The 57,671-nt window shown below is 45.7% G+C and carries 46 protein-coding genes, 1 CRISPR repeat array and 2 riboswitches (1 of these 49 running past the window's edge); of the genes, 26 read left to right on the top strand and 20 right to left on the bottom strand.

All coding sequences use genetic code 11. From position 1 onward, the window contains the following. Positions 1-398: 398 nt before the first annotated feature. Positions 399-519, top strand: a riboswitch (molybdenum cofactor riboswitch). Between the two features lie 458 nt (positions 520-977). The 3 genes from fdhF (at position 978) to nuoF (ending at position 5,470) form a co-directional block, all read left to right on the top strand. Beyond that, positions 978-3,659, top strand: coding sequence for a formate dehydrogenase subunit alpha (fdhF, locus tag AWB54_RS15300; RefSeq protein WP_082736091.1), 2,682 nt, complete (start codon positions 978-980; stop codon positions 3,657-3,659). A 123-nt stretch (positions 3,660-3,782) separates the two neighbouring features. After that, on the top strand, positions 3,783-4,229 hold the full coding sequence (gene nuoE, locus AWB54_RS07500) for an NADH-quinone oxidoreductase subunit NuoE (RefSeq protein WP_061213992.1): 447 nt from the start codon (positions 3,783-3,785) through the stop codon (positions 4,227-4,229). A gap of 17 nt (positions 4,230-4,246) precedes the next feature. Next, positions 4,247-5,470 (top strand): NADH-quinone oxidoreductase subunit NuoF, encoded by a 1,224-nt coding sequence (gene nuoF / locus AWB54_RS07505; protein WP_061213993.1) that lies wholly within the window; start codon positions 4,247-4,249, stop codon positions 5,468-5,470. A 143-nt stretch (positions 5,471-5,613) separates the two neighbouring features. Here the strand turns inward: nuoF and AWB54_RS07510 are convergent, their stop codons facing one another. Continuing rightward, positions 5,614-6,852 carry a molybdopterin molybdotransferase MoeA gene (locus AWB54_RS07510; RefSeq protein WP_061213994.1) on the bottom strand — a complete coding sequence of 413 codons (1,239 nt, stop codon included), beginning with the start codon at positions 6,850-6,852 and terminating at the stop codon, positions 5,614-5,616. A 263-nt stretch (positions 6,853-7,115) separates the two neighbouring features. Beyond that, a riboswitch (molybdenum cofactor riboswitch) is annotated at positions 7,116-7,236 on the top strand. A gap of 172 nt (positions 7,237-7,408) precedes the next feature. On the opposite strand from AWB54_RS07510, the gene fdnG reads away from it, so the two are divergent. The 7 genes from fdnG (at position 7,409) to AWB54_RS07550 (ending at position 15,782) form a co-directional block, all read left to right on the top strand. Beyond that, positions 7,409-10,441, top strand: a complete 3,033-nt coding sequence (gene fdnG / locus AWB54_RS07520) for a formate dehydrogenase-N subunit alpha (protein ID WP_235811126.1) — start codon at positions 7,409-7,411, stop codon at positions 10,439-10,441. Between the two features lie 2 nt (positions 10,442-10,443). Then, positions 10,444-11,256 carry a 4Fe-4S dicluster domain-containing protein gene (locus tag AWB54_RS07525; protein WP_061213997.1) on the top strand — a complete coding sequence of 271 codons (813 nt, stop codon included), beginning with the start codon at positions 10,444-10,446 and terminating at the stop codon, positions 11,254-11,256. Positions 11,257-11,258: 2 nt separating this feature from the next. Further along, positions 11,259-11,918 (top strand): formate dehydrogenase subunit gamma, encoded by a 660-nt coding sequence (locus AWB54_RS07530; RefSeq protein ID WP_061213998.1) that lies wholly within the window; start codon positions 11,259-11,261, stop codon positions 11,916-11,918. Between the two features lie 13 nt (positions 11,919-11,931). Continuing rightward, positions 11,932-12,705 (top strand): formate dehydrogenase accessory protein FdhE domain-containing protein, encoded by a 774-nt coding sequence (locus tag AWB54_RS07535; RefSeq protein WP_061213999.1) that lies wholly within the window; start codon positions 11,932-11,934, stop codon positions 12,703-12,705. 441 nt (positions 12,706-13,146) lie between these two features. After that, positions 13,147-14,154, top strand: coding sequence for a substrate-binding domain-containing protein (locus AWB54_RS07540; RefSeq protein ID WP_174520060.1), 1,008 nt, complete (start codon positions 13,147-13,149; stop codon positions 14,152-14,154). Between the two features lie 210 nt (positions 14,155-14,364). Next, positions 14,365-15,090 (top strand): DUF1287 domain-containing protein, encoded by a 726-nt coding sequence (locus AWB54_RS07545; RefSeq protein ID WP_082736081.1) that lies wholly within the window; start codon positions 14,365-14,367, stop codon positions 15,088-15,090. A gap of 233 nt (positions 15,091-15,323) precedes the next feature. Next, positions 15,324-15,782: a hypothetical protein gene (locus tag AWB54_RS07550; protein WP_061214000.1), complete on the top strand. Its 459-nt coding sequence runs from the start codon at positions 15,324-15,326 to the stop codon at positions 15,780-15,782. 27 nt (positions 15,783-15,809) lie between these two features. On the opposite strand, the gene AWB54_RS07555 is transcribed toward AWB54_RS07550, so the two are convergent. From AWB54_RS07555 to AWB54_RS07600, 9 genes are all read right to left on the bottom strand, one after another. Next, positions 15,810-17,195: an MATE family efflux transporter gene (locus AWB54_RS07555; RefSeq protein ID WP_061214001.1), complete on the bottom strand. Its 1,386-nt coding sequence runs from the start codon at positions 17,193-17,195 to the stop codon at positions 15,810-15,812. A 153-nt stretch (positions 17,196-17,348) separates the two neighbouring features. Then, entirely contained in the window at positions 17,349-18,191 is an 843-nt protein-coding gene (locus AWB54_RS07560) for an FAD binding domain-containing protein (RefSeq protein WP_061214002.1), read from the bottom strand. After that, positions 18,188-18,658 carry a (2Fe-2S)-binding protein gene (locus AWB54_RS07565; RefSeq protein WP_061214003.1) on the bottom strand — a complete coding sequence of 157 codons (471 nt, stop codon included), beginning with the start codon at positions 18,656-18,658 and terminating at the stop codon, positions 18,188-18,190. Before AWB54_RS07565 ends, AWB54_RS07560 begins: the two co-directional genes overlap by 4 nt. Next, on the bottom strand, positions 18,655-20,955 hold the full coding sequence (locus tag AWB54_RS07570) for a xanthine dehydrogenase family protein molybdopterin-binding subunit (RefSeq protein WP_061214004.1): 2,301 nt from the start codon (positions 20,953-20,955) through the stop codon (positions 18,655-18,657). Before AWB54_RS07570 ends, AWB54_RS07565 begins: the two co-directional genes overlap by 4 nt. A gap of 227 nt (positions 20,956-21,182) precedes the next feature. After that, positions 21,183-21,785 (bottom strand): nucleotidyltransferase family protein, encoded by a 603-nt coding sequence (locus tag AWB54_RS07575; RefSeq protein WP_061214005.1) that lies wholly within the window; start codon positions 21,783-21,785, stop codon positions 21,183-21,185. Beyond that, positions 21,785-22,846, bottom strand: coding sequence for an XdhC family protein (locus AWB54_RS07580; protein WP_061214006.1), 1,062 nt, complete (start codon positions 22,844-22,846; stop codon positions 21,785-21,787). The genes AWB54_RS07575 and AWB54_RS07580 overlap by 1 nt, the downstream gene beginning before the upstream one ends. 350 nt (positions 22,847-23,196) lie before the next feature. Beyond that, positions 23,197-24,216, bottom strand: coding sequence for a GNAT family protein (locus tag AWB54_RS07590; RefSeq protein ID WP_061214008.1), 1,020 nt, complete (start codon positions 24,214-24,216; stop codon positions 23,197-23,199). A gap of 139 nt (positions 24,217-24,355) precedes the next feature. Continuing rightward, positions 24,356-25,459 carry a histidinol-phosphate transaminase gene (gene hisC, locus AWB54_RS07595; RefSeq protein ID WP_061214009.1) on the bottom strand — a complete coding sequence of 368 codons (1,104 nt, stop codon included), beginning with the start codon at positions 25,457-25,459 and terminating at the stop codon, positions 24,356-24,358. After that, positions 25,456-26,769, bottom strand: coding sequence for a hypothetical protein (locus AWB54_RS07600; protein ID WP_061214010.1), 1,314 nt, complete (start codon positions 26,767-26,769; stop codon positions 25,456-25,458). Before AWB54_RS07600 ends, hisC begins: the two co-directional genes overlap by 4 nt. A 650-nt stretch (positions 26,770-27,419) precedes the next feature. Here AWB54_RS07600 and AWB54_RS07605 point away from each other — a divergent pair. From AWB54_RS07605 to cas2, 8 genes are all read left to right on the top strand, one after another. Then, on the top strand, positions 27,420-28,112 hold the full coding sequence (locus tag AWB54_RS07605; protein ID WP_061214011.1) for a CRISPR-associated endoribonuclease Cas6: 693 nt from the start codon (positions 27,420-27,422) through the stop codon (positions 28,110-28,112). A 4-nt stretch (positions 28,113-28,116) separates the two neighbouring features. Continuing rightward, positions 28,117-29,880, top strand: coding sequence for a hypothetical protein (locus AWB54_RS07610; RefSeq protein WP_061214012.1), 1,764 nt, complete (start codon positions 28,117-28,119; stop codon positions 29,878-29,880). Then, positions 29,864-30,838 carry a type I CRISPR-associated protein Cas7 gene (locus tag AWB54_RS07615; protein ID WP_082736082.1) on the top strand — a complete coding sequence of 325 codons (975 nt, stop codon included), beginning with the start codon at positions 29,864-29,866 and terminating at the stop codon, positions 30,836-30,838. Before AWB54_RS07610 ends, AWB54_RS07615 begins: the two co-directional genes overlap by 17 nt. 12 nt (positions 30,839-30,850) lie before the next feature. After that, positions 30,851-31,591, top strand: a complete 741-nt coding sequence (gene cas5b / locus AWB54_RS07620) for a type I-B CRISPR-associated protein Cas5b (RefSeq protein ID WP_061214014.1) — start codon at positions 30,851-30,853, stop codon at positions 31,589-31,591. A gap of 60 nt (positions 31,592-31,651) precedes the next feature. Then, entirely contained in the window at positions 31,652-34,036 is a 2,385-nt protein-coding gene (locus tag AWB54_RS07625) for a CRISPR-associated helicase/endonuclease Cas3 (protein ID WP_061214015.1), read from the top strand. Then, on the top strand, positions 34,036-34,524 hold the full coding sequence (locus AWB54_RS07630) for a CRISPR-associated protein Cas4 (RefSeq protein ID WP_061214016.1): 489 nt from the start codon (positions 34,036-34,038) through the stop codon (positions 34,522-34,524). The genes AWB54_RS07625 and AWB54_RS07630 overlap by 1 nt, the downstream gene beginning before the upstream one ends. Positions 34,525-34,687: 163 nt before the next feature. Next, positions 34,688-35,689, top strand: coding sequence for a type I-B CRISPR-associated endonuclease Cas1b (gene cas1b, locus AWB54_RS07635; RefSeq protein ID WP_061214017.1), 1,002 nt, complete (start codon positions 34,688-34,690; stop codon positions 35,687-35,689). Then, positions 35,686-35,973, top strand: coding sequence for a CRISPR-associated endonuclease Cas2 (gene cas2, locus AWB54_RS07640; protein WP_061214018.1), 288 nt, complete (start codon positions 35,686-35,688; stop codon positions 35,971-35,973). The genes cas1b and cas2 overlap by 4 nt, the downstream gene beginning before the upstream one ends. Before the next feature lie 178 nt (positions 35,974-36,151). Further along, positions 36,152-40,333: a CRISPR direct-repeat array (repeat unit 30 nt; unit sequence GCGGAACCGGCACATTTGATGTATTGAAAT). A gap of 613 nt (positions 40,334-40,946) precedes the next feature. On the opposite strand, the gene AWB54_RS07645 is transcribed toward cas2, so the two are convergent. The 7 genes from AWB54_RS07645 to AWB54_RS07675 all read right to left on the bottom strand — a co-directional run bounded on the left by AWB54_RS07645 (position 40,947) and on the right by AWB54_RS07675 (position 48,247). Next, complete coding sequence (locus AWB54_RS07645) at positions 40,947-42,263, bottom strand: CCA tRNA nucleotidyltransferase (RefSeq protein WP_061214019.1); 1,317 nt, start codon at positions 42,261-42,263, stop codon at positions 40,947-40,949. Positions 42,264-42,441: 178 nt separating this feature from the next. Then, positions 42,442-42,783: a type II toxin-antitoxin system PemK/MazF family toxin gene (locus AWB54_RS07650; protein ID WP_061214020.1), complete on the bottom strand. Its 342-nt coding sequence runs from the start codon at positions 42,781-42,783 to the stop codon at positions 42,442-42,444. Beyond that, positions 42,783-43,022, bottom strand: a complete 240-nt coding sequence (locus tag AWB54_RS07655; protein ID WP_061214021.1) for an AbrB/MazE/SpoVT family DNA-binding domain-containing protein — start codon at positions 43,020-43,022, stop codon at positions 42,783-42,785. The genes AWB54_RS07650 and AWB54_RS07655 overlap by 1 nt, the downstream gene beginning before the upstream one ends. 115 nt (positions 43,023-43,137) lie before the next feature. Beyond that, the gene (locus AWB54_RS07660) at positions 43,138-44,670 is read right to left on the bottom strand and encodes an S-layer homology domain-containing protein (RefSeq protein WP_061214022.1); all 1,533 of its coding nucleotides are present in this window, start codon (positions 44,668-44,670) and stop codon (positions 43,138-43,140) included. A gap of 213 nt (positions 44,671-44,883) precedes the next feature. Next, entirely contained in the window at positions 44,884-47,010 is a 2,127-nt protein-coding gene (locus tag AWB54_RS07665; RefSeq protein ID WP_061214023.1) for an ABC transporter permease, read from the bottom strand. Beyond that, positions 46,985-47,878: an ABC transporter ATP-binding protein gene (locus AWB54_RS07670; protein WP_061214024.1), complete on the bottom strand. Its 894-nt coding sequence runs from the start codon at positions 47,876-47,878 to the stop codon at positions 46,985-46,987. Before AWB54_RS07670 ends, AWB54_RS07665 begins: the two co-directional genes overlap by 26 nt. A gap of 27 nt (positions 47,879-47,905) precedes the next feature. Next, on the bottom strand, positions 47,906-48,247 hold the full coding sequence (locus AWB54_RS07675) for a GntR family transcriptional regulator (RefSeq protein WP_235811127.1): 342 nt from the start codon (positions 48,245-48,247) through the stop codon (positions 47,906-47,908). Positions 48,248-48,457: 210 nt separating this feature from the next. Between AWB54_RS07675 and AWB54_RS07680 the strand changes: the two genes are divergently transcribed. The 3 genes from AWB54_RS07680 (at position 48,458) to AWB54_RS07690 (ending at position 49,717) form a co-directional block, all read left to right on the top strand. Then, positions 48,458-48,721, top strand: a complete 264-nt coding sequence (locus AWB54_RS07680) for a type II toxin-antitoxin system HicA family toxin (protein ID WP_061214100.1) — start codon at positions 48,458-48,460, stop codon at positions 48,719-48,721. Beyond that, positions 48,718-49,059, top strand: a complete 342-nt coding sequence (locus AWB54_RS07685) for a type II toxin-antitoxin system HicB family antitoxin (RefSeq protein WP_061214025.1) — start codon at positions 48,718-48,720, stop codon at positions 49,057-49,059. Before AWB54_RS07680 ends, AWB54_RS07685 begins: the two co-directional genes overlap by 4 nt. 130 nt (positions 49,060-49,189) lie before the next feature. Then, positions 49,190-49,717 carry a hypothetical protein gene (locus AWB54_RS07690; RefSeq protein ID WP_061214026.1) on the top strand — a complete coding sequence of 176 codons (528 nt, stop codon included), beginning with the start codon at positions 49,190-49,192 and terminating at the stop codon, positions 49,715-49,717. A 170-nt stretch (positions 49,718-49,887) separates the two neighbouring features. Here AWB54_RS07690 and AWB54_RS07695 read toward each other — a convergent pair whose 3' ends face one another. Together AWB54_RS07695 and AWB54_RS07700 are read right to left on the bottom strand one after the other, a co-directional pair. Beyond that, positions 49,888-50,220, bottom strand: coding sequence for an STAS domain-containing protein (locus tag AWB54_RS07695; protein WP_061214027.1), 333 nt, complete (start codon positions 50,218-50,220; stop codon positions 49,888-49,890). Positions 50,221-50,260: 40 nt separating this feature from the next. Further along, positions 50,261-50,665 carry an ATP-binding protein gene (locus AWB54_RS07700; RefSeq protein WP_061214028.1) on the bottom strand — a complete coding sequence of 135 codons (405 nt, stop codon included), beginning with the start codon at positions 50,663-50,665 and terminating at the stop codon, positions 50,261-50,263. Positions 50,666-51,248: 583 nt separating this feature from the next. On the opposite strand from AWB54_RS07700, the gene AWB54_RS07705 reads away from it, so the two are divergent. The 5 genes from AWB54_RS07705 (at position 51,249) to AWB54_RS07725 (ending at position 56,935) form a co-directional block, all read left to right on the top strand. After that, complete coding sequence (locus AWB54_RS07705) at positions 51,249-51,557, top strand: NHLP leader peptide family RiPP precursor (RefSeq protein ID WP_061214029.1); 309 nt, start codon at positions 51,249-51,251, stop codon at positions 51,555-51,557. Positions 51,558-51,716: 159 nt separating this feature from the next. Continuing rightward, on the top strand, positions 51,717-52,283 hold the full coding sequence (locus tag AWB54_RS07710; protein ID WP_061214030.1) for a sigma-70 family RNA polymerase sigma factor: 567 nt from the start codon (positions 51,717-51,719) through the stop codon (positions 52,281-52,283). Continuing rightward, positions 52,276-52,602: a hypothetical protein gene (locus tag AWB54_RS07715; RefSeq protein ID WP_061214031.1), complete on the top strand. Its 327-nt coding sequence runs from the start codon at positions 52,276-52,278 to the stop codon at positions 52,600-52,602. The genes AWB54_RS07710 and AWB54_RS07715 overlap by 8 nt, the downstream gene beginning before the upstream one ends. Positions 52,603-52,699: 97 nt before the next feature. Continuing rightward, complete coding sequence (locus tag AWB54_RS07720) at positions 52,700-54,124, top strand: SagB family peptide dehydrogenase (RefSeq protein WP_061214032.1); 1,425 nt, start codon at positions 52,700-52,702, stop codon at positions 54,122-54,124. Between the two features lie 570 nt (positions 54,125-54,694). Beyond that, positions 54,695-56,935 carry a TOMM precursor leader peptide-binding protein gene (locus AWB54_RS07725; protein ID WP_061214033.1) on the top strand — a complete coding sequence of 747 codons (2,241 nt, stop codon included), beginning with the start codon at positions 54,695-54,697 and terminating at the stop codon, positions 56,933-56,935. 54 nt (positions 56,936-56,989) lie between these two features. Here AWB54_RS07725 and glnA read toward each other — a convergent pair whose 3' ends face one another. Next, positions 56,990-57,671: the 3' portion of a type I glutamate--ammonia ligase gene (gene glnA / locus AWB54_RS07730; protein WP_082736085.1), read on the bottom strand. The gene runs 752 nt beyond the window's last position; 682 of the gene's 1,434 nt are visible here — the last part of the coding sequence; the start codon falls outside the window, past its right edge — the gene reads right to left on this strand; its stop codon occupies positions 56,990-56,992.

A 57,671-nucleotide genomic window follows, 5' to 3' on the forward strand; every position in this document is an offset into this window, starting at 1 on the left:
TTTTCAACTATATGAGCTGGCTACATATCGAGTTATTACTGCATCCTACCAAGCTAAATACTCATTACCAGAGCTAAAACTAAAGATACTTTTGCCACGCTACCAAAATTAATCAGAAAGTGGATATTATTTGGAAGGCCATAATATGCAATGTGATATATGCGCTATTGGCTGCGAGGTATTTGATGGAGACATATGGACTAGGTTAAATCACGTGGCAGGTTTACAAGTGTATGTTGAATCGGAAAAATTATGTTTGATATAATTGAGTTACGTTGGGTTTGTAAAAAGTATTATTAATCTAGTTGTAAAATTAGCAGGAAGTTTTATTTAAGAGTCGAATATAAAATATTTAAGAGGCTTGTTTTTTAATCCAATATAAAAAACTCAACATGCTTTCAAGAGCTTAACTCCGAGCTATCCCGCCTAAAGCGAAATGCCATGGTGGCTTAGCCGTTAGGGTAAACAGGGAAACAGGTTTGCCTCCATCATGATGAAAGGAGCGGTATTGTATTTATATCACGCTTTTTCATACTAACCCCCTATGGCCGGGGCCACAACCACCGACGAAAATGAGGGTATTACAGGGAATTATTGGACACTGCAACTTTAATAGTGACACCCGGGGCGGAACATCAGGAGTACCTGCAGGGTGATTTACTCAGATTAATATCAGCGTTAATCATAAAAATCAGCGTCCATCTGTCTCAAGATTTCAATTTTCTTTTTAATTAGGGGAAGCGTGATTATTATTTCTTGTCGTTAAACCTTGGAAAGGGGTTCGGCGGTGAAAGTATCAAGCATTGCCGGGTTTCCGCAAAGGAATCTGGTTAGGCCTGATATTTTATACTCAAAAATGGGGCCCTGAATCAAGGAAAAGTTGCCTTATAGTTCAATTCCAAATTATCTTGGAAGGCACCCCCTGTTTCAGTGTGGGGGTTTTTTTGTTGCCTAAAAAAATGGAAGGAGTGATAGTGGTGGATTTGGTAAAACTCATCATTAACGGAAAGGAGGTAGAGGCTCCGGCAGGAAGTACCATTCTACAAGCAGCTGAACTGGCTGGTATCGAGATACCCAGATTGTGCTATGACAAGGAGCTTAGCCCCCTGGGCGCTTGCCGCTTGTGCGTGGTGGAAGTAAAAGGCAACCGCCTGTTGCCGGCATCTTGCGTAACACCGGTGTTCCAGGGAATGGAAGTCGAGACTGAATCGCCAGCAGTAATGGAAGCGCGCAAGACGATCCTGGAATTATTGATTGCCAACCATCCCTTGGATTGCTTGACCTGTGAAAAAGCAGGCGCCTGCAAGCTGCAAGATTATTGCTATCGTTATGGGATTAAGGGAAGTCCCTTTGTCGGCCAAAAGCATGCCTATGCGATCGACGACAGTAATCCCTTCATAGTAAGAGATCTGAACAAGTGCATTTTATGCGGCGCCTGTGTCAGAGCTTGTGAAGAACTGACCGGTGCGGATAACCTGTCTTATTTGAAGCGGGGCTTCCACCGCAAGGCAACCACTGCCGGGGATGTCGACTACATCGATTCCGATTGCGTATTCTGCGGGCAGTGTGTAGCCGTATGCCCAACCGGGGCATTGACCGAAAAGACCATGGTTGGTCAGGGACGCCGCTGGGATATTGAACGGGTTAGGACCACCTGCCCATTCTGCGGCACCGGATGTAATTTCGATCTGGCGGTCAAAGACGGAAAGGTAATAGGCGTCCTGTCAAATCCGGATGCGCCCGTTAATCAACGCAGCCTTTGCGTTAAAGGACGCTTTGGCTGGGACTTCATCTATAACGAAAACCGGCTGACTACTCCGTTGATCAAGAAGAATGGACAATTTGAACCTGCTTCCTGGGATGAGGCTTTTAGCTTAATTGCTACGCGTTTTAAAGAGATCAAGGAAAAATACGGCCCCGATTCTTTTGCGGCTTTGAGTTCGGCTCGCTGCACCAATGAGGAAAACTTCCTGGTTGGCAAGTTCAGCCGTGCCGTAATGGGGACCAATAATGTTGACCATTGCGCCCGTACCTGACACGCGCCCACCGTGGCCGGTCTGGCCACTACTTTTGGAAGCGGCGCTATGACAAACCCGATCAGTGATATTACCAACGAGGCTGAGCTCATGTTCCTGATTGGAACCAATCCTACCGAAGCTCATCCGGTAATTGGCTACAAGATGAGACAGGCGGCCCGTCGGGGTGCTAAATTGGTAGTATGTGACCCACGCCATATCGACCTGGTTGATGAAGCCGACTACTGGCTGCGTCTGAAACCGGGTACTGATATACCTCTCCTGAATGGCTTAATGCACATTATTATCAAGGAAGGCCTTGAAGACAAGACATTCATAGAAGAACGCACCGAGAACTATGAAGAACTCAAGGCTATTGTGGAGTCCTACACTCCGGAACGGGTTTCCGAGCTTACCGGCATCTCAGTGGATGATCTGTACGCCGTGGCCCGCCTCTATGCTACCACCGATAAGGCCATGTTATTCTACACCCTGGGTATTACCGAGCATATCTGCGGAACCCGTAATGTTATGAGCTGTGCCAACCTGGCTATGCTGACCGGACACCTGGGCCGCCCGGGAACCGGAGTCTGCCCACAGCGCGGCCAGAACAACGTTCAGGGCGCCTGCGATATGGGCGCACTGCCCAATGTGTATTCAGGCTACCAGGCCGTAGGTGTGGATGCAGTACGGGAAAAACATGAAAAGGCCTGGGAAGCGAGCCTGTCACCCAAAGTAGGTCTCAAGATTCCGGAAATGTTTGAAGCGGCTCATGAAGGCAAAGTGAAAGCCATGTATATTCTGGGCGAAAATCCGGTTTTGACCGATCCGGATGCCAATCACATCAGAGGTGCTTTAGAAAAACTGGAATTCCTGGTGGTTCATGAACTGTTCCTTACTGAGACTGCCGCTTATGCGGATGTAATTCTGCCGGCGGCCAGTTTTGCCGAGTGTGATGGTACCTTCACCAATACCGAGCGGCGCGTCCAAAGGGTTCGCAAGGCAATTGAACCTATCCCCGGTCAGGCCAACTGGCAGACTATCTGTCAGATGTTTGTTGCTATGGGCTATCCCTTGAATTATAACAGCCCCAAGGAGATATGGGATGAGATGGCTTCCCTGTCGCCCTCCATGGCGGGCATCAATTTTGAGAGAATAGACCAGGAGAACAGCCTGCAGTGGCCCTGCCCCAGCTTAGACCATCCTGGTACCCCGGTTCTGCATGTTGGCAAATTTACCCGCGGTCTCGGTCTGTTCCAGCCTTCCGAGCATATACCGCCAGGTGAAATACCCGATGCCGAATACCCGTTCCTACTCTCCACCGGCAGAATACTGCAGCATTATAATGTAACCACTCCGTATTCCAAAGGCATCAGCAGCATTTGGAACAAGGAGATGTCGGAACTCAACCCGGTTGATGCTGATAAATTGGGCGTGGTAACTGGCGGCCAGGTTAAAGTCACCTCCCGTCGTGGGGAAGCGATAACTCAAATCAAAGTAACCGATAGAGTGTTGCCAGGGGTGATATGGATGTCTTTCCATTATAATGCTACCCCGACCAATGCCCTAACCAGCCATCACCTGGATCCGATTACTGGAACCGGTGAATATAAAGTGTGTGCTGTAAAGCTCGAAAAGGTATAGGAGGCCAGTTAAACAGCGGCCGCGTTCGAGATGGTTTTGCCAAAATCATCCGCAAAAAGACGTTAATATTTGTATGTAAATAGAATCTAGTCCAAACCCAATAAGGTTGGAGGTGAATAAGCAATGGCAGATTACAGAGAAATTATCAGCGCCTATAAAGAAGTTCCCGGCGGTATTATCGAAGCATATCATGCAGTGCAAAAAGAATACAGCTACATCCCTGAGGACGCGGTGGTTTATGCGGCTCAAGTGTTTGATATGCCCAAGGCCAAGGCCTACGGAGTTGCTACTTTTTATTCCTATTTGCAGGTTGGCCCCCGGGGCAAAAATGTCATTCGTATTTGTGAAAGCGCACCCTGCCATATCGCGGGTGCTGATAAGGTTGTGGCTGCTCTGGAAAAGGAACTGGGTATCAAAATGGGGGAAACCACCCCTGATGGCAAATTCACTCTGGAATTTGCCGAGTGTGTAGGGCAGTGCCAGGCCACACCGGTTATAACAATCAACAGTCAACCGTATGGGGATGTAACAGCTGATAAGGTTGCTGCTATCCTCGCAGAGTACAAGTAAAGAAGGGAGGGTAAAAAATGGCCGAGGAAATGCGCATAGTACTGCGCAATTACGGCAAAGTTGATCCGTTGAACATCGATAGTTACACCCAGGTGGGCGGATATCAAGCCTTAGCCAAAGCTAAGAGCATGAGCCAGCCAGATCTGATTGAAGAGGTTAAGAAGTCAGGATTACGGGGCCGTGGCGGCGCCGGATTTAACACTGGTATGAAATGGGGTTTTTCCTACGGCGTAAAGGCCGATCAGAAATACGTTATTTGCAATGCCGATGAGGGTGAGCCGGGAACTTATAAAGACCGGATTATCATGGAGAATGACCCGCAGAGCGTCCTGGAAGGGATGGCTATTTGCGGGTATGCAATAGGAGCCAATAAGGGCTATATCTACTGCCGGGGCGAGTATCCCTACGTTGTGGAAATCCTCAATAAAGCCATAGCCCAGGCCAGTGAAAAGGGCCTCCTGGGCGACTTCAATATCGAAGTGCGCATGGGAGCCGGGGCCTATGTGTGTGGCGAAGAAAGCGCACTTATTGAGTCTATAGAAGGGCACCGGGGTGAACCCCGCTTCAAGCCCCCATTTCCACCGGTTATCGGCTTGTGGGGCAAGCCCACTATTGTCAACAATGTAGAAACCTTTGCCAATATTCCCGCCATTGTTGACAAGGGCGCGGATTGGTACAAAGGCATTGGCGCGGCGGGCTATCCAGGAACCAAAGTCATGACCTTGACGGGAGATATTGTCAACCGCACTGTTATTGAAGTGCCTACTAACACCACCATCCGCCAGGTATTGAACGATTTTGGCGGAGGAATTGCCGGTGGCAAAAAGTTCAAGGCGGTGCAAATAGGAGGAACATCTGGCGGATTCATACCCGAATCACTGCTCGATACCCCGATCGACTTCGATTCCATGTCAGCCATTGGCGCTACCCTGGGGTCAGGAGCCTTCTTCGTAATGGATGAGACCCGGGATATAGTCGATGTAATTGATCGCATAAGCAAGTTCTTTGCTCATGAATCGTGCGGCAAGTGCACCCCCTGCCGGGAGGGAACTCAGCGCATGCATGAAATGCTGCACCGGGTGAAAAACGGCGGAGCAGTTGCCGGCGATCTAGACTTTATGGAGAGACTGGGAAGCGTTATGTCCAAAGCCTGCTTGTGTGGTTTGGGACAGGCGGCTCCGGCTCCAGTGCTAACAACCTTAAAGCATTTTAGAAACGATTATACAGCCAAGTTTAATTAATGCTCTATAATCCCAGATTATGTTTATTATGTACCGGGGGCCATAAACCCCCGGTACACAATCTTGTGCTATAAGTTCGGGCAATAAAAATGATTAATGAGAAAAGTGAGGAGTGAGGGGTAAGGAGCGCTGATGCTTGTGTCTTAATCTACGATTAATTTAGCTTTAACCATGACGGGTTCTTCCCCCGACCTTTTATGTACATCTAACAGTAAAGGAATATTTCCCGTATTAATATCTTTTCGGTTTACCGGCAGGGCGTAGGCATGGCCCTGTTCAATAATCATTTCTCCTCGGTGCAGGCTGCGCCCCGACTTTAAATGTTCAATGGGACTGGCCAGCTCTATATTAAACCAATCACCTTTATACAATAACTCTCCTTTTAACTTAAGCAGGGCCGGTTTTACCAGAGCTTCAAACAATATTCCGGCTGCAGAGGGGCTGCCGGACAGATTGAAAATAAGTTTGCCATCAAGAAGGGCGGCCGAAGTATTTTTGCCGGGAAAGACGTTTATACCTTTGAAAAGAAGCTGGGCATTCAAATACTCGAACGCGTTGCGAACCAAGTCGAAAAGGCCGTTGCCGGTCCCCCCGCTGATTATTATCATATCAGAGACCCGTGCCGCCTTTTTTATTGCAGCTATAATGGTGTGCAGGTCATCATTAATTACAGAAGGCGACAGCGACGGTAAAGCTCTGCTGCTGTTTATTTTGCATGCTAATAGGCTCCGGTTGCTGCAATATATGCATCCTGTTTTGATGGGGGACCCGGGTAAAAGCAACTCATTTCCCGTGTCTATAATATATACACGAGGCACTTTGTATACCGGCACCCTTTCTATGCCACAGGCGGCTATTCTTTCCAGGATTTCCGCTTTTAAAACCTGCCCTTTGGCGGCAACTCTATCTCCAGCCATCAATTCGTGGCCGGCTCTTCGTATATTTTCACCCCGCCGCGGCCTGATGCTGACAATTATATAGTTTTCATTTATTATCTCAACGTCCTCTTGTTTGATAACGGCAACGCTGCCCTCTGGAAGCAAAGCCCCGGTCATAATTCTACAGGTTTCCCCGGGCCTTGTTGGCCTGTTTTCAATTGAACCAGCTCCGATAATAGAAGCTACTCTCAAACGCAACGATCGTCCGGTTTGCAGTCTTTTAAGATCAGTCTTGCCAATCGTATAGCCATCCATTGCCGAACGGTCAAAATTGGGTATATCAATAAAGCTGGCTATATTATCCGCGGCCACCCGCATATAGGCATTATCGATGTGCAGGTACTCGGTGTCCAGGGCTTGAATGCTTTCACAGCTTATATCAACAGCTTTATCTAAACTAACAGCTTCTAATATCTTATCATTAACCAACTGTAGTCTACTCATAAATAACCTACCTCATTTATCGCGCATTTCCTTTTTTGTTCTATAAAGAGGTGAAATATATCCCCCGATGTTTTAAAACCCTCAGTATATATTTCTTTATTTATTATACATCCATTATAGTAAATTGTTAGGCTTAATATGAAATAATTATGTTTAATTTTTTTAGTGACAAAATAATAGCATTATGTTATATTGTGTTTGAGATAGTTGGATGTATATAGCATACGGTGTATTATTCTGTGTATGGTTGGCGTATGATTAAGACAATTGTATAGCTCCAAGCCTTTAGACCTAAAGCAAAGCCATGGTTTCTAGGCCTCTGGGTATAGTTGGAAACGATTGTGCCTCCCCGTATTTTTGGAAAGGAGCCTAAAAAGCCTGGTTCAAAGCAGGTAGTACTTGCTGGGCCATAATGGGCATAAAATCCAAAAATATTTTTTTATGCCCCTGGCCTTTGCTGGAGGCATTTTTGCTTATCCCATAAATGCAATCAGGTACTCTGGCAAAAAGAGTATCTGCTGGTAGTAGTAGTTTTTAAGGGAGGTAGAGATTGGTTATGAAATTTACTCGTCGTGGTTTCCTGAAGCTTTCAGGTCTCTCCGTTGCCGCGGTTGCTTCCGGCTTGGGGTTTGACTTGGAAGCAACTGCCGCACACGGGCACGCACTGAAGCTGGCAGGGTGCACAAAGATACCCAGCATCTGTCACTTCTGCTCAGGTGGATGCGGGCTTCTCCTGCATATTAAGGATGGAAAACTGGTCCACCTTGATGGGAACCCGGACAATCCCATCAACGAAGGTACCCTTTGCCCCAAGGCGGCAAGCCTGGCGCAGGTGGCCTATTCTCCGGAACGTCCGAAAAATCCGCTTTATCGTGCTCCGGGTTCTGACGAATTCGTGGATATTACCTGGGAAGAAGCTTATGATCGTATTGCCAAGAAAATCAAGGAAGTCAGAGATAAGACCTGGACGAGCACCGAGGAGATTACGAATGCCAAGACCGGAGCCAAAGAAACCGTTACCGTGAATCGGGCGGAAGGCATTTGTATGATAGGTTCGGCCGAGGTTGATAATGAGGAAAGCTACCTGCTTTCCAAACTTGCCCGCCTGATCGGGACACCATTCCACGAACACCAGGCCCGTATCTGACACGCGCCCACGGTGGCTAGTTTGTCACCTTCATTTGGACGCGGCGCCATGACCAACTCCTGGCAGGATATGCAAAACTCCGAATGTTTCTTGATCGCAGGCAGCAACTGTGCGGAATGCCATCCCATTGCTATGAAATGGGTTAACCGCGCCCGGGCGAAAGGCGCCAAGGTTATTGTTGTTGACCCGCGCTTCACGCGCACCGCTTCCCAGGCGGATGTCTTCGCCCAAATCCGTCCCGGAACCGATATTGCTTACCTGGGTGCAATGATCAATTATTACATCGAGAATAGGCTTTATGATGAGTTCTATGTTTTGAATTTCACCAATGCGCTTTATAAGATAAGCAAAGATTTTGGATTCAAAGACGGTATGTTTTCCGGTTTTAACCCTGAAACCAGGAAGTATGATTATGCAAGCTGGGCCTATCAACTGGATGCCGAGGGTAAACCGGTAAAGGCAGACAGCCTGGATGATCCGGATTGTGTTTTCCAGAAACTCAAAACCCATTATTCCAGATATACCTTTGAAGTAGCTTCAAACATCACCGGAATACCGGTTGCCAAAATAAAACAGATAGCCGACACCTTCGCTGCAGCCAAACCAGGCAACATCTTCTACGCCCTGGGCATGACCCAGCACACCACCGGTGTGCAGGGTATTCGTTGCTACGCCATCATCCAATTGCTACTGGGCAATGTGGGCAAGGCCGGTGGCGGCATCCAGGCCCTGCGCGGCGAGCCCAATGTTCAGGGTTCCACCGATATGGCCAACCTGAACGCCAACTTGCCTGGATATATCCCTTATCCTACTAATCAAGAAAAGACCTTGAATGATTTTGCTGCGAAACACGGCTCGGTCCAGTATAAACCAATAGTAGCCCTGCTCAAGGCCTGGTTCGGCGCGAATGCTACCGCCGAAAATGAATACGGATATCAGTGGCTGCCCAAGAACAATCCAGCAAATATGCCTATTCAACCCCAGTTCTTCAGCAAAATGGAAGAAGGACAGTTTAAGCTTCTCCTCAACTGGGGCTCCAACTCCACGGTTTCCATCCCGGACAGAAAACTGGTGGCTAGAGGCCTATCTAGTCTGGAAATGCTGGTAGTGGCCGACATATTTAACACCGAAACCGCCCAGTTCTGGAAAGAAGAAGGATTAAATCCGGCCAAGATTCCGACCGAGGTAATCTTCCTGCCGGCGGCCTTCGTTTATGAAAAGGCCGGCAGCATGACCAATTCTTCCCGCCTGGTCCAGTGGAAGGAAGTGGCATTAAAACCCCTCAATGACTGTCACCCGGATTTGGATATGCTGGACCACATCTTCAAGAGAGTTCGCGCCCTTTATAGCGGAAGCAATGACCCCAAGGATGAACCAATTTTAAAAGCCAACTGGGATTATGGCGATCATGAAGCAAGCGCATTAAAAGTCCTCCAGGAACTCGGCGGCTATAACGATACTACTGGCAAACCTATTGCCGCGATAGGCGAATATCTGGCAGCACCGATTGGCACGGTTTCCACCGGATGCTGGGTATATGCAGGGGTAACTCCGGAAGGCAAAAACCTGGCAGACCGCCGGGGCAATGCTGATCCCACCGGTCTGGGCCTGAATAAAGATTATGCTTTTGCCTGGCCGGGCAATATCCGCGTTCTCTATAACCGGGCTTCTTGCGATGCCCAAGGGCAGCCGGTCGATTCCAAACGCAAGCTGATCTGGTGGGATCCCGTCCAGAATCTCTGGGTCGGCAATGACGGACCCGATGTGGTCGACAAGACCAAAGGTCCTGATACACCGGAAGGAAAGATTGGGTTCAAACAGAATCCTGAAGGAGTAGGACGCTTATTCGCAGCTACTTATAAGAGTGGTACAGTTGCGCCAGAAGGTACTGCGGCTGTCGTCCCGATTCGTGGAGCAGGTATGACGGTTGATGGACCGATGCCGGAGTTCTATGAGCCGATTGAAAGCCCGACCGCCAATCTTCTGCATCCTGAGGTGCAGAGCAATCCTTGCGCCAAGATTGTTTCAAAAGAGTTTGGCAACCCGGATGAATATCCCTATGTCCTTACCTCCTATGGGGTTGTCGAGCACTTCTGCGCCGGGGCGATTACCCGCAACATTCCCTGGCTGAATGAGATAGCGCCTGAGCCTTATGCTGAAATAAGCAAAAACCTGGCCCATAAAATTGGTGTTAAAGAAGGGGATGAAGTCGAAGTATCCTCTGCCCGTGGCAAGTTAGTAGTGCGTGCCCTGGTGACTGACCGAATCCAGACTCTTAAAATCAACGGTAAAGATCAGGAGACCATCGGTATGCCGTGGAGCTGGGGCTTTGCCAGCTTGAGTCCTGGCCCCAGTACTAATAATGTGACAATGAATGCATGCGATCCCGGAGCGGGTACTCCTGAGTATAAATGCTGTCTTGTCAACATAAGGAGGGCTTAACGATGGCGAGAAAAATGGTTTTTATTGACACCTCATTATGTACTGGGTGCAAGGCCTGTTCCGTAGCCTGCAAAGCGTGGAATGATCTTCCGGCTGAAAAGACACAACGCATAAGCAGTTATCAGACCCAGGCTGACTTTACACCCAATACCTGGACCTATGTCAGGTTCAGAGAAGAGTACAAAGATAAAAAAATGCGTTTTAATATGCTGAAACTCCAGTGCTTCCACTGCGCCGATCCAGCTTGTATGAAGGCCTGTTCTTCCCAGGCCATCTATAAGACAGAATCGGGATATACATTGATCGATAAAGACAAATGCATTGGCTGCGGATATTGTGCGGCGAACTGCCCATGGGGCGTTCCCAAGATTGACGAAGCTGCTAATAAAGCTTACAAATGCACCGGTTGTATTGATCGCGTTGAAAGCGGTATGAAACCGGCATGTGCTCAAACCTGCCAGCCCGGCGCGATACAGTTTGGCGATTATGATGAGATAATGCCCCAAGCCCAAGCCCGCGTTGCAGAGCTTCAATTAACCAATCCGAAAGCACATCTGTATGGCAATGAATTGATGGGCGGCACGACTTATGTTTATCTGCTGCAGGATAGACCGGATGCTTATGGGCTTCCTTTAAATCCTACAACACCGATATCCTTGACTCTTTGGAAAGATATAGTTTATCCGCTGGGTGGTATAGCGATTGGCGCTTCGGCTGCAGCTATCACTTGTGGGGTTATTGTCAATTTAGTAAGGGGCAATTATGCCAACCGAGCGAAAAATATCGCGGCATCCCACGACGAAGGAGGTAAGTAGATATGGCAAAAGAGGTATATCGTTTTTCCGCGGGAGAGCGTTTTGTGCACTGGTGTCACGGCGTTGCATTTTTGCTGTTGCTTTTTACCGGACTGGGAGTGCTCGTCTACGCTTTTCAGCCGGCTATGAACGTATTCGGCGGGATTCAAGTTACACGAAATATTCACCGTGTCGTTGCTGTGCTGTTTACGTTAGGTATGATAATAGGATTCATTGGCAAAGGACAAGGCGCACGCCAGATGCGGCGCTGGTTTAAAGACGTAATTAACTTCCGTAAAGATGACTTCGATCATGCCAAGAATTTTGGTATAGAATTCTTTGGCGGCCATAAACCATTCCCGCCCCAGGGCAAGTTTAACGGCGGCGAAAAGCTGAACTCTATGTTTACCATCCTGGGAACACTTTGTATTGTTACCAGCGGCTATATTATGTGGTTTGCTTCAGGTCCAAGTTTGCTGCTACAGTGGGCGTATCCTATACATGCGGCCTGCGCACTTTTTATGGCTGCCCTTTTGATTGCCCATTTATATCTGGGAATACTTCATCCCGATTCAAACCAGGCTCTAAAGGGTATTTTCACCGGTTGGGTTCCTGCCAAGTTTGCTTATGAGCACTATGAAAAATGGTATAACGAAGAGGCAAAAGAAACCATGAAAGGATAAGAGGAGAATTTGTATGGCTGCAGGAAAAAGCAAATTGGTAGTTGCGGAAAATATGGAACAAGCCTACCAGAAGTATCGTCAGCTCAAACTAGAGGTTGATGCCTGGCGGCAGGAACGTGGTTCATACTGGCTTGCTAGTTTAAGCCTGAATGAAGAATCTCCATATTTACCTATTGTTGATTTACCTCAAGGTGCAATTATCGAGCTTTGGCAGAGATTAAATCTCTCTGCCAAAGTAGAAATCAATGATTCAGACTTGTGGGAAATGTGGGAGCAATTGAAGTCAGGCAACAACATGATGGAAGCAGAAATGGCAACACGCCTCCAGATAGCGGTTAATGGTGTAGCTAAACTGGCCAGTCAGACCGTCAATGAAAAGGGAGTACCGGAGCAAAAGTATAATCCCCGCGCATCAGAGAATCCGGAGAAAAATGTAGCCGCTTGTCCGGTTTGCGGCGAAATATCGACTTTGGCGGTTCTGACCGCACCGGACGGGAAAAGAGTAATGCACTGTAACACATGCAACTTTGAATGGCCTGTACAGCGAACCGGATGTATGTATTGCGGAAGCGAAGATTCCAAGAAATTGTTTTATCTCAAAAACGAGGCGTTTCCCGGAATTGAAATGGGTGTTTGTCAGGTTTGTGGGCAATATTTCAAGGAAATCGATGGGCGTATGCTTTATGCTGCGGATTATCTTTGGGAAGATATGAGAACGCTTCCGTTGAATTATGCAATCGAACGCTGGATAGAAGAACAGGTTAGAAAAGATAATCAAATCAACTAGTTAAGCCAAATAATATGAAATTAATATATTGGGGAATTAATCGCAGCGAAGGCTAGTCTTGATAGTATCTCTGGTAACATGATGCTATAGACTGTGTGCCATAATTATTGATGAAAAAGCTTAGGCTTTTCATACATCCCAATCTTTTTCTTCCCGCTTTTGCGGGAAGCTTTTTTTTTAAGGATAAGGCAACGATCGTACATGAAAATTATAAAGAAGAGAAAACTAGTAGCGACAAACGAAACTTAGTAAAGATAGCCATTTTAAATAAGAAACGGTAACTACAAATTCTTAAAATAAATAGGAAAAAAAACAATAAAGGGAATATATGAAATCTCAAAACCCCAGGTAAGTTGACACGATTCTCCCCTGGTGTTATGTTAAAAGTACAATAAAAATCGGCAAAAATGAATTATGATAGATTTATGAGTTGCTACCCCTATGAGCAATCCTGTTAAGCGAGAACATTTACTGATAAGCGGAAGGAGTCGAATAACCATTACTAAACGTCCGCCTCTTACCCCAGAAGAAGCTGCTCAAATACTTAAAATTTCTCGATACACCCTGTACGAGCTAATCAAACGGGGAGAAATTCCCTCATGGCGCGTTGGAAGAAAAATACGTATTGATTATGATTCGCTAATGCACTACTTGCAGGGAGACTCAGGTGAAAAACGCCCCCGGGGATATTCTGACGCGCAGGAGGATGTATCTTCAGATAATGGTTTTTGTTTTATGGGCAGCCATGATCTATCTGTTGAATTGCTGGCAGAGTTTTTAAATCACTCCTCTTCTTCTCTTTCCCTTAAGACTGTTTTTAAAGGCAGTATGCAAGGCTTGGTTGCTCTTTACCACAGAGAAGCGCAAGTAACCGGCATTCATCTTTGGGATGAAAAATTACAGGAATACAATCTACCCTTCGTAGAACACATACTTCTGGCTGAAGCTTATAAGGTTGTTAACCTGGTTCAAAGAACCCAGGGCTGGATTGTCGCCGCAGGCAACAAGCACAATATCAATTCCTGGGAGGATATCACCAAAAAAGGTTGTCGCTTTGTAAACCGACAGAGAGGCTCCGGCACCCGTTTAAGAATAGATCAATACTTGTTGGAAAACAACATACCAGTCCGCCAAATTCAGGGCTATGAAATAGAAGAACAGACTCATTGGGGAGTTGCACTTAAGGTTGCTAATGGAGAAGCTGATTTCGGCATTGGCATTCAATTTGCTGCCCAAAGGATGGGTTTGGATTTTGTGCCCCTGTTTAAAGAAAGGTTTGACCTGGTTATTCTTCAGGAAACAGCAGAAAAGCCTGAATGGCAGCAGATACAGGCAGTTGTAAACTCAATTGCATTTAAACGGGCGGTTGAACAGCATAGTGGCTATGATACCTCCCTGACTGGAAAGATCGTCTACGAAACTCCCCATTCTGCAAAGGCGCGTTCTTAGGACTACCTGCCTGAACTAAACTCTATGATCTTGCTCAGGCTAAGGAGAAGGCTCTTTTAGTTCCAGGCGAGCTTAGCACATTTCTAATATTCCCTTTGGTCGCAAAGACTCTTTACCCTGTGAAAGTAAGATTCTTCACTAATATTCTGCTCGGGATGATATTTACAGGATAAATAAGGTTGGGTAAGAATAAAGGCAGGCAATTTTCCAATGCGTAAGAATAAACGAAGGGGTTTACTTTTATTAATAATCCTTATACTCACTCTGCTCGTGATTAAGTATGGTAATCTCTTGATGTCTCATTTTAACTATCCTAGTTTTATGGAAAGGCTGCCCTTCGGAGCTAAATGCGAAGTGCCGCTCGCAATTTCTTCCCAGGATAATAACCAGAACGGAATTGCTGATGCCTTGGATATTGTTGATGGTGCTCGTCAAGAGGTTAAAAGAGGCACTCAATATGATAGCTCCTATTATTCGCAAGGGTATCCTCCTGAAGGCAAGGGAGCCTGTACAGATGTAATTTGGCGTGCCTTGCAGACGGCCGGTTATGACCTGCGTGCTTTGGTGGACGATGACATAAAAAAAGCCCCTGCTGCTTACGGAACCACCGGCAAGAATCCGGATTCAGCTATCGATTACCGCCGCGTAAGGAATTTGCAGGTGTTTTTTCAGCGCCATGCTGAAGAATTAACTGCGGAGGTAAAGCCCAGAGATACAGAGAACCTGGTTAACTGGCAACCGGGAGATATTGTAGTATTTGCTCCTCCGTTAGAGCATATTGGAGTAATATCAGATCGGCGCCGCCGGGATGGGGTGCCCCTAGTTATACATAATGGCGGACCCCGTGCCAGTGAGGCAGATGCTCTAACGAATTGGCCTACCAAGATAATATATCATTTCAGATTTATAAGCGATAAAAAAGCCGGGGCGCTGTAAATACAGCACCACGTGAGGGTAATAGAGCAAATAGATGCTAAAGCCCTGGGTGATTTTATAGGACGGCAATGATTGCATTGATGATTTTGACTACCCGCCAGATTACCCAAAGTTTAAGATACGCTGTGATAACCAGCAATTATCCTGGCTCAAGAAATACCTGGTTAATCTTGCCTTATACAATTGCGGTCAGATTTTCGCTATAATAGATTAAGCAAAAGGAGGCAGAATCGGTGGTAGTTTCATTAATAGGATTAGCGCTTGTGGTTATAGTGTTGATATTAGCAGCTACTGCAATATCCGCAAGCAGAGGAAATTCTAAAGAGGGTGGGAACATTATGATGAAAAACGTTTATATTTATGTGGTGTTATTTGCAACACTAATGATGATAATCGGCGGAAGCGTAAGCGCATTTATGGCCATTGCCGATATTGTTACTCCTGCTCCTTATCATCAGTCATTTGAAGAATATAGACAATGGGGTTTGGAAAAGTCTGAAAATGCGAATACCAAAGCTAATCTTAGCGAGGCTGAGCTAAGAGCAAGATATGACGCTCTGATTGTAGCTGAAAAAGACCGTCAAGTTAACCGAGCTAAAAATAGGCTGGTAAAAAGCATGGGTTGGATCATTATTCCACTACCGGTATTTATAGTTTTTCAAAGACGGCTAAAGTCAAGCCCGGAGGTTTAAATTACCAGTCAGTGTTTTCAATACCTTTTAAATTTCGCTGTAATTCATTTCTTCATCCCGGGGCAGCCTGGACTGAAAAACCTGGCCTGTTAATAACCTCCATAACAATATGCCGGAGAGTATACCGGATAAAGCTACGGCCAGTGGTTGGCTCCAATAGACACCGGTAACGCCCCAGAAGGAAGCAAAAAATACCGCCAGCGGGCAGCGAAAAACGAGCAAGCGGGCAATAGAAGTGAACAGTGAATACCAGGGCCGTTTCAGGCCTTGTGCTGTACCAAATAAAGCCAGTTCCAGCGGGGCAAAAATATGGGCTAGGGCGGCTATGCGTATGGCATGCATGGCCAGTTCGGTGACCTGGGCATCGGAGCGGAAGGGCAGCACCAACCAGGGAGCTCCCAGGATCAGAACGGCCATAATGGGCAGAATAATCAGCCCCGTTCCCAGGAGAAAGATGCGCACCCCGCTGCGAATGCGCTCCCAGTTTTCTTGCCCGTAGTTAAAGGCTACATAAGGGATCAAGGCTCCCGCCATGCCGTAAAGGGGAAGCAGGCCCATCATTTCCAGGCGGGCCATAATGTTCCAGGCGCCTATAGCCGCAGGCCCAAAGGATGCCAGTACCGCATTCAGCAGGGAAAGACCCAGGGGGCTGACCAGTTGAGAAATAGTAACGAAGATGCCTAAATGGCTTATCTTTTTCCAGTAAAGAGGCATGTCTTTACGCAGGTATAGCAAGGGAACGGGTAGTTTGGCTTGCTTGAGCCGGCGGTAAATATAGACCGCTGATAGCAGCTGTCCCATCAGGGTGGCAATGGAGGCCCCGGCTATGCCCCATCCCAGGTAAAACATCAGGATAGGATCCAGGGTCAAATTTACCGCATTGCCTATGAGCATGGCTTTCATGGGCATCAGGGTATTGCCATGGCTCATAGAGATGGCTTCGCCAATCATCACATAGGCCATAATGGGAAAGCTCAAAACCAGCCAGAAGGTATAGGGATAGGCCTCTGTCAAAACCGGGCCCCGGGCCCCCAGGAAATGATAAAAGCCGGTACAGAGTCCGGGGATCAACAAAAGAAACAGGGGCAGTATGCTTAACAAAAGCAGCGGCAGGGCCGACTCTGATAATTTGGCTGCTTCTTCCGGCTTATCCTGACCGCGCGCCTGGCTCATAAGGGTGGTGGCTCCTATCTGTGCTCCTTTCCCCAGTGAAAGAACCAGATAAAAAAGGGGCATAGATAGAGACTGGGCCGCCAGCGGAGCTGAACCCAACCAGGCGATAAACATGGTGTCAACGAATTCATAGAGGTTTTGAAAGAACATGGAGATCATAGCCGGTATAGCCAGGGCTAAAAGGACGCGAAAGACAGGATCGCTACCCATATCCAGCTGCCTTGAGGGTTCATTATTCATCTATCTAAACACCCCTAAAGTATTATAATTTTATTAATCCCCATGGCCAGAGGCCACAAACAACGATGAAAAGTGAGTTAGTAGGGGCTTGAATGGTAAGATGTAGCAGGAAAGATCCCCTTCTCGACTGAAGCCCGATGACTGACGACCTTTTCATATTAGAGACTGCCAGATCTTCAAGGGCAGCTTGCTGGCCAGCAGGCGGCGATATTCTGCCGAGGCTCTGACATCACTGATGGGAGACACTAAAGCAGCCATGCTTTGCCCCAGTCTGCCTAGTATTATGGGGCTGAGCTTTTCCCCGATTAAAGTATTTTCCACTTCCGGAAAGCGCATAACGGTGGGGCCGGTACTGCCCCAGGCGAAGCGGCCCTCTAAAATGCGCTTATCTTCCGCAAATTGTAGGAGGGAAGCCATACTGCATATGGCAATCGCCAGGGCTTTACGCTGGCCCACTTTAAAGTAAAACCCCTGGCTATGCGGAGCGGGAATGGAAATGCGAATCTTATAGAGGATTTCATTGCTGCCGAGCAGGGTTTGACCGGGTCCCTGAATAAAATCCTGAATGGGAAGCAAGCGGCTGGTAGCAGCGTTTTTTAGTTCCAGGCCGGCATTCAGCACATAAAGTGGGGGCAGGGTATCGCCCGCCGGGGAAGCTGTGCAGATATTCCCGCCGATAGTCCCCATATGACGGATAGGCGGAGAGCCCAAGACCGCAACCGCCTGATGCAAGACGGGAAGCTGGGTTTGAATGATGGGACTGTCCAGCAGTTGCTGGTGCGTAACCATGCTGCCGATGCAAATTTCGCCGTCCTGCCGTTCAATTTGCCTTAATTCGGCTATATTCTCCAGAGCCAGAATTACCGCAGGCGGCAGTTTTCTATCGCGTATCTTTACCAGTAAATCCGTTCCTCCGGCCATGATAAGCGCAGCCGGGTTTTCTTGCTTTATGGTCCATAATTCTTCCAGCGTATGGGGCAGAAACACTTGACTCATAGCTTATCCCTCATTTCTGCTGCCGCGCTTTCTACCGCATCAATGATCTTCTGATAGCCGGTACAGCGGCACAGGTTGCCGCTCAGGGCTGCACGGATTTGCTGGCGGTCCGGAGCTGGATTGCGCTGCAAGAGGTCAACGGTCGCCATAAGCATTCCCGGGCTGCAGAACCCGCACTGGACCGCTCCTTTATCTACGAAGGCCTGCTGAATCGGGTGAAGCTTTTTCCCCGGCGACATCCCTTCGATAGTGGTAATACTCCGGCCCTGCAGCTGGGCGGCAAGCATCAGGCAGGAAAGCTTGCTGACACCGTCTACCAGAATGGTGCAGGCGCCACATTCACCGGAGCCGCAAGCTTCTTTGGTACCGGTATACCCCAGTTCTTCCCGCAGCAGGTCAACCACCCGGCGATCAGGGAGATAATCAATCTCCTGCTTTATCCCGTTTAACTCAAATGCAATCTTCATTCTGCTGCCCTCTTTTCCAGGATTAATAATAGTTGTTCGGCGGTAAGCGGACTTTTAAAAATATGCTGGCCCACGGCCCGGGCAATTCCATTGGCAATCGCCGGCAAGGCGAGATTAATCACGATTTCCCCGATTCCCTTCATACCAAAAGGACCGCTTTCTTCCACGCTTTCCACCGCTATACTCAATATATCCGGTACATCCATAGATGTAGGTAAAATGTAAGTGGCCAGGTTACGGGTCATAAGCTCTCCCCGGTCAAGCTTAAAATCCTCCCACAGGGCGTAACCCATGCCCTGAACCGCACCACCCTGAACCTGCTGTTCATAAAGCTGAGGATTGAGTACCTTGCCGGCATCGGTTGCGGCCAGGTAATCGCTGATTTCCACTTCCCCGGTGAGTTCATCGATTTGCACTCTAGCCAAATGACAGGCAAAGGCAAAAACCCGGTGGGGGAATCCGGCAGCGCGTATGTCCGGGTTGATTTTATCCGGATAGCGGTTTACCGGTGCCGTATAGGAGTAAATTGAAACACGCTCCTCGGGCCGCATACTCGCCGCGACCAGGCCCAGGGGGATTTCCCGTCCGCTGGGGAGATGATTCAGCCGGCCGGAACTCAACAAGAAATCTTCAGCATAGAGGCCCATACCCATATTGCAGGCTCGGGTGAGGATGCGTTCTTTTAGCTGGAGGGCAGCTGCCTTTAAGGCGTTTCCATAGGAATAGGTAGTGCGGCTGGCGGCGGAAGATCCTGAAGGCAGAGTTTGCAGGGTATCGGGCTGAATCAATTCGAAGCAGTCAGCTGTCTGTCCCAAAACTTCCGCGGCGATTTGTACATTGGTGGGATTGTTCCCCTGTCCCATATCCGCCACCCCGGAATATATCCGAAAACGACCATCAGGCAACAGTTCAATTTTAGCATTGGCAATATCTGCCACCATAGGACCATAGCCGGTTCCCTGCAAGCCGGCGGCAATACCAACGCCTCTTAGCTTAAAGGGGGGAGCCTGGCTGACCCAGGCCTGGCGCGAGGTCCATAGCGGGTGTTCTTGCAGTTTTTCCAGGCAGGGAATGATGGCGGTAGAATTGCTCATCCACACCCCAGCTCCCGTTTCATCTCCACGCATGACGGCATTCTTGAGCCGGAAAGCCAGTGGGTCCCAGGCGATTTTATCCGCCAGGATATCCATCATCTGCTCCAGCCCGGCCAGAACCTGGGGTGCGCCAAATCCGCGAAAAGCCCCGCCCACCGGGTTGTTGGTATAAACAGAGAACCCCTCTATCAGAGCATGGGGTATACGATAGACCCCTGCGGCATGCTCCATGGCCAGGGCCAGTACCGGCCCGCCCAGGGAAGCATAAGCACCGGTGTCCAGCACGATTCGGCAGTTCATGGCGTACAGTGTCCCATCTTTTTTACAGCCCAGTTCATAGTGAACCCGTCCGGGATGCCGTTTGGTGGAAGATAGAAAACTCTCCTCCCGCGAATTCCACATTTTGACCGGACGTCCTCCGCTATGTAGTGCTGCCAGTCCCAGCAATCCTTGCACCGTTATCCCATCCTTGCCCCCGAAGCCGCCTCCCAGGTAGGGGGCTATTACCCGGATTTTATCAAGCGGCCAACCCAGGGCATAAGCCAGCTCATTTCTATCCCGCCAGGGGGTCTGGGTGGAGGCGATGATTGCCAGGATACCCTCTTCATCGACCCGGGCGACCCCGGCCTCGGTTTCCAGGTAAGCGTGTTCCTGCCAGGGCAGTTGAAAATCAGCCTCTGCCACAGCGTCACACTCGCTCATAGCGGCTATGCTGTTCCCGCGTACAACTCTGCCGCCCAGCAGGAGGTTTTTATCATTGCGGTTTTCATGCAGCAGCGGTGCGTTCTCCGCCAGGGCTGCTTCCGGATCAAAGACCGCCGGCAGTGGTTCATATTTAATGACAATTTTATCTATGGCTTCCTGCAGTACTGTTTTATTCTCTGCCAGCACCAGCACTACCGGATCTCCTTTATAGCGTACCTTGCGGTCGGCGAGTACCGGTTGATCCATTTCCGGCACCCCCACCCGGTTGGCGCCTTTTATATCTTCATGGGTCAGTACGGCAAAGATGCCCGGGAGATTGCGCACCGGGGAAATATCTATTTCCTTGATCAGGGCATGAGGATGATCCGAGCGTTTAGCCCCGGCCCAGAGAAAATTATCCGGATAGTAATCGGCCGCATATTTTTCCAAGCCAGATATTTTTCCAGGCCCATCAACCCGCTTCAGACTGCTGCCGATAGGGCTTGCATAAGTTGTCATCCAAGGACTCCCTCCTTTTAAGCATCGAAAAAAGCTGCTTAAGCAGTTTCAACACAGCGCTGCAACGAGGCGGGGATTAGAACCCGCCTGTTTTGTTAATAGGCGACCGCTTAAAGAAGCACTCTGCGGGCACTACTGATGTTCGCTTCGCTCACTATTAAAGAAGCACCCTGCGGGCACTACTGATGTTCGCTTCGCTCACTATTTAAGAAGCGGGGGACATTATTTTACCTCGTTATATCCAATGTCAAGAGATGCTGGTATTGTTCCGCTGTATCCATATCCAGAAGAATAGCCTTATCAGGGACGGCTATGTTAACGCTTTTATCTTCATGTTGACGCAGCAGCCCTTTCAGCCCGCCTGCACCCTCCCACTGCAATATCCGCTGGCGCATGCTGTACGCCAAAAGCGGGGGGTGACCGCGCCGGCCCTGATAGCAGGGATGAAACACTTCAGCCTGCTTGTGGTCAAAATGTTCTAGCAGTGTCTGCAGGGTAGCTGCCTTAAGCAGCGGAATATCTACGGGCATAATAAAGAAAGCTTCAGATCCCGGTTCCAGACTGGATACGCCGCTTTGAACCGATGAAAACATGCCTTCTGCATAAAAAGGATTATAGATTTCCCTGAGCACCAGTTTTTGCAAGAGGGGCAGGAACAATTCCCGCCGGTAGCCGGTGACAACTCTGATATCCGTAATGCCTGCTTGCCGAAAAGCAGCGGCCACCCTTTCCAGTACGGTAGTTTCTCCCAGAGGCAGCAGTGCTTTCATGCTTGTCATGCGGGAAGAATAGCCGGCTGCCAGCACTATGGCCTTTATTTTATCGGTCATTATTTCCTCCCGGAGCGCAAGTGAATGATTTGCGCCATGATGCTGATGGCAATTTCCGCCGGGCTGTCAGCCCCTATCTCCAGGCCTGCCGGGCAGGTCACCTTTTGCAGCTCTTCCGCTAAAAAACCTTGCTCCATCAAGGATTTAAAGATAGTATCTCGTTTGCGCCGACTGCCAACCATGCCGGTATAACAGGCCGGAGTTCGTAAAAGCTGGGCAAGAACTGCCTGATCGTATTGATGATCGCGGGTCATAATCAATAAATAAGTGTTTTCATCAACCTTAATATCTTGCAGGCAATCCTCGAAGCCAGGCACTAATATCGTCCGGGTATGCTCAAAGGCTGCCCCGTCCAAATATACGGCCCGATCATCCAGTACTGATACCGCAAAACCCAAATGAACGGCTAAAGGGGCTAGCTCACTGGCTATATGACCGGCGCCAAAGATGTAAAAAGCCGCCGGTACAGTATGAGGTTCCAGCAGGAAGGCCTGCTTATCGATGTTAATAACTTGTGCCTGCTTAAGCCGGGGCAGCATTTCCCGCAGCTTATCCGGGTTAATTTGGGGGCAATCACCACACACTATGCCATCCTCTTGTATAAAAAAACGCGGTGCTGGTTGATTATCGCTGTCTGTGGGCAGAGGGATGAACATATAGAGATTTTGCGGTTTTTCATAACAATCTAAGGCGTCCTGCCAGAGCTTCAGGTGATAACTATCAGCAGGCAGGTATTCCAGCAGGACTTGCAGCGAGCCGCCACATATCATGTAAGGTACGCTGTTTCCTCGGGCTTCACTGCTAAAATGCAATACCTGGGGCTTGCGGGCTTCTTGCAAGACCTTACGCCCGGCCCGGACTATCTCGGCTTCAAGCATTCCACCCCCGATAGTACCTATCTGTTGGCCCGCGGAGGTAATTAACATCCGTGTTCCCTGCGGGCGGGGGGTAGAACCCTGGCGGCTGAGTATGGTGATAATAAGCAGGTCTTCCCCTTGCTCCAGAGAGCCCAGGATGGTAAAAATATCGCTATGATCATTATTTGGTATCAAATAGGACAAATAGGAGCGGCCCCCTCTTTTATTTGATTACTGAATATTTGACTCCACTGCAAAAATTCCTTTTGTTGCAGAAGGGTTGTATAAATATACGAAGCGAGCGTTGGCGAAGCATGGATGTAACACCCGGCGAAGGCGAGCAGGCGAAAGGGGGCGAGCGACAGGACGTCGCGGGAGCGCTTCACCCTGCGGGTACTCCTGGTGTTCCACCCTGCGGGTGTCACTATTAAGGTTGCCGACCAGGATGGGAGATTAGCGCGGTACCCCTTGAGCCGCGAGACAAGCCGCAGGCGTTGCCCATGCGAAGACTGCGAGCGGTATATTTATTCAAGCCAATGAGTATTAATAATTCTTTACAGGAGAACTGTATTTCTATCATCGATAATTATATTCAAGATTTTATGGGCCCGCTCACTGTAGAGATTTATTCCCTCCAGGTTTGGTTCATGCAGCAGTTTTTGCATTAACAACCCATCTGTAGCAAACCAGCGGGGTAAAATGCCACCCAAAAAATATTGATGCTTACGCAGTAGGTTTACGGCCTGGCCAACTGCCGGGTTAGCCAGCTTAAGATAAGCCTGAAAAACAGAACAACCCTGGGCTTGTGCCAGTCTTTCCTGTTCCAGCAAATAATTTTCCAGATCCTTTCCCGTTTCCAGCAAAGTAAAACGAGCTACAGCGGCATCAGCATATATTTCTACCTGACCCCGGGTAGCTTGCTCCGGAAGAAGGGAATTAGAGGAGGCGAATTTATGTCCAAAATCGTATACCGAATAAAGATAATGCAGCGAATCCGCATAGGCTTCAGGCAAATAAAGAAGCTGCGGGGGTGCAGCTTGAAAGATTTTAAACATGAGCAGAGCTGCCACCCGGCCCTGACTGCTCTGTTCCTTTACATAAGACGAAGCCGGCATCAAATCCAATTCGATTCCGGTTTCAAAAGCTCCCAGACGAGTACCGGCTTTTTGGGTAAAGGTATGATTACAAACCGCTTCTCCCCATTCTTGCTTTATATTCAGCTGAGGATAGGCCACTTCATGCCCATAATCCAGGCACTGCTCCAAAATTCCCTGATTGCGATAAAGAGGCAAGACTATTCCCTGCCCTGCTTCATAGATCTCCGGATTGGGGGATGTGGAGCGATAAAGCGCGGTTTGTCCTACCACTTTGTCTCCGCTGCGGGCAATGACGCGATACATCTCACCATTATTTTGCTGCTCAATAATAGCTGCAGGATCATAAACCGTTTTTACCGGATACTCATTCCCGTAGACCGTCTTGTACAGTTCAACCACACCTGCTGCATCAGCAGCTTGCATTAGTCTTACTTCTATACCGGCGTTGCTGCCTGGGTACTCTTCCCTAAAAGCCATAGTAACAATCCCCCTTTTTTTATTGGTGGTTTTGAACTCCCGCTTCAGTTTTATGGATTATCTGACAGCAGGCGCTGCCATTTCCGACTAATAGAAGTAGTTATACTACCCCAGCGGTTCATTTCGGCAAAGACCCGCATCAGAGTATAGCCTCCAAAGCCTGGATAAGTGCCTCCATGGCTTCGTGCTGGGCAATGGTGATGCGAATATAATTGGGATAACGGAATCCGGTCATGCTGCGAACCATCACGCCGCAGGCCATGAGTTGGCGGTAGGCCAGAGTGTCGCTAATCGGAAGCTTTATCATCACAAAATTCCCCTCGTGCATGACCAGGGGAAGTCCCAAGCGGGTTAACTCCCGGTACAAATAGGCTTTTTCCTTTTTGACCAGGGTATTGGTCCTCTGGATATGCTCCGGATCATCCAGGGCCAGGAGAGCAGTCTCCTGAGCCAGTGTATTAACTGAATAGACCACGCAGGCCCGGCGCATGATATTTACCACCTCCAGGCTGCCCGCCAAATATCCAATGCGCAGCCCGGCCAGTCCATACATCTTGGAAAAGGTGCGAAAGACCACCAGGTTGGGATAACGTTCGATAAGCGCAATACCGTCCGGAAAATCTTCTTTTTCCACGAACTCACAATAGGCCTCATCGACTACCACGATTTGTTTTCCATCTATCCGGTCCAGGAAACGGCAAAGCTTCTCCTGGTTCCAATAGGTTCCGGTAGGATTGTTCGGGTTGCAGATAAAAAGGATTTTGGTACGGGCATCTATCTGGGCCAGCATCTCCTCATCGTCAAAGCAAAAATCCTTTAAGGGAACCAGGCGGGCTTCATATCCCGAAAAAATAGCTACCCATTCATAAACGGCAAAGGTTTTATCAGCCGTAATTATATTGTCTCCCGCTTCACAGAAGGCTTTTATGGCAAAGGTAATCACTTCATTGGCACCATTTCCCACCAGGATTTGATCGGGGTGCAGCTTATATTTTTCGGCCAGTTTATCGCGCAGGTAATAGGAATCGCCACTGGGGTAAATAGCCGCTCGATGGGTTTCAAAACGATGTAAGATTTCCTGCGCAGCCGGGGGCGGCCCCAGTGGATTCTCATTGTTGTTCAAGCGATAGAGCTGCTTGCAGCCAAAAAGCTTTTTCAATTCCGGGTCTGGTTTGCTGGGAATATAAGCTTCAAATCCCTTGATATAGGAAGGAACCAATCTGTCCAGCTTAGGTACATTCATAAAGCATCACCGGCTTCGAACTGGAATATTAATAAATCCCCGTCTCCCGCATAAGGAAGCAAGAGGCACGGTTTAAAACCGCTGGAGAGCAAATAAGGGGTCAAACTTGGCTGCCAGGCTTTACCCAGATCCATTTCCAAGAAAATGTTGAAGAGTTTTTCCTTCTGCAGGCTGTTAATATGTTGGGTGAGGTTATGCTCTGCATCCTCTCCGAATACAAGTGGACGAATGGTAACCTGTTCCCGGCCCCGGTCAAATTCTGTAGTAAACACCGACTCCTGGTTCAGTTCTTCCCCCTGGCTCAACACCAAACGGATTTCTCTGGGCAAGAAGAGGCCTTGGTAAAACTCTTGCAGAAAACCTTCAATGTCGGGATGGGCCCAGACCCGGCTGCCGCTATCTTCATTTATCTGGCGATAATAAGCATCTTTCCGGGAGGTCATTTCTCCAACTTTATAAACACTGGTAGAGCCCAGCTTTTCGAAATAAGACGCCAACAGGGCATTCTCGGCATAACGGCTGATAATACCAGGCACATTGGACCTGCCGATGTGCACCAGGCATTCATCCATCAGGGCCAGTGCGGTGGCTTCATTATCATTAAAAACATAGGGTCCAAAACACTCCACCGTCCGATCCTGGCTTCCGGTCCAGCAGATCCCGCCAACCACATGGTCTTTTTCGTCAAAAGCCAGTAGTATACTATATTCATCACCGGCCAGCATATCAATCACTTTCCCGGGGTAGTTGAAAAAAGAAGGATATTGAGATTCAGCTATTCTCTGCAGCAGGTTCTGGCAGAATTCCTTGATTTCTTCAGGCTCAGCCGGCCTTATTATCGTTTGCAGCGCAGGTGAGAGGTCTGCCAGGGGTTGTAATATCACTTCGGGATAGGTTTTTTCTTTGACCATACTCAAACATAGCTTGTCCGGGTATATTCTGGAGAAATACAGCTTCTCCACGGAGCGGGAGGCAATCAATAAGCCCATTTCCTCCATTAATGGCTCGTTATCCACACTCACTTTTGTTGTAAGATTGAAGGCCCTGAGGTTCAGGCTCCGCAGGGGAAAGATGAAATCCACCTGCAGGCAATAGGTAAAATAGCGGCATTGCAAAAGCATAATCTCACCCGGCAAGGATGTATCGCTCAGGTAGGTGAAGATTTCTTCCACTGCCAGCACCAGCTTGAATATATCCGCTTTATCCATGCCGCAAACTCGGGCATAGTTTTCTACCGCCCCCAGTATAACCGGAGCCATTTGACTGTGCATAGGGAGATTTATTGATATATCCTGTGTTTTCCTTTCCATATTTACGCATTCCACCCCACTTATGTCTTGCTCATTGATTGGTCATTGGTTGCTCATTTCTTGCCTGGCTCTCTATCGGCAGAAGGCCCTGAAAGCGATGGTATCCTCTCCCATAGAATATTCCTGTAACCTTCGCTATTATTCGCCAGAAATCCTTTTTGGAAGGAAGTTAATACAATAAAAACTTTAACCAGGCGCGCAACTACAAAAAAGCAAGTAATACTAAGCCATAAAAAAGCTATTGCTGATGTAGGATTTTAATATTTAAGAAAGGATATTATAGGATAATATAGAAGAATTATATAATAAATAATGAAATTAGCTAAATTTTACGAATAAAAAAATCCCGCACTCTATTTTAAGAGGAGGGATTTTAAATATTGACCGCAACAAGTTAGATGTGAAGGTTTATAAAATTGAAGAAAACATCCAATGTGACGGTTACAAATTGATTACCAGCACTGTCTAATAATCATATTTCAATACATTACTGTTGCGGCTTTCTAAGATGTATTCAACTATTATCGTATATTACTCCAAGTATTAATCGAAATCAAATCCATTTTTTGCTTGACAACGATTTTATTAGAGTTACAATTTATATAGAGTTGGATACTGACTAATAATCATTGAAAAGGAGGTGATAAATTATGAACCTTTGTTTTCACGAGCTTTTATTCACCATTCAATTTAACCAGGATATACCTGTGCGCCAGGTGCAATCCAGCTTGGCTGCGCTTATTGCCAATGGAATGACTTTCAGTGAACCACTAAAAGAATTGCATCAACAGAACATTTTCAAACCGTATGTTTTCTCGATGCCCTATCCTTTGGAACCTAATCGCATTTACCGCCGTGGTAGGATGTACTGCTTTAACCTGCGTACTCTAAAACTGGATTTTGCTCTGGCAATGAAAAATTATCTGCCCCAGGCTCAGGGTAATGCACGGGTAGTAGCAACCGAGCTTAGAACATATAGCCAACCCCAAATTAGTCAATTAATAAGCCTTACCCCCATTATAGTCACCGTGGATAATCTTTGCTGGATGCCGGAAAACGGCATTGGTTTGTTAGCCAGCCGACTACATAACAATGCGGCGAAAAAATATAAAGCTATAAATTCCGAATTTGCTGAACCAGAAGAAATGTTTTTTGAATTATTAGAAATTCTAAATCGGAAGCCCATTGGTGTGAACTATAAAGGGACTACCCTGCTGGGGCACAAGGTACAGCTAAAGGTAAAGCCTCAGCCATGGGCCCAGCAATTGGCGGTAACGGTATTAGCTCAGGGTTTAGCGGAAAAAAATTCCATAGGTTTTGGCTACTGTATAGCGAGGAGGTGAAGCATTGTTAAAGGATTTGCTAAACGAGTTTGTTAATCATCCTGATTTTGATGTAGATACGATGGTTCTGGATAATTATCAGCTAAAACCTGGCCTCTATATCCGTTTCAATAATGATAATACAATGAACGAAATCTATGTATCAAAAAAAACAGATTTTGCCGAAAACGATCCTTTAGCGGAATGGTTTAAAAAAGCTGATTTTTACAGCAGCCTGATTGAGATGAATAAACCCGTAGACCCCAAGAAGAAAATTCACAGCAATAATCTATTTACTCTTTTTTGCAAGCGTGATGTTTTTTATCAGGAAGGCAAGGTGCACCCTGAACTGCAGGAGCATATTGACCGTTACTTCAGTGCGCTATTGAACCCCAGGAATAGAGAAACTGCGGAGATCTTAGCTGCGGCATATTATGAGTCCCTTCCGGAAGAAAGCGTTAATTACAGCAAAGCACGATTTAACTCTGTATTGGATATGGTTGCAGAGTATATAAAAAAAGAGGGAATAAGGGACAATTGTTATATTAAGATTTTCCTGAATGCTGAGGAAGAGGCCTATGTTTATGAAAGCGGGCGTTATTTGCTTCCTAAGATATTTAACAATAACAGTTGCAATGTAAATGTCGGAGGCCGGATATTGGGACTTTCTAATACCGACATGGGAATGAACGCCAAGAAACCTTTTTTAGAACACAAGACTACTGCCTTCAAGGTGCCGTATCGTATTAGCGCTGAGGAAGCATTACTGCTGCGCAAGTTATATCTCTGGTTGTTTGGGCAGGGGAGAGGAGGCAGGCCCCTATACAATGGCTACATTCCTGTTTGGGAACATGCTCCTCAGCTACTGCTCGTGGCGAATGAGGTGGATGTGCGCAAACCGGTGATATATCTGCATTTTGAACGAGGCATCAATCTTACTATAGACGATTGCGAATTCCTGCCGAGTTTTAGCGATAAAATGAGCAAAGCGATTGCTTTCACCAACTACTTCGACAATTGTTTGAATAAATCCAATTATAAGGGTGGAATATTGGACAAGTTGAGTGCGGTGGAGGCGCATATAAATGAAAACCTCTATGCTTTTCAGCTGCTTCGTAATTATGATGTTGAAAATATTAAGGTTACAGATAAATTATCACAAGCTTTGGCCAATCAAATAATGTTGTCAAGGGAGGCTATGCGAGCCTGGCTTCGCAAGGGTTATTCCTTGCCTATGCAAAGCGGCGTTGACAAAATAACCATGGGAGTAATCCTGGCGCGGCTGCAAAAATTGGAGTTTATTCCGGCTTTAGCCTATGCCCTAAATGTAAGATTTTCATTGATGAAATATTTTCGTGAGGAGGAAAAGGATATGGGTTTAACTATCCAAACAGCTTACCTTAATTTAAGGGAAAAGGTTTTGAATACTAAGGATACGGCCAACTGTGAAAATGACCTGGAATTCTATCTGGCGACAGGACAACTCCTGCGCTATTTTTTCAGCTTAAGCCAGGCGCAAACTCTGCATTATGATGTGTTATGGCGGGGCATAACCGCTGCCAGGGATGCAGGAGATATTAAAACAGAATGCCGGAAATATTTTCAGCGTTATGCTCACGATATTAATATTAATAACCCTCGCTTCAATAATATGCTCAGTATAGTTTCTTCGTATTTACCGGAAAAAGAAGAACCCATTAACCTGGATGCATTGTTTTACGGTTTTGCCGCCGACAACATTATTTATTATAAAGACAAGGAGGATGACAAAAATGATAAAGAACAATAGGGTATATGGAATTATCGGGGTAGGAGCTTACATGGCTAATTTTAATGCTGATTTGTCCGGTTATCCCAAGACGACCACCAATAATGATATCTTTGGCAGTGATAAAGCATTGAAATACCCCATGAAGCGCATGTGGTTTATTGAAGGTGATAAAGTCTTTTATATCAAAAGTATGACAATTTCTAAGAGTAAAAAAGATAAGGAGATGGAAATTCTTCAGCCAAAAGATTTGATTGAAAGATATGAAGATTTATTTGGAAAGATATGGGATGCAAATCTTACTGTTAAAGATGTTGCTAAAGATTTGTTTTCAACTGTAGATATTATGAATTTTGGCGCAACATTTACAGGTAGCGAATCTGAGAGTAAAACAGCTAAGAAAAAAATTGGCCATAATATCAGCATTACAGGTGCAGTACAGATAAATCAGGGATTTAACCTTTACGAAAAAACAAATGTATTGGCTCAGGACATACTTTCGCCTTTTCGCAATCCCAATGATAAAAGCGAAGACAAAACGGCTACATCCATCGGCACCAAAATCGTGACCGATGAGGCGCACTATGTCTATTCCTTTTCAGTAAACCCTGCAAACTACGCAGATTATGTTGGACTGATCGATGGGTTCGAGGGTTATACAATTGAGGCCTATGAAAAATTCAAGCGGGCGGCCAGGGTTGCCACCACGGCTTTTAACACCAATTCTAAAAGCGGCTGCGAGAATGAGTTGGTGCTTTTTATTGAACTGAAAGAAGACAGCAAGTTATTCCTGGCTAATTTGGACAGGTATGTCGAAGTGCGGAAAAAAGAAAAACAAACTTTATACGACCTGAGTAAACTGGCGGAGATAATTGCTCCACAGCAGGAAGAAATTCAATCTATTGAACTTTTCCATAATCCGATTAGCGTGGAGGTAAACTATGGCTCTCTTCCTTGTGCGGTCAATTCAATATTTTAAGGGGTGTAGCTGATGAAAAGCTTGCGTTTTACCTTATCAGGGCCATTAGCTTGCTTTCGGCAACCGGATGTAAATGCCAAAGTCTATTTTACTTACAACAATATCCACAAGGTAGCTTTGCTGGGCTTGTTGGGTGCAGTAATAGGCTTGAGCGGCTACCGCAATGCCGAGCTTTATGGTCAGGGTGAAAAATTATATCCCTCGTTTTACGAGGTGCTTTCGCCTCTACTGGTATCGGTTGTCCCCAATGCTAAGAATGGATACTTCAGTAAGAAGATTCAATATTTTAATAATAGTGTGGGTTATGCCTCCAAAGAAGAAGGTGGTAATCTGCAGGTGCGGGAGCAGTGGCTGGAGAATCCCAACTGGACTATCTTTCTCGCTCAGCATGAACTGGATGCTTCGATGTGGGATAAACTATGCGACTATATGTTGCAGGGACAATGTGTCTATATCCCCTATCTGGGACGCAATGATTTTCCGGCTCAGATAAGTGATGTTCATATGGTTGAACTGTCTGCTTCAAGATCCGGACGCATTGATTCATTATTTTTATATGGCGGTGATCTTAACACCCTGGATGGAGGCGATCCTTCGCAGTATTTATTTGTTGAAACAGCACCCACCGGTCTGGTTCCCAAGCACAACTTTTACGAATTTGGGAGGTATATTTTTACCAATTGTACACTTCCGGAGGATGAATTGCCCCCTTATTTATATAGCGATGGTGTCCGGCAATATAGTTTTTATTAAACTGGATCACAGAAGGTTAAAAATGGTTTTTTGCTTGGCTTATGGAGAGGGGGCCATAAAATGCAAAAAGTGAGCCTGGTTAGTCCGTATCAACTGCAAGATACTCGTTATCTCGCTCATACCAGGACAATAAACGGATACAAGCAAACCGAAACTTTGTTGGCTCATTCTCAGCTGACTCTTCATTATTTTAAAATATATGGCTCTATAAAAGATATAGATAAAATCATAAAAAGACTAATTGATGCCTGTGGTTTTCAGGGTGAGGAAGCAGACAAAGTTTATCTGGCATTCGTATATGCCATATATCTGCATGATTATGGGAAAATAAATCCTCGCTATCAATACGATGTGCTGAAGAACAAGGTTTTTTATGCTATACGGGGACAGGCCATCAATTCCAACCATGCCCTGGCCTCAGCCTATTTATATTTGGATCATATGTATAGATTGTGGCCGGAAAAACCTACTCCCGTCCTGGCAAAATGCCTGGCAAACTTTGCGTATTGCATAAGCAAACATCATGGCAACCTGGGTAATGGACATGATTTTTCCGATTTGGAACACTTCGCTGAAAAATATTACATCAGTGAAATTGACCATAGTATTTTTGAATATACGCAATACTACATGCAGCAGCAGAAATTAATCAAACAGCCTATAGCGTTCTATATTCTATGCCGCTTCTTATATACACTTATTGTTGGTTGTGATTATTGCGCTACACAGGAATTTATGACAGGCTGTGCCATGCATCCGGCTATCATTGGGGAGGGCGGCAGGGAATTGGCGCAGAGCTACAACGAAAGTGCGATCTGTCAGAGCATCCGGCAATATCAACATAATCCGACTGATTTCGACGGTGATCCAATCAATAAATTGCGCAATGAATTATTTTTAGAGGCGGAGCGGAATCTTATCGCCAATCCCGATGCTCATATTTATTATTTGGAGGCTCCTACGGGTGCGGGCAAAACTAACATGGCCATTAATCTTGCTTTGCGTGTCTTGCAAACAAATAGTAATATAAGCAATATTTTCTATGTATTTCCCTTCAATACCCTGGTGGAGCAAACTAAAACAACACTACTTCCGTTATTTGGCGATAAGTTGGCGATTATCAATTCCATTACCCCGGTGGTGGTGGGTGGTGATGACAGGGCAGAAGATTACAATGTTGCCTGGTTGGATCATCTTTTCAACAATTACCCTATTGTACTGACTTCGCATGTAAACTTTTTCAATGCCCTTTTTAGTTGCGGACGCAATCAAGGTTTTCCATTACTCAAGCTTTGCAATAGTGTAATCGTAATTGACGAAATTCAGAGTTATAAAAATGCTATCTGGCGAGAAATTATCAGCTTTTTACAAAAATATGCCAAACTGCTTAACATGAAAATTATAATCATGTCAGCTACATTGCCTCAACTGGATAAACTGCTTAAGACCGCAGATGCTAAATTTGCTACATTAATTGAGAAACCTGAAAAATATTATCACCATCCTCTTTTTAGGGATAGAGTGCGATTAGATTTTTCTTTATTGGCGGAAGAAAAAATCACTTTGGATAGACTCAAGAAAGAAGTATTACGCTTCAAGGATAAACGAGTGCTGGTGGAATTTATTAAGAAAAAAACTGCCCGGATATTTTATATGATGTGCAAAGACGAATGCAATGCTGTCCTGCTAACCGGGGATGACAACGCTATTCGAAGAGAACAGATTATTAAACGCATTCGCAATGGTGAACAATTGGTTCTCATTGCCACTCAGGTTATTGAAGCGGGGATTGATATCGATATGGAAATCGGTTTTAAAGATATTTCTCTTCTTGATGCAGAAGAACAGTTCCTGGGCCGGGTCAATCGCTCCTGTCTCAATCAGGAAGGAGCTTTGGTATACTTTTTTGACTATGATGATGCTAGTTTAATCTACAGGGGAGATGCCAGATTATACCATTCCATCCGGGACGCGGCAATACAGCAGCTCCTTAATGAAAAATGTTTCTCTGAGTTTTATGCAACTGTATTTAAGGATTTAATTGCCAGAACAAGCAGATCCAACGAAAAGAACATTGCCAATCTGGATAAGCATTGTGCCCAGTTTAATTGTAAAGAAATTGAGGCCCATATGCGCCTGATCGAGCCGAATCTGCAGCTTTTTGTGCCTTATGTTTGGGGTGATCTTGACGGCTATCAAGTCTGGGAAGAGTTCAAGGCATTGGGCAGCAACAAAGCGCTGTCTTACGCCCAGCTTATGGTGGAGTACTCCAGGATGGCTCTAAAAATGTCTTATTTCACATACCAGGTTTTCCGCAACAATATTCCAACCGGAGCCGAGGAATATGGCGGTTATTTTTTTATTGATGGCGGAGAGCGTTTTATTGAGGAGGGAGTGCTGAATAGAGAGGAACTGGAGAAATACTATGGGGGGATATTCTTGTGATGCTAACCGGAACATTGGTCAATTATTATACACATTGCCGGCGACAATGCTGGCTATTTTATCACCATATAAATATGGAGGACAATTCCGAGGATGTACGAATCGGACGGGTGTTGCATGAACTAAAAAAGCAGGATAAAAAGGAAATTGCCCTGGAAGGTATTAAATTAGACAAGCTTACGGCGGAATATGTTACAGAAATTAAAAAGTCTGATGCCGATATTCCGGCTGCCATGGCACAATTGGAGTATTATCTGATTGTGCTGCGCGATAAGGGAATTATGCGAAAGGGTCGCTTGGAATGTATTGAGAAGAACAAGCAAAACAAAAGTATTCATACTTTGACCCTTACGGAGGAGAGGATTGGGGAGTTGAAAAAAGAATACCGCGGTATTGAAGAATTCTTGAATTCCGATGTCCCACCACCCCCTCCAAAGATAAAGCCAATGTGCAAAAAGTGTGCCTATTTTGAATACTGCTTTATATAGAAGTTGCCCGACTGACCAGTAGGGTGAGATTACCTGTATACTATCCAGCGGTTTCCAACCCATGTGATGTGGAAACAGCTTCCCATAGTAATATTGTTTCTGTTATCCAACTGGAATTGCTTCGATTATGGCGCTATTACTATCATTTGAAGGGAGTGGTGGAATGAATAGCGATACCAGGTATATTTTTTCTACAGGTGAACTGTTCCAGAAGGACTTTTCTATTGTCTTCCGCAAGGAAGACGGGAATATCTATCTTCCGGTGAAGGATACCCGGGAGCTTTATTGTTTCAATGAAGTGACATTGAGCACAAAGCTAATGCAGCTATTAGCAAAGGCAGGTATTGTGGTACATTTTTTCGGTTATTATGAAAACTATATCGGCACATTTTATCCGAAAGAATACTTGTTGAGCGGGCGACTGACCGTTGCCCAAGCCTTGGCCTATGGAAACAACCGGCTGACTGTAGCCAAGCCTATTGTTTGTGGAATCGCAAAAAATATCCATTTTGTGTTATACCATTACTATCGACATGGAAAAAGTGATCTAAAAGAATTCCTTGATTGGTTGCACAAGTCTGTTCCCAAATTGGTGGATGATACCGGCGATATTAAACAGCTATTGCGGATAGAAGGAGCCATTTGGGCTGGATTTTATCAAACTTTTTGTGAAATTCTGCCCGAATCTTTTGCCATAAATAAGCGAGTGAAACGTCCTCCCGACAATCCTATCAACGCACTGATCTCTTTTGGCAATACTCTGCTCTATACGAAAACAATCACAGAAATCTACCGCACACATTTGGATCAAACCATATCTTTTTTACACGAACCTGCCGAGCGACGTTTCTCATTAAGTCTCGATCTTTCAGAAGTTTTCAAACCGATACTGGTTTATAGGACTATTTTTGATTGTGTAAACAACCGCAAAATTACTGTGGAAAAGCACTTTGACAAAAGCCTAAACTATGCCCTACTTAACGATGCCGGACGAAAGACATTCATAGAGGCTTTTGACGAACGTTTGAATCAAACCTTCGAACATAGTGCTTTAAAAAGGAGAATCAGCTTCAAGCAGGCAATACGCCTGGATGGTTATAAATTAATCAAGTACATTTTGGAGGGAAAGAAATTTATCCCATTTTGCATGGAGGATAAGAAATGAAAAATAAACTAAATTACAATTATGTCATCGTTTTCTATGATGTTGGCGAAAAACGGGTAGCCAAAGTTTTCAAGATTTGCAAACAATACCTGAAACATTTTCAAAAGTCTGTTTTCAGAGGTCATATCACACCTGCCAATTATTTGGAACTTAAGGGAAAGCTTTTAAAAGTGATTGACCTTGACTATGATTTTGTAACATTTATCCAAACGATAAGTGATTCCTCTTTTAATGAGGAGAGTATTGGAAATACGGGGATTAACCCGGAGTCGATTATTCTATGATTTTTTCCAACCCCGATTGCATATTAACAGGTCGTAAATGGCTAAAATACTGCGGCGAAGGTAGAGGTACTATTATTCTCTTAGGAATTAATTGCCGCTTGGAAAAAATGGAGGGAAAGTCTGATATAATGTTAATTAGCAGATTAGTTTAACTTCAAAAAAGTCTGATTTTATCCTGGCGGAACCGGCACATTTGATGTATTGAAATCCTGATATTGAAGTTCCAGTGGATGATGACGACGAGCGGAACCGGCACATTTGATGTATTGAAATATGAGAACGGCTATAAAGACGAACACTTTATAGCCTGCGGAACCGGCACATTTGATGTATTGAAATAGGATAGCTGGAAAGATATCGCGGGGTATGCCATCCGCGGAACCGGCACATTTGATGTATTGAAATAGGCGTTCTGGAATGTTGACGGCCAACCGTGGCTTGCGGAACCGGCACATTTGATGTATTGAAATGGAACAAGGCCCTTTTCGTGTGGGAGACTGGGGCGAGCGGAACCGGCACATTTGATGTATTGAAATTTGTTTGCCGTTTTTCAGCCACTTTGTCCACCACCTTGCGGAACCGGCACATTTGATGTATTGAAATTTCTTTCTATGTTTTGGTTGCGCGAAAGCTTATCAACGCGGAACCGGCACATTTGATGTATTGAAATATAAAATATTCTTGTTGCTCTTCTAAACTAAAAAGCGGAACCGGCACATTTGATGTATTGAAATATGTAGTTTATGACAAGGTTTTAGAAGTCTATACCAGCGGAACCGGCACATTTGATGTATTGAAATAATATCAACTTTCCTTTCAGAGTCAAACATCTTACCTGCGGAACCGGCACATTTGATGTATTGAAATTCACCACCAAAGAAATGTTTTATCCAGCTTGTAAATTGCGGAACCGGCACATTTGATGTATTGAAATAAAAGAAAGAACAGGAAGGATTAAACCAAGCAGAGATGCGGAACCGGCACATTTGATGTATTGAAATATTGTTATGCCTTGTAAGTTTATTAGTTTGTCGATGCGGAACCGGCACATTTGATGTATTGAAATCCAAAACAGGCACAGGATATTACTACCAAGTAAACAAGCGGAACCGGCACATTTGATGTATTGAAATAATGATGTATAATTTCTTTCAAGTGCCCCATAAACAGCGGAACCGGCACATTTGATGTATTGAAATAGTCAGTTAGTCAATAAGTTGTGGGTTAAGGGCGGTGCGGAACCGGCACATTTGATGTATTGAAATAGATTCAAAGGAACATAGAATGCGTTTGATTGATGAGCGGAACCGGCACATTTGATGTATTGAAATATTCTTGGCATCATGCAAACATGCATGCAAACAAAAGCGGAACCGGCACATTTGATGTATTGAAATTTGAAAACAGTAATATCTCCATATACAAATGGTTCTGCGGAACCGGCACATTTGATGTATTGAAATCATTTTTTAACTCCATTTATTACTCTGTAACTTGCGGAACCGGCACATTTGATGTATTGAAATAGGGATAGGCAAGCATGAACTGTTTACTTCAACACTGCGGAACCGGCACATTTGATGTATTGAAATGTATTCTTCTTCGTATGTTTCTTTGATTAATTCAAGCGGAACCGGCACATTTGATGTATTGAAATTGAAATAAAGGAAGGGAGATAAGGGTATAGAAATTAGCGGAACCGGCACATTTGATGTATTGAAATTACACAGAAACACCACTTATTAGGGCGGTGCTATAGCGGAACCGGCACATTTGATGTATTGAAATACGTTACCAAGTCCAACATCATCCTTCGTTACCAAGCGGAACCGGCACATTTGATGTATTGAAATAGGGTTGCTTTCATGGATGTAAAACTTGATGTAATGCGGAACCGGCACATTTGATGTATTGAAATCCAGTAAAGTAAAACCATCACGGGTCAAGAGGTATGCGGAACCGGCACATTTGATGTATTGAAATTCGGTCTTCGGCGGGACTATGACGGGCTCTATAAATGCGGAACCGGCACATTTGATGTATTGAAATACTGTCGCATAGTTTCGGACAAAACACAGGCTGCGGCGGAACCGGCACATTTGATGTATTGAAATAAGGCCAAATTATCCTCAATTGCTTCCGGGGTTACATGCGGAACCGGCACATTTGATGTATTGAAATAAATCAGTTGAGAGGCCAACTTCTCCTGAAGCTTCTGCGGAACCGGCACATTTGATGTATTGAAATAGCCTCATATTGGGGCAATACCATTACAAGATTTGGCGGAACCGGCACATTTGATGTATTGAAATTACAAGTCAATTTCATAATATGATGGAGCTTTTCCGCGGAACCGGCACATTTGATGTATTGAAATATCAGTTCCCGCTTAATCTCAATGCCAAGTTTCCATGCGGAACCGGCACATTTGATGTATTGAAATAAGGCCCAATTAACGGACCTCGTAATGAGGTTTAAGCGGAACCGGCACATTTGATGTATTGAAATTGCTTTGCTGCAAGTAAGGTTATTTATCGCTGTATGGCGGAACCGGCACATTTGATGTATTGAAATCTGGGATAATCTATCGGATCTAAAATTTTGATTATCGCGGAACCGGCACATTTGATGTATTGAAATCTGATTTTTTCACGTCTTATCTGTTCGTTTTCCTTTTGCGGAACCGGCACATTTGATGTATTGAAATCTCGTCCTCCGGCAACTGTTCGAGTCTGCCTATATATCGCGGAACCGGCACATTTGATGTATTGAAATGTCTTACGTATGCTTGTGCCATGATTTTTCCTCCTAGCGGAACCGGCACATTTGATGTATTGAAATCGATATCCTCTCCTTCTAACCCTCAACAGGTTCGTAGCGGAACCGGCACATTTGATGTATTGAAATCAATAAAGCACCCCCGTTTAAGGCTTATTTTTTCCCCGCGGAACCGGCACATTTGATGTATTGAAATAGCTCCTTCAAAACAAGAAACAACCATTTTCCCGCATGCGGAACCGGCACATTTGATGTATTGAAATTGTAGGTGGTGCCCAGACGGTCGAGAGAGAAACGAGCGGAACCGGCACATTTGATGTATTGAAATAGTATGCCCCCCTCGCGCACCGAAGAATACCACCGGGCGGAACCGGCACATTTGATGTATTGAAATTAACAGCAGATGAGGACATTCAGGAACCGGGAGAGAGGCGGAACCGGCACATTTGATGTATTGAAATTCCTCATTCCCAGCGCCTCCACACCCTATGTAATCGCGGAACCGGCACATTTGATGTATTGAAATCCGTTTTTGGCAAATCCCGGTCAGTTTGCGTATCCAGCGGAACCGGCACATTTGATGTATTGAAATTCGCTACACTCTTTGAGCCAAATTTTGAGTCTGTTAGCGGAACCGGCACATTTGATGTATTGAAATTGTGGTTTTCCCGTCACCCGGCGCTAGCAAGCCAGGGCGGAACCGGCACATTTGATGTATTGAAATTACCGCCGCCGGTAGTCCTCCCGGCACTTCGAGCAGGCGGAACCGGCACATTTGATGTATTGAAATTAGGCATTTCGGCCAGAGTGCAGCTGGTACCGAAAGCGGAACCGGCACATTTGATGTATTGAAATAATTCCTCTACGGACGATAGCTGCCTTGCAGGCAAAGCGGAACCGGCACATTTGATGTATTGAAATTACCGCCGATGCTGGTCCTCCCGGCACTTCGAGCAATGCGGAACCGGCACATTTGATGTATTGAAATAATACACTGCATTTTAATCCCCCCGCTTTACATTTTTGCGGAACCGGCACATTTGATGTATTGAAATTGATATACTGTCCATGACGGCTCTAACGGGGCCGTGCGGAACCGGCACATTTGATGTATTGAAATTAGGCATTTCGGCCAGAGTGCAGCTGGTACCGAAAAGCGGAACCGGCACATTTGATGTATTGAAATAAAATCAAATTTGAAATTTGAAAGGGGTTTTTAGAAGCGGAACCGGCACATTTGATGTATTGAAATATTAGGTAGCAATAGGTTTAATAGTATAGCACAAGCGGAACCGGCACATTTGATGTATTGAAATTTCGATACGGATTGTCGAAAGTTTCTTTGCTATATAGCGGAACCGGCACATTTGATGTATTGAAATAGCCGATGCGCTTTGCTTCCCGGTCGAGCAGCAGCCGCGGAACCGGCACATTTGATGTATTGAAATTCAGGTCAACCTGGCGGATAAACTCCAGGGCTACCGGGCGGAACCGGCACATTTGATGTATTGAAATTGGATATTGAATTGAAACATTATCCTCTGAGAGATTTGCGGAACCGGCACATTTGATGTATTGAAGAAACTGGTTAGGTTGATGGTTAGAAGGGTTGTTCTTGAGCTTTTAGTTGGCTTTTTGATGGAGAACAGGGCGACGAGTTCTAATCCCTCGCCTTGTTGCAGCGGTGTGTTGATACTGCTCCGCAGATTCTTCCGATGCTTAAAAGACCTGTTGGCAGGTCATAAAAGCTAGCTTTGCATTTGCAGGATAAGCGATTACGAAAAAAATACAAATTTGGCAGCCGACCTAGCTAAATGAATCTATCCAGCGGAATATCCTCAACATTTCTTCGGCCGTCAATCACAGCTAACACCTATACTTTATTATCGTCCTATAAATGATTCGCCATGGATGGTAAATTAACACCCTATAGATTAAAATACCGTAATAACTCAACTCCGGAACAAGTCTTCCCTATAGGGGTATTAACTGCAAATTATCAGCTTTTGTTTAATGGCTGAATAATTTTTCTGGCTTGACTTTCACTATCATCAGCAGTGTAGTGTAAGCAATTATTTTTATTAAGTCCTGCTGGGCAGTTTGAGTCCAGAATACTTGGTAAGCGCCTTTACTCATAATCCTATATTTTTAAAGTCATCATCCAGAGTTGAAAAAAATCATCCTGTGATAAGACCTTATTGCCGGTTCTTCAACAAGGCAATAAGGGTATCCCTTTGATTAAGAGAGGGGTTGTCGATCACCTGATCCAGCAGGTAATCCATAACTTCTCCTATCTCCTTTCCCGGGGGGTAACCCAGGGAAAGCAAATCATAGCCGCTTATGTCCAGGTCGTGAACCGTTAGGGGTTCCCGGCGGGATAAGACTTCAAAACATTTATTTCTTATTTTCGTGATTCTTTCGGGGTCTCTGCTGGATAGTGCGGAACCTTTAATATCCGCCAATTGCAGCTCAAACAGGCGGTCGATATTATCCGGTCCCACCCGCCTTATTAAGCGTTTTATGCTAAGCTCGCTAATATTCTCGTAATCATTCATATGTTCTTTGATAAGGGCGCTTACTGCTTTGATGGTCTTGCGGTCAAAGCTTAAGCGACCCAGTATTGTCCGGGCCATCTCGCCGCCGCCGCTGGCGTGACCGTAGCAATGTCCCTCCCCGTCTTCATCTATGGTCAGACAGTTGGGCTTGTCAATATCGTGCAAGAGTGCTGCCAGCCTTAAAGTCAGGTTAGGCTCAGTATTATCTAAAACCACCAGGCTATGTTCGAAAACATCTTTATCATGATAAGAGCTGCAGGTATCAAAACCTATGGCAGGCATAAGCTCGGGTATAAGTCTCTCCAGCAAGCCCAGTTCCAGAAGCCTGCGTATGCCCTGGGAAGGCAGCTCACTTAAGAGGATTTGGATAAACTCGTTGCGAACCCTTGCCGACCCACTGGCAGGAACACTGTCTTTTAAATCCTTCATAGCCTGTAGTAATTCCGCTTCAATTTTAAATCCCAACTGGGATTCAAATCTAACTGCCCGCAGAATTCTTGCGCTATCTTCCTGTATTTGTTTGTAGGGGTTTTGAGCACAGCGGATTAAGCGCTTTTCAATATCTCCTACTCCATTATAGGGATCCACTACTCCCGCCTGTTCATTATAGGCAATGGAATTCATAGTAAAATCCTTATGCAGCAGATCCTCATTGATATCATCGGCGAATCGCCTTTCTTCCCCGGTGCGGAAGGCATTTACCTGGTAGCTCTCCCCTTTAAAATGTATTGTAACTATCCCGTAATCCTCTACGGAAGGAATGGCAGTAAAACCTTCATTTTCATCGAAAACAACTATAGTATCATTAGGCAGGGCATTGGTAGTGATATCCCAGCTTATAGGTTCTTTACCCAGTAGGTAATCCCGGATGCAGGCACCGTAGATGTAAGCCTGATAACCATTGCTATGAAGCTTGTTTAGAATCGTTTGTACATTTTCGGGCATATTGATTTTCATCCTGCCACCTCCTGTTTTAATAGAAACTAGCACGTTTAAACACTTCTACAAAAAGTGCTTTATATCCTGCCCATTGTTATTAAACAGCTGCCCTGCTTATGATTCTCCTGACACACTAAAACTATTTAACCGACCTATTCTGAGCCAGATGATTATATCGAGTTTATTATCTTACAAGTTAATCAGAACATTCAATAGAAACCATAAGAATATCCGTTACCTCTTTGACTATATCTTGAGGCGCTTTTTCAATTAAGCTAGCTTTTCTAGCTAAAATATCGAGGGACTTGGCCTGCTCACACATAATAACACCTGTGGTTCTGGTTCTTTCGTCCAGGGGCACATGCAGGGGAAAACCTTTATTGGTATTGGTTATGGGGCAGACTATAGCCATTTTCGTGAACTGGTTGAAGATGTTGTTGCTGGCCACAAAAGCAGGCCTTCGGCCTCTTTGTTCATGTCCTGCCTGAGGATCGAATTGAAGAAGAATAATGTCACCTTGTTCAGGTATATATGCCATTACCACACCTCATTACCCGAAGGTTTACCAGTATTCCATTCATTGCACTCGTAATCTCCCTTGAATTCGGCTATTCGTTCCTTCAGGGTTTTACGCTTTTTGTCCGGAATAATTATCACATTGCCATCCCGGACCTTTATTTGTACCTTATCGTTTTCCTGGAGGTTGGCCTCTTCGAGGATGTCCTTGGGAAGTCTTACCGCCTGGCTATTTCCCCACTTTTGGATAGTGGTATACATACGAATCACCTCTTAATTCACAGTATATACCGCGTATCTACGCGGGTCAATAATGATAGATTATAGGTTTTCATTTTTTGTTTGGTTAATCATCAGGAAATAAAGCTTTTTGATTTTATTGTTTTACGGTTTGGGGCCCCTCCGGGGATAAATACTTGTAAAGCGCAAAAAATGCCTCCGCTCTGGTGGTATAGCCCTGCGGTTTAAAGCTTCCATCCGGATAAAGATTGAAGAATCCGATTTTGACTGCTGCGGCTACACCGGGTTCCGCCCAGGCAGAAATGCTCTTTTTGTCCGTACAGTTCAAAGCGAAGGTTGAAGATTCCAATTTGGCCAGGCGCGAGTAGACAGAGGCTGCCTGTTCTCTGGTAATTAGTTCATCGGGACCGAAAATGTTTTTATTATGGCCGCTGACCAGGCCGTGGGCGGCGACCGTAGCAATGCTGTCTTTGGCCCAGTGAGAGGCGGTATCGGAAAAAGTATTCCCCGCTTTAGGTTCAAGCTTTAAAGCTTGAACTAGCATAACTGCGAATTCTGCCCGGCTTATAGTCTTGTCCGGCTGGCAAGTGCCGTCCGGGTAGCCTTTAATTACTCCGGCATTAATAAGCTGCATAATGCTGTCTTTGGCCCAGTGGCCTGATAAATCAGAAGTGATGTTGCCATTCGGCTGAGGCGATGTACTGTTTGTTGAAGAAACATTATTTACCTTGACGGGAATAGTCAGATTGATAGATTGCTGCTTGGCTATGTTGCTGCTTAAAATCAGTATATAATCTCCAATCCTGGTGGGGTTCAGGCTAACCGTATTGCCGGATATGCTGGCACCCAAAATTTTAGAAGTACTATTGCCAACAGTAAAACTAAGTGATGGGTCGATTCCCAGCAGTTTAAATGTATTTGCATGGTTATCATTTATGATTACCGGTTTGGGCAGAGTGGTAAAGAACGCTGTGTATTGAATTTGATCGGTAGAAAGGTCTTCCGAGTATACACCGCCGCTTAAGTTCATATTTTCCGAACTGTTGATATTAACTGTGCCTGTATAAACACTAATCCCCGGCCCGGTGGCCGTGATATTGCCTCCGCTTATTGTAAATTGGCCGCGGCTAACCCCAACGCCAATGCTTTTAGGACCTTCTGCCTTAATAGTACCGCCGGTCATATTAACCGAACCGCTAAGCACAAGAGCGATACTCTCTTTGCCGGTTGCCCTGATTTCGCCGCCACTGATATTCAAATTCCCGCTGGAATAAATCCCGTTACCGAAGGCACCTGTCGCTTCAATAACCCCAGCAATAATGTTAGCGTTTCCTTCGCTGACATCAAGGGTCGGCAAACCTTCACCGTTGCCGGTTATGCTTAGTTTCCCGCTAAGAGTCAGGTTCCCGTTGCTGTCTACATAAATACAATTGACACCGGTGTTGATGGAGCAATCCACCCCGGTGAGAGTGACTGGCCTGTTGATGATCAGTCTTTTGGTCAAGGCAATGTTATTCATTATGGTGATGGTATCATCGTTACCTTCTGTAATGGCTTTCTGCAGTTGAGCCTCGTTGGATGCCTCTGCTGCCAGCAAGCTGCTGCCCCCAAGTAACAATAAAGCTAGCATTAGGGTGATTAATAGGATGATTCTTCTTCCCGTTTTCATTTTCCTTTCTACCCCCTATTTTTATACTTGGCAAATTTAAATTTAATTCAGCTTTTTTATCCGAAATCATCCCCTTGCGGCTAAAATCTTTGCGACCGGCTTTTCATACCCCAACACCGGTATAAGATCAATTTTATTAGAGTTTCTAAAGAAAAGAAAGCACGGGAATAATTCTTTTGCAACTGTTCCCGTGCCTGTCGCGCTTCTCCTGGATTATAAGTATGCGATTGAGACTATTCTGCGTACTGTCTGGTTACTGTATTTCTCATCTAGCATTTCTCGGTGTATATTCACAAAATTGTAGACATCTTCAGTAATATAGCCTTTGTCTCGTAGCAAGCGGAAGGTGTTCTCATAATAAACACTTATGCCGTAGGTAGATCTTCCGTCTCGGAAGCGGTTGGTTTGAGGTAGATTGGAGCGCTCAATAGCAAGCGTGAAGTTACCAATGTCGCCTTCACCATGGCGTAACATCTGTGAACGGACCATTTTTTCGTTGGACATGTTTTGATAATCAGCCTTTACCGCTTCAAAAAAGGCCTTTTTATCCTCATCGCGGACTTCAATTGGAGTATATTTTTTATCCGGCTGATATTTTACATTTCTCCTTACTTCATTATTTGACTTGAGATTATCATGCATTAAGTCACGCAGCCTGTAAAGATCAACTGTAATATGTCGAATATCATTCAGGGGCAGATCGATAGCAGCTAATCTTTTCACCCGTTCCTCCCGATTACCGGCTAGGGATGCTAACTGACTAATTGTTTTTTGATCAATTTCTTCGGATGGTTGCACGGGTATAATCATCGGAAAACTGTGTTTTTCGATTTTACCGTTATCCAGGCGATAAATAAAGCTAATATTAAAGTACTGTATTTCTTCACCATCATAGTCTTTAATCATACTGCGCTGTCGATAATTACTCCGGACTGTTTTGATATTATCGGCCAGGTATTGATGCAGTTTCAGAGTGCTGTCTATACTTTCATCTTCAGTATAGATTCCCGGACAAATCGACCATAAAAGCCTGGTTTCTTCTGGGGTAAAAGCACGAGATTCTGGGTATACATAGTCATTGCTGTCCGGGTTTTTTTGCATAGATAGAGGCGTCCCATAGCTTAATGCCAGAGATTCCGGAAGATTAGAAATATCCAGATCTACATGGTTTTGCTCAGCTTGCAGTGTTTGTAGCACGTCATACTGTCCCCCGTTGTAAGAAAATACCACTGCTTCTACTTGATCTGCATCTGGCAACCGGGTGGCATAGCCGTACCAGTCATAATAAACCGACATACTGGTTATGATCAGCAGGCAGGCATAAATAACAAAACCCTTGTAAGCTCCGAATACTCTAAATGATTTTTTTAGTAACATCTCAGCAATAAAATACCCGACCAGTCCCGCCAGCAGGAATAGCAGCAATGGGATCACTAAAGTATTGTATTGGACATTAAATATTTCTAACAGAATAGCCCCCAGGGCTAAAGTGCTGCATAATGTTACGCCATATTTAAACACGGGATTCAGTTTGCGGATGGCTAATACATCCCCAGCGTTTTCCATTTTGCGGTTTTTATACAATATCTGCGCTAGCCAGACGAAAAGAACTCCCAGCAAGAGATAGACGAGCCATACCGTCCAGTTCAGACTAGTGTAAGTGCTTTGCAAACCGGAAGCGTAGTCTATCGGGGTGGCCTGCATGAAAAATCCGTCTATATTGTGAAGTGTACCGACAAAGCCATATAAAAAACGGTCCAGGAAAAAATCGGTCAAGACTTTCAAACCGATAATTAGAAAATTGGCTATAACAAAAAAGACTATATGAGCTATAATGTGACCGGTTAGCATTCCTATAATCACTGCCAGCGAATACAAAAGCAGGCTCAGTGAGAAAAAGATAAACAGCCAATTTAATAATGCAACCATATCCAGGCATTCATAGTTCAGTCCTATTACCAGCATACTTAGGAAAAAGAGCAGCAAAGGAACTATAATCATAAATAAACCAGATAAATAATTGCTGGTAAAAACTGTACGACGCTTAAAAGGCAAAGCATTAATCATACCTACCGACATAGGATTGTACATAAATGAAAAGACTGCTGCTGCTACCATGATGCTAAATATAGCAATCAAAGCAGGCATAACTCCTGAAAACCCAAAAATAGTATTAGCAAAGGTATTGGGTACATAAGCCAGCCTTTCATATCTTCCGTTTGCGACCGTACTAAATCCTATGAGCAGGAGAATAACTGTGTACGCCACAAATATTGGCCAGAATCTGTTCATGTTTTTATAAAAGATGGCTTTGCTAAATAATGGCGCTGCTGATTGCATAATCCATACCCCCCAACTCGTGAATAAATATTTCTTCTAAAGATAGCGGTAAAACATCTATCATTAAAGGATTTAACATAACCGCCTTATCCAGAATTTCCTTTCGTTCCCCACGTACCACCAGTTGAATGACACTACCCACCTTGTGCTCAGCCAGCACATTTAGGCTATTGAAATCAGGACTCTCATTGCGAAAGGCCATCTGCAGTTTAAAAATATTATTCTGCAGTTCATCCAGGCTCCGTTCCAATACGACTTCGCCCCGGTGCATGATCCCCACATGATCGCATACATCTTCCAATTCACGCAGGTTGTGGGATGAAACGAAAACGGTAGTCTCGCGTTCAGCAATATCCTGGAAAAGCAGGCTCCACACCTTGCGGCGAGCTACCGGGTCCAGGCCATCCATGGGTTCATCCAAGACCAATACATCTGGCATGCTACATAGAGCCATTATAAAGGCTACATGCTTTTTCATTCCGCGTGAAAAACGACGAATCGGCATTTTGGGATCTAGCGGAAATAACGGAATAAGCTTCTCCAGGCGTTCATCATTGAAAGCAGGGTATACCCGTCTGTAGGAATTTATCATATCTTTCATATCATCTTGAAGAAAAAAGTAAATATCATCAGGGATATAGGCAATGCGTTTCTTGACCGCAGGATTATCAAAAACCTCATTTTCATCTATCTTGATCGTTCCCTGATCAGGAATCAGTATTCCCACCATATGTTTGATCAGGGTGGTCTTGCCTGATCCATTTGGTCCTACTATACCGTAGACAGATCCTTTGGGCACAGTAACATTCACATTATGTAAAGCCTGAAACCCGTCAAAGGACTTACAAAGGTTTAGTACTTTAATCATTATCTTCTTGACCTCCTTCACATAAAATTACAAACTTTCCACAGCAGCCACTATTTCTTCTTTACTAATGCCCAGATAGATAAGCTCTCGTGCCAGTTTCAGTACTTCTAACAATAGTTGCTCGATTTTCTCGCTATTTTCGCCGGGTTCTGTCGAAGCTACAAAAGTGCCTTTGCCTGTTACCTGATACACATAGCCTTCAGCTTCCAGATCCCGATAGGCCTTTTGAATGGTATTGGGGTTGATTGCCAGATTCTGAGCCATTTCACGTACAGAAGGAATTTTCTCATCTGGTTTTAATATGCCGCAGATGATCAATTTTTTCAGTCCATCTCGAACCTGCTTGAAAATTGGTCTGGGATCTTTCAAATCTATACTTATAATAATAATCACCTCCCACTGCAAAATAAAAAAATCGCGTGTACCATGTGTACTATATTGCATAATACACACAAAGCATTTTTATGTCAAGCGAAAGCAAAAAACCCAGGGTCCCCTCATTGCAACTGTACGCTAGTTGCAATGAGGATTCATTTTTTGTATAATCTGGTTAGATAAAATACGGAAAGATTTATGGATATGACCAAACGAGAAAAATTGATTGAAAGGTTAATGCAAAGGCCTTCTAATTTTGAATATGATGAAGCAAGAACATTGCTTTCCAGGCTTGGCTACTCTGAAGAAACCCGTGGCTGTACTTCGGGTTCCCGGGTGGCTTTCGTTAATAATGAAACCAAGCATATAATAAGATTACACAAACCCCATCCGGGAAACACATTGAAAAAATACCAGGTAGAACAATTGATTGATGAATTATCAAAACAGGGAGTGATTAAATCATGAAAGATATAATTTTATATAAAGATTACATTGGTTCAGTGCACTATAGTACCGAGGATGAAGTGTTTTTCGGCAAAATAGAGGGAATCAACGATTCTATTAGTTTTGAGGGTAGCAGCGTAACCGAGTTAAAAGCCGCATTTGAAGAGGCGGTTGAGGATTATATCGAGTTATGCCAGCTTAACGGGAAAGAGCCGAAGAAAACTTATAAGGGCAGCTTTAATATCAGAATAAGACCGGAACTTCACAAACAAGCCGTACAGCTAGCCCTAATGGAAGGGAAATCGCTCAATCAATTTATTGAAAATGCGATAGAAGATAGAATTATGCAATCGGTATAGTGCTTCTACTTGACAAAAAGTGAAAATTATGTAACAATAATAACAGTCTTTACACCACAAGGAAAACTAAAGCAGTGCTCCTGTTGCTCGGACAGGGGCATTTTATTTTGGCAGAAAGGAGGGAAAAAACATGTCAATTTTTATATTAGATTCATTAATAATCTTTGGTTTAAATCTGTTTAGCACTTGTATGGGAAACTTAAAAACATCCTTCCTGGCGCAAAAGACGATCAAGCCTGTTTATGTAATTACTTTTATCGATGCCCTGGTATTTGTTTATGCTTTCAAGTTGATTGCGACTTCTTCCGGTTACGGATATATACTGGCCTTTGCTTTAGGCAGGTTGTCCGGAGTATTTTTGGCCAATAAAATTGAAAAGAAGCTGGCGTTTGGCCTGCTTGAAATAGATGTTTATAAACATCCCGAAGAAGGCAAGATTTTGGCGGACAACCTGCGGGAGCAGGGATATTCAGTAACTACTACTCTGGGCTATGGCGTGGGGGGCAAGGAACGGTTGGTGCTGACAGCAATCCTGCCGCGCAAGCAGTTCCCTGACTTCTATGCAATAATGGAGCAGGATGGCAAGGTGAACATGTCAGTCAAATCCATAACGAAAACATACGGAAAAGTAGGCAGCATTAATGTGCTGGCGGAATAGGATGTGTTGCGCTTAGGCCAGCAGGCCTTCGATAATCATGGATATTATCAAATTTCCATTGAGCTGGGGAAAATTCGTTTAAATTAAAAGGAGATATTTGCTGTTTGTCGGGACAAGGGACCTGTCCCCTCTGTCCCCCCTTAACAAAGGGCTGTCAAGGGCAGTGTCATTTAGAAGTCCTTAAGGGCTTCCTCCGCGGTGGCAAAGATGGTAAAAATATCGGTAAATCCTGCGATATCAAACACTTCTTTGACATTGTCGGTCAATGCCGATAGCAGCACTTTGCCTTTGGCTGTCTTGCTCTTCTTGGCTACCATCAGTAAAACCCTCAGTCCGGCGCTGCTTATGTAGTCCATTCCGGAAAAATCCAGCAGGAAGTTTTTCTCCCCGGTATCCATTAAAGATAAAAGCTTTTTCTCCAGTATTCCGGAAGTGCTGGAATCCAATCTTCCTTCAATCGTTATGACCGTGGCTTTGTCTTTTTTCATCTCATTAATGTCCATTTATTTTCCTCCTCTTTTATGACATGACAGTTATGATAGTTTAATATTTTTTCCTCATAAGCAGAATATTCTGCCCGTTTTCCCGCCGGTACTCAAGCTCATCAAGCATCTGCCGGACCAGGTGAATCCCCAGGCCGCCAATAGGTCGTTCTTCGATATCCTGCTTGAGATCCGGGGCCTTAACCTCCAGCGGGTTAAAAGCCAGGCCATCGTCACGAATCTCGATAAGCAACTCCTTCTCTCCCTCCGGTATCAGCCGCAGCATAATCTCATGCTCCCCGCCTTCAGGATAACCATAAGTGATAGTGTTGGTCAGTAATTCATCCAGGGCCAGGTTGAGCTGAAAGAGGGTTTTCCCCGGAATCCCATTCTCCTCTCCCCAGAGCTCAATAGCCTCCGCCAGTAATCGAATCTCTTCCAGCTCATTTTTCAAACGAAACTCCATTTACTTTCCCCCTGTAAATTGCAGAACCAATATGGTGATATCATCGGACTGCTTCGCTTCTTGCACAAAGTCGCGGGTAGAGCGTAAAATAACTTTTACGTTTTTTATTAAATTGATTAAAAGGTCAATGATCTCACTTATCTTGAAACACCTTCCAACAATTCGATGCCTGTTATTTAAAGCGGAAGCAAGAAAAATTTGATTATAAAAGAAAACTTTTCTATATGGAATTAAACTAATCCTGCTGAGATAGCAAATTTTAATAGAACGATTGGGCTTTCGGAAGAGAGGGGGGCGAGTTTCTAGCGCAGTGATATTGAATACATAGAAGAAGGCTTCTTATTTCTTTGCCCCTAAACAATATTTAACAGGTATGTAATACAAATAGCACGGCATCGTATTAATTTATAACGAGGTAAAATATGTCCCCCGCGTCCATAATAGTGAGCGAAGCGAACATCAGTGGTGCCCGCAGGGTGCTTCTTTAAACGGTCGGGTTCCTATTAACAAAAGGCGGCGGGTTCTAATCCCCTGCCTCGTTCCGACCCTATCAACATGTTTTTAAATTAAGGAGGAATGAGCAATGGAAAGCAAAACTAACGAACAGGACAAGATCATGGGCAAACTTATCTCCCGTTGCTGGATGGATAAGGTCTTCAAGCAGCGTTTCATCACTGACCCGGCAGCTGTGATGCGGGAAGCCGGGCTTTCGCTTCCTGCTGGGGTGGAAATAAAGGTAGTGGAGAATACGGATAAAATAAACTATGTGCTGCTGCCGGCCCGACCGACTGAACTTTCTGATGAGCAGTTGGATGCAGTGGCTGGTGGTGTTGCTCTCTCTCCTTGGTTAACCTCTATTTATACTGAATCCTCCTGTGACTGTGATTACTAATTAACTTGATCATAGCATCTTTGGCTCTAGGAATGCGCGTATTATTCTTTTACTGTCGGCGCAGCAAACCGGCTGCGGCCAATACTGAAGCATAGTTAGCTCATTCTGGTTATTGCAAACCGGCCAGGTTCAGGTGACTTGGGGAGGAATAGATAGTTGATGAAGAGTAGCTCGTTAAAAAATGAAAATCAATTGCTGCTTCAAGCAACTATTGATCCGGAGGCCTTTGCCGAGATTTATGATTACTATTTTACCCGGGTATACAATTATGTCCGTTCCCGGGTTAACCGGAGCAGTGTAGCCGATGACCTTACCAGCCAGATTTTTGAGAGAGTACTGTTTAAACTGGATAAATTTCATCCCGAACGAGGTTCATTTGGCACCTGGCTTTTCACCATCGCCCACAACATCATTACCGATTATCTGCGAAACCAGGAACAGCGACATACAGTATCATTGGATGCGGTACGGGAATTAGCCTGTGCCAGAAATGGCCCGGAGGAAGCATACATATTGCAAGAGAGCCAGCAAGACCTGCAAGCAGCGCTGGAACTGTTAAACAACCGGGAACGCAATCTCATTGGCCTGAAATTCTGGGCAGGGCTTAATAATCGCCAGATCGCACAAATGACCGGTTTGAGTGAAAGCAATGTGGGGGTCATATTATACCGCGCGATTTGTCGCTTGCAATTTGCTTTGAAGAAGGAGGCCTTTGAAAATGAATAAACAGGAGCGGATAAAACAATTCAACCACGCTGTTGATCTCCTGTTGGAAGGTAAAGCAAAAGGACTTCTACCTGGCGACGGAACCTGCAATAAGGAGCTGGAGCTGGTGCAAAAGCTTATGCAGCTTGATTCCAGCAAGCAGAGCAAGATCCGTCAACCCCTTCGCCAATCTCTGCAGAGCATGATAAAAAACACCATTAATCCGGAATCTGACCGTAAGTCTGAACTCAGTGATGACGAACTGGAGGGCATAAGTGCCGCAGGTGACAGCTGGGATAAGGGGACAGGTCCCATGGCCCCTCCCCGACGCTGCCAATAATACTTTGTGTGCCTAATGTTGCTTTGGCTAAGATTAGGGTTTGCCAATCAAGGGATAGCTGTTTCCAATTTTAAAATCTGTATTAGGGAATGATATCATGGGCGATAACCTTATACTGTCCTTTCGTCCGGATCTGAAAATCAAGGAAGAAGCAGGCAAGATCTATTTGCAGAGCCCGGTACGGAGCCTGGTGTGCCAAAGAGTTTCCCGCGGCCTACGGCAGTCGATGAAGACATTGACCGCCGGTGGCGGCAGTGAAGATTTTTTGAGTGAACTGGCCTTTAAGGAAGATGGGGCAGGTGGATTGGCAAATTTCTACTACCACCTGCAACAATTCATCGAGCGAGGCTTCATATCCTATAATGTGATGATGGAACAGGAAATCCTGGCTATTTACACCCCCTTCTCCGGAGCCCCTCTTTTTAATGAAAAGCCTTTTAAGCAAAAGCGACGCTACAGGCTTTCCCGCTTTACTTACAGTCGGCGGGACGGGCAGGAAATCATCCTGGAATCCCCGTTGGCCAATGGCCGTGTCGTCCTGACCCATTGGCTGGCAGCTGCAGTACTCCATCTCCTGGCTGAAGCATGTACTGCCGGTGAAATAAGGACGCAATTCCCAACCTTGCCGAAAAAATCGTTGCAGCTCTTTCTTGAGCTCTTGCTCTCTGCCGGCATGCTGGAAGAGGTGGATGATGCTGGTATCTCTCCCGGAGAAGGGGATGAAGTGTTGCAGCAGTGGGAGTTTCACGACTTGCTTTTTCATGCCCGCAGCCGCTTGGGTTCTCATGAACAACCGGTGGGAGGGACCTATCGCTTTCGGGAGCGGATTGCTCCCTTACCAGCGGTAAAGAACCCCATGTCCAGCGAGCGTATTAAGCTTTACCGGCCGGATGTGGAGAAACTTCGAGAAGATGATTATCCTTTTTCCCTGGTATTGGAGGAAAGAAAATCTATTCGGAATTATGCGGACAAGCCCATTAGCGTTCAGCAATTAGGTGAATTTTTGTACCGCAGCGCCCGCATAAAAGAGCTTATTAAAGCTAATCCGCCGGCAGGTTTATTATATGAGGCCAGCAATAGGCCTTACCCAGGGGGAGGGGCTGCTTATGAACTGGAAATCTATCTGGCAGTCAATGAATGTGAAGGTCTAGCGGGCGGCTTGTATCATTACGATCCCTGGCAGCATGAACTGGAAAAACTATCGACCAGGACAAGCGAGGTTGAAGGATTATTAAAGTACTGTTCCGCTGCTGCCGGGTTAAAGGAACTGCCCCCTGTTTCCTTGCATATTACGGCTCGTTTCCAGCGGGTGGCGTGGAAATACCAATCGATAGCCTACAGCGTTATCCTGAAAGACGTGGGAGCACTCTACCAGACCCTGTACCTGGTGGCCACCGCTATGGACCTGGCACCAACGGCTATCGGCAGTGGACCTGCTAAGCTGTTGTGCCGTATGGCCGGCCTGAACTACCTGGAGGAATCAGCGGTAGGGGAGTTTATCCTGGGGAATAAACGCATTTAGAGGCTAATTGTCAACCTGCAGATTGTAATAAAGTTCAAACTCTATGTAATACAAGCGGAAGTACAGCGTATTAATTTTGACTCCGTTGCAAAAACCCCTTTTGTTGCAGAAGGGTTGCATAAATATACAAAGCGAGCGTTGGCGAAGCATGGATGCAACACCCGGCGAAGGCGAGTGGCGAGAGCGCTTCACCCTGCGGGTACTCCTGGTGTTCCACCCTGCGGGTGTCACTATTAAGGTTGCCGACCAGGACGGGAGATTAGCGCGGTACCCCTTGAGCCGCGAGACAAGCCGCAGGTGTTGCCCATGCGAAGCGCCCTGTCGGGCACAACTGATGCTCCCTTCGGTCGCTATTAAGGACGCTGGAGCGGTATATTTATGCAAGCCAATGAATACAAAAAAATTTTTGCAGTAGAATCAATTTTTAATAGGAAAACAAGGGGAGAAACAATGGGACGGGAGCGAGCGAGAAAGTTCGTAACATATCTCCAATTTTATTAACCATACTTAAATGAAGGAGGAAAGGGGCAATTCGATCAGCATAACCATCCCCATGATCGAGTAAGGACTATGCATGAAAAACCACAATTCAAAGCGCATTTTAATATCCATATAGTAGAGGATGAAAAAGCGGTTTTTCTTCTGTCGGAGCTGGATTGCTATGTATTGCAGGGCCGGATTTATTGCCTGCTGGCGCCGCTGCTGGACGGAAAGCACGGTATTGATCAAATTATTGATCACCTGGCTGGTCAGGCTTCTATCGCTGAAATATACTACGCCCTGGCACTTTTGGAGAAGAAAGCCTATATCACAGAAGCCGGGGGGGATTTTCCCCGGGAGCAACTGGCCTTCTGGTCGGCGCTAGGGGTTGAAACTCCTGCGCTTTTTGAAAAAGTAAAAAGCAATCCTGTCTCCGTAATATCCCTGGGCAGTGATTCCACTGGGACTTTGCTATCAATCTTGCAAGAAATGCAGCTGGAAATAGCAGCAAAAGCAGAGCTGCTGATTGTGCTGGTGGATGATTACCTGCAACCGGAACTGGAGGAATTAAACCAGAAATTTTGCCGGGAAAAACAGTCCTGGATACTGGTCAAGGCCAGGGGCAGCATTCCCTGGCTGGGTCCCCTCTTTATTCCGGGGAAAACGGCCTGCTGGCAATGCCTGGCCCAACGTTTGCAAAACAACCGGGATGTGGAAGAATATATTCGCCGGCAGCAGGAGCTTCAATCCCCGGTAAACATACCCCCGGGCACTCTACCGGCCACCCGCGGTCTGGTTTGGAACCTGCTGGCAGTGGAAGTGGCCAAGCAGTTGCTCAATGGACGGAGCCTGTTTTCCGAAAACAAGATGATTAGCCTGGATATATATAACATGAGTATAGAAAGCCATGCCCTGGTAAAAAGACCCCAGTGCCCAATCTGTGGGCAAGCGGCTGATATACATAAAGCAGCCCAGCCTCCCTTGCTGCAATCTACTCAAAAGCTATTTACCTTTGACGGGGGACACCGGAGCATTTCGCCGGAAGAAACCCTGCAAAAATATGGACATCATGTTTCCTCTATTACCGGTGTGGTGAAGTTCCTCCATAACCCGGTGGAAGATGATTCCTTCCTGAAAGTGTATCACTCCGGACATAATTGTGCCGCCAAGTATGGAAACCTGGCTTTACTGCGCGGCGGTTTGCGTTCCCAGAGTGCTGGAAAAGGTATGAGCGAGATGCAGGCCAAAGCCGGTGCCCTTTGTGAAGCCGTAGAGCGTTATTCCGGCGTATTCAGGGGGGAGGAGGCCCGGATAAGAGCCAGCTACCGGGAACTGGGGGAAGAGGCGATTCATCCTAACCGGATTATGAATTTCAGCTCTACCCAGTACCTCAACCGGGAACTTTCCAATGCCAGGGAGGGCAAGTTTAACCAGGTGCCGGAACCCTTTGACGAGAATCAGGAAATGGACTGGACAGCGGTATGGTCCCTAACTCGCGAAAAATTCCGCTACCTGCCCACGGCCTTTTGTTACTTCAGCCACCCGGAAAATAAAACGCTTTTTTCCTGTTCCAATGGCAATGCTTCCGGCAACATCCTGGAGGAAGCCATTTTACAAGGTTTTTTTGAATTGGTGGAACGCGATAGTGTGGCTATTTGGTGGTATAACCGTCTCCAGATGCCGGAAGTAGATTTGGCCAGTTTCAACGAACCCTTTATTCACGAAATGCAGCGTTATTATCGCCGGCATGATCGGGAAATCTGGGTTTTGGATTTAAGCAGCGATTTGAATATCCCGGCATTTGCCGCACTGACCCGTAAAAGCAGCGGTGCCCAGGAGGCCATCATGATGGGGTTTGGCGCTCACTTTGATGCCCGCCTGGCCCTTATACGGGCTTTAACCGAGCTCAATCAGATGATGCTTTTTGTCCTGGAACTGGAAAATGGCAAATGGGGGGAAGAAAATATTATTGATAACGCTACCCCGGAATGGCTGAAGCAAGCCACGGTGGCCAATCAGCCTTATCTGCTTCCCCATTCGGGCAAAAGCGTGCGAAAAGCCGGAGACTATAATGATTTGTCCGGGGAAGATTTCTTGAGCGATATAAAAAGCTGTCGCCAAATCATAGAGCGCAAGGGCATGGAAATGCTGGTCCTGGAGCAGACCCGGCCCGATATCGGCATAGCGGTGGTTAAGGTAATTGTACCCGGTTTAAGGCACTTCTGGAAACGCCTGGCCCCCGGTCGCCTGTATGATGTGCCGGTGGAAATGGGCTGGCTTCCGCTACCCAGGCTGGAAAGCGAAATGAATCCTATTGGGGTGTTTTTGTAAGAAGAGAAACGGGGAACAGGTTCCCCGTCTGGTGCTCCCTTCGGTTTTTTCAACTTACAGGTCGTAATATAGCTCAAACTCCATGGGATGGGGGATTTCATTAACTTTTCGAGTTTCCCTGCGCTTTTTTTCAATCCATATCTCTATCAGCCGCCGGGGAAATACCCCCCCAGGAAGCAGGAATTCATAATCCTTTTCCAGGGCATCCAGGGCCTCATCCAGTGAGCGGGGCAGGGATTTTATCTGAGCCTGTTTTTCCGGCGGCAGCTTATACAGGTTCATGTCATAGGGGCCAAAGCCTGCGGTCACAGGGTCAATCTTCTTTTGCACACCGTCCAGCCCGGCCATCAAGATAGCGGAGTAAGCCAGGTAGGGGTTGCAGGTGGCATCGGAAGAGCGAAATTCGAAACGCTTGTGATAGGGGCTTTTGGCGTAAGCCGGTACCCGGATTACCGCACTGCGGTTGGCGGTGGCGAAACAAACGCTTACCGGAGCTTCATAGCCCGGAATCAGGCGTTTGTAAGAATTGGTGCTGGGATTGGTAAAGGCCAGCAAAGCCGGGGCATGCTGCAGGATACCGCCAATAAAGTTCAAGGCCAGTTGGCTCAGGTTGGAGTAGCCACTGGCATCGTAGAATAAGGGTTCTCCGTTTTTGAAAAGGTGCATGTGTACATGCATGCCGTTGCCGGCTTCGGCAAAGATGGGCTTGGGCATGAAGGTGACGGTTTTACCTTCC

It is taken from the genome of Syntrophomonas wolfei subsp. methylbutyratica (assembly GCF_001570625.1).
GTDB lineage: Bacteria > Bacillota > Syntrophomonadia > Syntrophomonadales > Syntrophomonadaceae > Syntrophomonas > Syntrophomonas methylbutyratica.

What these genes read in the sequence shown, in the direction of transcription:
- nuoE (WP_061213992.1), top strand. Translation starts at nt 3,783, where the DNA reads ATGGCAGATTACAGAGAAATTATCAGCGCCTATAAAGAAGTTCCCGGC.
- nuoF (WP_061213993.1), top strand. Translation starts at nt 4,247, where the DNA reads ATGGCCGAGGAAATGCGCATAGTACTGCGCAATTACGGCAAAGTTGAT.
- AWB54_RS07510 (WP_061213994.1), bottom strand. Translation starts at nt 6,852, where the DNA reads ATGAGTAGACTACAGTTGGTTAATGATAAGATATTAGAAGCTGTTAGT.
- AWB54_RS07525 (WP_061213997.1), top strand. Translation starts at nt 10,444, where the DNA reads ATGGCGAGAAAAATGGTTTTTATTGACACCTCATTATGTACTGGGTGC.
- AWB54_RS07530 (WP_061213998.1), top strand. Translation starts at nt 11,259, where the DNA reads ATGGCAAAAGAGGTATATCGTTTTTCCGCGGGAGAGCGTTTTGTGCAC.
- AWB54_RS07535 (WP_061213999.1), top strand. Translation starts at nt 11,932, where the DNA reads ATGGCTGCAGGAAAAAGCAAATTGGTAGTTGCGGAAAATATGGAACAA.
- AWB54_RS07540 (WP_174520060.1), top strand. Translation starts at nt 13,147, where the DNA reads ATGAGCAATCCTGTTAAGCGAGAACATTTACTGATAAGCGGAAGGAGT.
- AWB54_RS07545 (WP_082736081.1), top strand. Translation starts at nt 14,365, where the DNA reads ATGCGTAAGAATAAACGAAGGGGTTTACTTTTATTAATAATCCTTATA.
- AWB54_RS07555 (WP_061214001.1), bottom strand. Translation starts at nt 17,195, where the DNA reads ATGAATAATGAACCCTCAAGGCAGCTGGATATGGGTAGCGATCCTGTC.
- AWB54_RS07560 (WP_061214002.1), bottom strand. Translation starts at nt 18,191, where the DNA reads ATGAGTCAAGTGTTTCTGCCCCATACGCTGGAAGAATTATGGACCATA.
- AWB54_RS07565 (WP_061214003.1), bottom strand. Translation starts at nt 18,658, where the DNA reads ATGAAGATTGCATTTGAGTTAAACGGGATAAAGCAGGAGATTGATTAT.
- AWB54_RS07570 (WP_061214004.1), bottom strand. Translation starts at nt 20,955, where the DNA reads ATGACAACTTATGCAAGCCCTATCGGCAGCAGTCTGAAGCGGGTTGAT.
- AWB54_RS07575 (WP_061214005.1), bottom strand. Translation starts at nt 21,785, where the DNA reads ATGACCGATAAAATAAAGGCCATAGTGCTGGCAGCCGGCTATTCTTCC.
- AWB54_RS07590 (WP_061214008.1), bottom strand. Translation starts at nt 24,216, where the DNA reads ATGGCTTTTAGGGAAGAGTACCCAGGCAGCAACGCCGGTATAGAAGTA.
- hisC (WP_061214009.1), bottom strand. Translation starts at nt 25,459, where the DNA reads ATGAATGTACCTAAGCTGGACAGATTGGTTCCTTCCTATATCAAGGGA.
- AWB54_RS07600 (WP_061214010.1), bottom strand. Translation starts at nt 26,769, where the DNA reads ATGGAAAGGAAAACACAGGATATATCAATAAATCTCCCTATGCACAGT.
- AWB54_RS07605 (WP_061214011.1), top strand. Translation starts at nt 27,420, where the DNA reads ATGAACCTTTGTTTTCACGAGCTTTTATTCACCATTCAATTTAACCAG.
- AWB54_RS07615 (WP_082736082.1), top strand. Translation starts at nt 29,864, where the DNA reads ATGATAAAGAACAATAGGGTATATGGAATTATCGGGGTAGGAGCTTAC.
- cas5b (WP_061214014.1), top strand. Translation starts at nt 30,851, where the DNA reads ATGAAAAGCTTGCGTTTTACCTTATCAGGGCCATTAGCTTGCTTTCGG.
- AWB54_RS07625 (WP_061214015.1), top strand. Translation starts at nt 31,652, where the DNA reads ATGCAAAAAGTGAGCCTGGTTAGTCCGTATCAACTGCAAGATACTCGT.
- AWB54_RS07630 (WP_061214016.1), top strand. Translation starts at nt 34,036, where the DNA reads ATGCTAACCGGAACATTGGTCAATTATTATACACATTGCCGGCGACAA.
- cas1b (WP_061214017.1), top strand. Translation starts at nt 34,688, where the DNA reads ATGAATAGCGATACCAGGTATATTTTTTCTACAGGTGAACTGTTCCAG.
- cas2 (WP_061214018.1), top strand. Translation starts at nt 35,686, where the DNA reads ATGAAAAATAAACTAAATTACAATTATGTCATCGTTTTCTATGATGTT.
- AWB54_RS07645 (WP_061214019.1), bottom strand. Translation starts at nt 42,263, where the DNA reads ATGAAAATCAATATGCCCGAAAATGTACAAACGATTCTAAACAAGCTT.
- AWB54_RS07650 (WP_061214020.1), bottom strand. Translation starts at nt 42,783, where the DNA reads ATGGCATATATACCTGAACAAGGTGACATTATTCTTCTTCAATTCGAT.
- AWB54_RS07655 (WP_061214021.1), bottom strand. Translation starts at nt 43,022, where the DNA reads ATGTATACCACTATCCAAAAGTGGGGAAATAGCCAGGCGGTAAGACTT.
- AWB54_RS07660 (WP_061214022.1), bottom strand. Translation starts at nt 44,670, where the DNA reads ATGAAAACGGGAAGAAGAATCATCCTATTAATCACCCTAATGCTAGCT.
- AWB54_RS07665 (WP_061214023.1), bottom strand. Translation starts at nt 47,010, where the DNA reads ATGCAATCAGCAGCGCCATTATTTAGCAAAGCCATCTTTTATAAAAAC.
- AWB54_RS07670 (WP_061214024.1), bottom strand. Translation starts at nt 47,878, where the DNA reads ATGATTAAAGTACTAAACCTTTGTAAGTCCTTTGACGGGTTTCAGGCT.
- AWB54_RS07680 (WP_061214100.1), top strand. Translation starts at nt 48,458, where the DNA reads ATGACCAAACGAGAAAAATTGATTGAAAGGTTAATGCAAAGGCCTTCT.
- AWB54_RS07685 (WP_061214025.1), top strand. Translation starts at nt 48,718, where the DNA reads ATGAAAGATATAATTTTATATAAAGATTACATTGGTTCAGTGCACTAT.
- AWB54_RS07690 (WP_061214026.1), top strand. Translation starts at nt 49,190, where the DNA reads ATGTCAATTTTTATATTAGATTCATTAATAATCTTTGGTTTAAATCTG.
- AWB54_RS07695 (WP_061214027.1), bottom strand. Translation starts at nt 50,220, where the DNA reads ATGGACATTAATGAGATGAAAAAAGACAAAGCCACGGTCATAACGATT.
- AWB54_RS07700 (WP_061214028.1), bottom strand. Translation starts at nt 50,665, where the DNA reads ATGGAGTTTCGTTTGAAAAATGAGCTGGAAGAGATTCGATTACTGGCG.
- AWB54_RS07705 (WP_061214029.1), top strand. Translation starts at nt 51,249, where the DNA reads ATGGAAAGCAAAACTAACGAACAGGACAAGATCATGGGCAAACTTATC.
- AWB54_RS07710 (WP_061214030.1), top strand. Translation starts at nt 51,717, where the DNA reads ATGAAGAGTAGCTCGTTAAAAAATGAAAATCAATTGCTGCTTCAAGCA.
- AWB54_RS07715 (WP_061214031.1), top strand. Translation starts at nt 52,276, where the DNA reads ATGAATAAACAGGAGCGGATAAAACAATTCAACCACGCTGTTGATCTC.
- AWB54_RS07720 (WP_061214032.1), top strand. Translation starts at nt 52,700, where the DNA reads ATGGGCGATAACCTTATACTGTCCTTTCGTCCGGATCTGAAAATCAAG.
- AWB54_RS07725 (WP_061214033.1), top strand. Translation starts at nt 54,695, where the DNA reads ATGCATGAAAAACCACAATTCAAAGCGCATTTTAATATCCATATAGTA.